This window comes from Brevibacterium sp. MGP-B1 (assembly GCF_057766545.1).
In genome coordinates, this window is sequence record NZ_CM173407.1 from 1,832,005 (window position 1) to 1,888,466 (window position 56,462).

Below are 56,462 nucleotides of genomic sequence, written 5' to 3' on the forward strand. Positions count from 1 at the left end.
CGATGCTGCCGTCGCGCTTGAATGGAGTCACCATTGCCGTGCCGACGGAACCGAACGCGTCAATGGCAGTCGCTGCTGCCTGGTCACCGAGAATCGCCATAGAACCAGGATAGCGCCCACGTCCTCCCATGAGTGCAGTGGTCCACCCGCGTTGCGGGTGTCGTTCGCCTCGCCTGCGGTGCCCGTGCGGTCATGTTGAGAGACGGATCACACCTGCAGCCGCTCGATCGTCTACTCTTGAGCCCTGCCCGCCACCGAAACAAAGGAGTTTTCGATGACCCGCACCCGCATCCGCGATTTCCATGATGATGACCTCGACGGAATCATCCGTCTCTTCGAAGCCGCCGTCCCAGAATCCGAGGCCGCTCCCCCGCTCTATCCGCTCTCCGAGGTGTTGGCCGCCTGCCAGCGCAATCAGGCCGTCGTGGCCGTCCGCGATGAGGAGATCGTCGGTGCCGCCGTCGGCCGCGCCGCCCACGGTCAGGGAGTTCTCGTGTTCTTCCACGTCCTGGAGGCTGTGCGAGCCGATCCTGAGCAGGGCACCCGCGCCGAGGCGGGACTGCTGGATGCGCTCGAACGACGCCTCATGCCGCTGGGCTTGGAGAAGCTGTCGATGCTCATTCCCGCCGGCACCTCGGCCTGCGATGGTCTGGTGGCCAACGGTTTCGAGACCCGGTCCGGGCTGAAGTACGTCGAGCGGCACTTGCCCGTCCAACGTCGTGAGCTCGACCGGCTCAAAACGGTCGGGGGACGGATTCTGCCCCGCCACCTCTGGGATGGGGTGAGCGGAATGCAGGAGGAGAAGGACATGCTCGAGGACCGCCTCGTCGTGCCCTTGGCCGAACCGGACCTCGCCGATCATTTCGGGGTCGTGCCGCCTCGGGCGGTGATGCTCTTCGGTCCGCCGGGGACGGGGAAGACGACGTTCGCGAAGGCAGTGGCGTCGCGGTTGGACTGGCCGTTCGTCGAGGTGTTCCCGTCGCGTCTGTCCGGTGAGCCCGGCGGTGTGGCCGCGGGTCTGCGCACAACGTTCGAGCAGATCAATGAACTCGAGCATGCTGTGGTGTTCATCGATGAGGTCGAGGAGATCGCGTCGAAGCGCGGAGGTGAGCCGCCGTCGCCGACGCAGGGGGTGACGAATGAGCTGCTCAAGCAGGTTGCGGAGTTCCGGGACCGGGAGGGCCGGCTGCTCATCTGCGCAACGAACTTCGTCCGTGCCCTCGATGCGGCGTTCCTGCGTCATGGGCGCTTCGACTACGTCATCCCCATCGGGCTGCCCGATGCCACCGCCAGGGAGGCGATCTGGTCGCGCTACATTCCCGAGCACACGATCAACGGTGTCGATCTCGATGTGCTCGTCGATGCCAGTGACGGTCTGACCCCGGCCGATATCGAATACGCGGCCCGGCGTGCTTCGCAGGAAGCTCTGGCGTCATCGCTGCGACAGCAGCACGTCGACATCGCTTCGCGGACCGATGTGCTCTCGACCGACGACTATCTCGAGGCGCTGCGGGCGACGCGGGCGACAGTGTCCGAGGAGACGGCTCGGGAGTTCGGCGAGGACGTGGAGGCGATCGCGCGGCTGTGAGGCGGGCCGGGCTATGACCGGACCGGATTGTGCGGACCCGAATGCGTCGCAGCGGCGCCCGGACTCCCACCGCTCAACAGGCCGTCCGCAGTCGCGCCGAGGATGCGTGCCATCGTCGTCGGCTCGGGTCCGTGTCCGGCGACGGCGGCGAGGTCGAAGCCGTCGATGATGGCAATGAACGTATCGACCACCTCGGTGACGGTGAGCCCGTAGAGGGTGAAGTCTCCGGTCCTGATGCCGTCGTCGATGATGCGTGAGAACAGGCTGCGCCACCCTTCGAAGACGGAATCGACGCAAACCTTCAGGCTCGCGTGAGTGCGTGCCGCGGTGACGAGCTCGATCCAGATCCGCGACCGCTGTGCGTGGTTGCCGACCTCGTGGACAGCGGTGAAGGCCGCGTGCAGGCGGGACCGAGGCGAACTGGCGTCTGTCCCTTCGCCTGTGGTCCTGGCATTATGGTTCGCCATGTCCGCGATGTCCTTGAGCACGGCATTGCTGTGGGTAGTGAACGCCTCGGCGAGCAGGGCATCGCGTGACCCGAAGTAGTACTGCACCGTCCCGACCGACATGCCGACCGCTTTCGCCACATCGGCCATGCGCACAGCCGTGGGGCCTCGGTCGACGATCTGGTCGAGGGTGGCCGCGATGATCGCCGCCTTCTTCGCCTCGGCTTGCTCGGGCGGTTGGGCCGGACGCGGGCTCACGCCGTGCCCGGTGTTCGTCGTTCGGCCAGAGCGGTGGCCGCGGTCAGCCCTTCGTACACGGCCTCTTCGACCGTGCGCGGGGCCAGGGCGTCGCCGATCACCGTCACCGAGGCGGCCCCGAAGTCGAGGTCGATCGGAACAGAGCGTGGTGCTCCGGAGACGATCGTCGCGGCGACACCGTCGACCTCGTGGACGACTTCGCAGAGAGTGGACTGCAGGTACCCGGTATCGACATCGACCCCGACGAGGCGCACGTCGTTGACGAACTCGATCCGACCGGTCCGCAGCGCTTGGGACACGAGCAGGGTGCGCGTGTACTGCTGGATCGCGGCACCGGCGAAGTTCGCCGCCGTCGCCAAGCTCACGTGCCGCCCGGCCTCGGCCAGCCGCAGTGCGATGCCGAGTCCGATCCAATCGCCCTTCCAGTCCGTGACGAGCACGCGGCCGGCCGGCAGGTCCGGGGACTCCCGCAGATAGTCGCGAGCCCCGATGACGAGCGCCTCGTCGGCGATCTCGAGGGCGGGCATGCGCTGTTCGGCTCCCGCGGCGATGATGACGTGGTCGGGGGCCACCTCGGTGATGAGGTCCTGGGTGGCAGGTACGGAGGTGCGGATGTCCACGCCGGCGCGGGCCGCCTCGGCGGAAAGATTCGTCGCCGCTCCCCCGAATTCGGACCGATACGGCAATTCCTGGGCCAGCAGCACCGCCCCGCCGAGGTGGGGCTCCTTCTCGCACAGAACGACGTCATCGCCCTGTTCGGCAGCGACCGCGGCAGCCTTGAGTCCGGCCGGTCCCCCGCCGATGACGAGGATCTTGCGTCGGGTGCGCACCGTCGGTCTGGGCAGGAAGGTGAGTTCCCTGCCGGATTCGGGGTATTGGATGCACGAGATCGGCACGCCCTGTTGGAAGTGGCCGATGCAGGCTTGGTTGCAGCCGATGCAGGCGCGGATCTCGTCGACCTTGTCGGATTCGGACTTGTTCGCGATTTCGGGATCGCAGATCATCGCGCGGGTCATGATCGCCATATCGGTGCGGCCCTCGGCGATCGCGACTTCGGCTTCGTGGGGTTGGTTGATGCGGCCGGCGACCATGACGGTCTTGTCGGTGATCTTCTTGACCTGCTCGGACAGGTTCGCGGCGTAGCCGGGGTCGATCTGCATCGAGGGCACGATGTGGACGGCGCCCTGCAGGGTTGAGGAATCGCCGGCGGTAATCGAGAAGTAGTCGAGGCAGTCGACGCCGTCGGTGGTCAGGGAGTCGAGGTGTTCGATGAGGTCGAGGATCTCGGTGGCGACGAGGCCGTCCTCGGTCTTCTCCTCACCGGAGATCCGCACGCCCACCACGACGTCAGGGCCGACTGACTGACGGACGGTCTGGGCCACCTCGGTGAGGAAACGGCGACGGTTCTCCGGGCTGCCGCCGTAGTCGTCGGTGCGGGTGTTGACGGAGGGGTTGAAGAATTGGATGGGCAGGTAGCCGTGGCTGGCGACGATCTCGACGCCGTCGATTCCGGAGTCGGCGATGCGTTTCGCGGCATGTCCGTAGCCGGCGATGATGTCTCTGACCTCAGCGGTGGTCAGAGACTCGGGGACGACTTTGAAGCGTTCCTGCGGTTCGTCGCTCGGGGCCTTGGCCCGTGGTGCCATGCCGCGCTCGCCGTCCATGACTTCTCGGCCGGGGTGGAAGAGCTGGGCGAAGATCGTTGCTCCGTGGCGGTGGACCGCCTCGGCGACGTTTTGGTAACCGGGGACGGAGGATTCGTCGGTGGCCATGAGGACGTGGCTGGTGTAGCGGGCGGTTTCGTGGACGCCGGAGACCTGGAGGACGATGAGTCCGGCTCCGCCTTTCGCGCGGGCCTCATGGTAGGCGACGAGGTCGTCGCCGATGTGGCCGTGATCGTCGAGGACGGTGTCATGTCCGGAGGAGACGATGCGGTTGCGGATCGTTGTGGAGCCGATGGTGATGGGTTCGAAGAGGTGCGGGAACAACTGAGACATGATCGTCCTTGATCAGATCGTCGGATGGGGCTGGGCGGCCGCCCCTCGATGGGGCTGCCTCAGTTATTCATATCACCGTATGACGAACGGCGGCAAGGGTGGCTCAGGTCAATCGACTGCCTCGCTGGCTTTCTGCAGTTACCCTGAAGCTATGCCTGACGCCTGTTTTTCACATCCCCGGCTAGCCCAGGTCTATGACCCACTTGATCCTGACCGATCGGACCTGGACATGTATGTGAACCTGGCAACCGAATTCGGAGCGAAAACTGTGCTCGACGTGGGGTGCGGCACCGGGGAGTTCATCGCTCGGCTCGTCGACATGGAAGTCAGTGCTCTCGGCGTCGATCCGGCTGCAGCATCCTTGCAGGTCGCACAGTCAAAACTGAAACCCGGTTCGGCAGAGCTTGTCATCGGTACAGCTTCCGACTTGGCCGACGACAACGCCCGGAGGCACTCCTTCGATATGGCGACGATGACCGCGAATGTCGCACAGGTCTTCCTCGACGACGAAGAGTGGCTTTCCACACTGCGAGCAATCCGGTTGTGCCTTCGTACCGGTGGAAGGCTGGTGTTCGAAATACGCAATCCAGCGGACCGGGCCTGGGAGCGGTGGACCAAAGAAGCCACTCACCGCACAGTCGAACTCGGGGATGTGGGCGTGGTCGAGGAATGGATCGAGACGAGGAATGTGGTAGGTGAGTTCGTCACCTTCGTTTCACCAACGATCTTCCACCTTGACGGGGAACGCATCGATTCGACGTCCACACTGCGGTTCAGACCAAAATCTGTGCTCGAACAGACTTTATCGGAAACAGGATTCACCAAGGTCGAGGTGCACGATCTCCCCTACGCTCCCGGCCGCGGATGGCTGTTCATCGCCACGGCCGGTTCCTGATGATTCCGACAGTGACATTCGGATCGTCACACTTCGCAAATCTGCGCATCACAGCTGATCGCCGGAGACCGCGAAGGTGTCGCAGCTGTTCAGCCCCTCGTTGTATCCGGTGGTGAACCATTTCTGGCGCTGCTTGCTCGAGCCGTGGGTGAAGGATTCCGGATTGACGAAGCCGGACTGCTCCTGGATGTGGTCGTCGCCGACGACGAAGGCCGCGTTGAGGGCGTCGTCGAGCTGTTCCTTCGAAGGCTCTTCGAGGTACGGGGTGCCGTTGTCGTCGGTGAGAGTGGTGACCTTGCCCAGCCAGGCGCCTGCGTAGCAGTCGGCTTGGAGTTCGGTGCGCACGCCGTTGCTCTCCGGACCGGTGCCGTTGTTGGGGTGCTCGCTCATCACGCCGGTGATGTTCTGGATGTGGTGGCCCCATTCGTGGCCGACGATGTAGAGCTGGGCGAGTTCATCGGCCGAGGCACCGTACTGCTGGCGCAGAATGTCGAAGAAGCTCGGATCGATGTAGACGCCCTGATCGGCCGGGCAGTAGAAGGGCCCGACCTGGTTCGATGCGGTCCCGCAGCCGGTCGAGGTCTGACCGTCGACCAGTGTCATCGCCGGCGGTTCGTAGCCGTCGACCTTCTGTGCCCAGTAGTCGTCGAGAACGACCTGTGCTCCGGCCATTCGGCAGTCGATGTTCGTGTTCGCGTCCTCACCCGTATCGCAATGGGACATGCTCGTCCCGCTCGATTGGTTCTGGCCGCCGTCGTCAGGGGTGATTCCGCCCATCAGTCCGGTGACATCAACGCCGAGCAGCGGTCCGATGAGGAAGACGAGCAGGCCGACGATGCCCACGCCGCCACCGCCGACGATCGCGGTGTTGCGACCGCGTTTGCTCGTCCTGTTGCCGCTGATATCGGCGTTCGGGTTGAAGGTCATGGCATAAAGATACCCCGGGAGAGTACGTGGGAGGGCGCGCAGAAGTGAAGTCGTGTGAGAATCGTTCCATGAGCTCTCACCCGGCGGAACCTCACCGAGCGCACGACGCGGACTCCACGGCCACCTCGGCGAGGGTTGCGCGTCGGCTCAGCCCCGATGGTCGACTCGTCGGACTCGATGTCGCCCGCGGGATCGCGCTCTTGACGATGATGGTCACGCACATCTTCGCGCTCGGCGACGAGACGGGGATGCCGACCTGGGCGGCGGTCTTCGCCGGGCGCGCCTCGGCGCTGTTCGCGGTCCTCGCTGGCTGTTCCCTGGTCCTCTCGACCCGATCGCGGATGGCGGTGTCGGGGCGGTTGCGCGATGCGGCACCGAGCGTGCTCATCCGGGCGGCGGCCATCGTCCTCATCGGACTGTGCCTGGGGTCGATCTCCGGACTGCTCGCGGTCATCCTCGTCAACTACGGGATCATGTTCGCCCTCGCACTGTTCTTCCTGCGTCTGCGCGCGGGGGCGCTGTTCGCGATCGCCGGGGTCTGGATGGTCCTCTCCCCCGTCGTGTCGATGTGGGTGCGCTCGACGTTCCTCCTCGAACCGAGCTACCTGCCGATGGGCTTCTTCGACTTCGCGACGCCGGGGACGATGCTCGCCGACCTCTTCCTCACCGGCTATTACCCGGTGCTCCAGTGGCTGTCGTACATTCTGCTCGGCATGGCCGTGGCGAAGCTCGACATCGGACGCCACCTACTCGCGCTGTTCACCGCCGGACTCGGGCTCTTCGTCGTCGGTCGCGGTGCTTCGTGGCTTCTGCTCAATGCCTTCGGCGGTGATGCCGCGCTCGTGGAGGTTTCGCAGATGTGGGGCACGGATCTCACGGCAGCCCTGTTCACCGGCAGCTACGGGGTGACTCCGGCGACGTCGTGGTGGTGGCTGGCGATCGCGGGACCGCATTCGGGGACGCCGTTCGATCTGCTCTCCACGGGTGGAACCGCGGTGATGACGATCGCCGCCGGCCAGGCCGCTGCAGTGCTCTTGGGTCGCCAGTCATGGGTGCTCGCGCCGCTGTCGGCGCCGGGATCGATGCCGTTGAGCGTGTATTCGGCGCACGTCGTGCTGTTGGAGATCACGAGGTCTCAGATCGTCGGCAATCCGATGGAGGAATCCGCAACGACGGGCGAGCAGACTCTCGAGTTCGTCATCCACGCTCTCACGTTCGTGCTGCTGCCTCTGCTGTGGAAAGCATTTGTCAGCGCCCGCGGACCGTTGGAAGGCGGAATCGCGGGCGTCATCAGGGTGGCGTCGCCGGGACCTAAGCGCCCTGCGTCTGACCTTCCCGGAACAGACTGATCGATTTGCGCAGCGTGGCGCGCGCCCGCTTCCTGTCGCCGCTGGCGTCGTAGGCGCACGAGAGGCGGAACCAGGACCGCCAGTCCTCGGGGGCAGCCTCGGCTTCGGCCTGGTATTTCACGAATTCCCTGTCGGCGGCCTCGCGGATGATCTTCCCACCCGGCGTCCGGGGCAGGTCGTCGATGGGCAGTCCGCCTTCCTCCCCGAGGATGCGCGCGAGCTTCTCTGTGCGGGCGCCGAAGACGAGTTCGACGATGAGCGTCCACGCACCGATGACGGGCAGGACGAACAGGGCGATGCCCATGATCTTGGGGATCATCGCGGGCTCGCGCACGAGGATCCACGCCCGCTGTCCCATGAGGACGAAGTAGAAGACGAGGACGACGGAGACGATGATCGCTCCGATCTTGGCCTTCGACATCAGAGGTCGAGCATGTTCTCGAGGCCGTGGATGAGCCCCGCGTAATCGGCGATCGACCGCACGGCGGTGACGATGCCGGGCATGAACGCCGAGGTGGAGTGCGAGTCCGTGCGGATGGTCAGGGCTTCGCCGTCGGAGCCGAAGAGGATCTCCTCGTGGGCGTTCATGCCCTGCTGACGGATCGCGTGGACGTGGATTCCGTCGATGACGGCACCGCGGGCACCCTGCGGATCGGATTCCGTGGAGTCGGGCACGGCCGGCAGTCCGGCGGCGTTGCGGGCTGCAGCGATGCGCTGGGCCGTGTGGTTCGCGGTTCCCGACGGGGCGTCAAGTTTGCGGGTGTGGTGGATTTCGACAACCTCGGCCGAGTCGAAGTAGGGGGCCGCGAGTTCGGCGAAGCGCATGGCCAGGACGGCACCGATCGAGAAGTTCGGGGCGATGAGCACCGCGGTCTTCGGGTGGTTCTTAAGCGTGGCTTCGAGCCGGGCCAGACGGTCGTTGTCCCAGCCGGTGGTGCCGACGACGGTATCGATGCCGTTCTCGACGAGGAAGGTGACATTGTCCTCGGTGGACTTCGGCACGGTGAGTTCGACGGCGACGTCGATGTTCTGCTCGAGCAGGGTCTCCAGGGAATCGCTGCTGCCGAGTGCGGCGACGAGTTCGAGTCCATCGGCGTCGTTGATCGCATCGACGGCGTGGGATCCCATCCGCCCCTTGGCTCCGATGACGGCTACGCGAATGCTCATATGCTGTGACTCCTTGTGTGATGATCCCTGGGAGGTGTGACGACCGGGACGAGGCGAGACGACCGGGACGATCTCCGCCAGCCAGTCTAGCGACCCTCGACAGATCTCTTCACATCCAGTGACAATCCAAACACTCCCCAATTACTACCTGACGGCGGCCCTGCAACCTGGCGCCAGGTATCTGGGCCCCCGTCAGGTAGTTCGGGAGGGGACGGTGCGGGGTCAGCGAGGTGGGGCGAACGGTATGCGCGGTCCACGATGCCGCGGGTCTCCACTCAGCCGAGCGCAGACCTCGGTGTCGTATCTGATGCCGTCGTAAAGGAGTTTCTCTCGTTCGCGGCCTTCGACGATGAAACCTGCGTTCCTCGCGACTGCCGCCGAAGCCGGGTTGTTCACCCGGTAGCCGAGTTCGAGCCGGTAGATCCCGAGTTCGTCGTGGAGGAGGTCGACGAGGCTGCGCAGCGCTGCCGACACCAGGCCCTGGCCGCGGGCTTCGGCCACGGACCAATAGGAGATCCACGCGCTCGAGTGCCGGCGTTCGATCCCGGAGGCCATGACGTTTCCAAGGATTCGTCGCTCTGAACGGTCACCGTCATCAATGATCGCCCGAGCGCAGAGGTCACCGGCTGCCTCGGCGTCGGTGATGGTCTCCAGCCATGTCCGGGCACCATCGATCGTACGGTCGTCGGGGATGTTGCTCAGCAGTGCGTCATCGGCCCGCTCATACACCTCAGCCAACGCCTCGGCATCACCCGAGGCGCCTGCGTCGCCTGACCGCCAGGGTCGGATAATTGCGCTCATCCGGCCACCTTATCCGCAGTCGCCGGTCCGCCAGCGCCCGCTCCGAGTTCTCAAACAACCTGACTGCGGCCCAGCAACCTCGCGCGAGGTTGCTGGGCCGCAGTCAGGTAGCAATTATGGGGTCTCAGCCGAGGAGGAGGCCCTTCGTCTGAGCGACTGCGCGGTCGAAGCGTGCACCGGCGTCGGCCCAGTTGACGATGTTCCACCAAGCCTTGACGTAGTCGGGCTTCACGTTCTGGTAGTCGAGGTAGAAGGCGTGCTCCCACATGTCGAGCTGCAGAACCGGGGTGCCGCCGAGCTGGATGTCGGACTGCTGGTCCTTGAGCTGCTCGATGAAGAGGTTCCCGCCGAGCTGGTCGTAGACGAGGACGGCCCAGCCGGAGCCCTGGATCGTGGTGGCCGCGGTGGTGAAGTGCTCGCGGAACTTGTCGAACGAACCGAACTGGTCGTCGATGGCTGCAGCGAGTTCACCGACCGGCTTGTCTCCACCGTCCGGGGACATGTTGTTCCAGAAGATCGAGTGGTTGACGTGACCGCCCAGGTTGAAGGCGAGGTCGCGGGTCAGCTTCGGCACATTGGCGAGGTTGCCGGATTCGCGGGCTTCGGCCAGCTGCTCAACGGCGGTGTTGGCGCCCTTGACGTAGGTGGCGTGGTGCTTGTCGTGGTGCAGCTCCATGATGCGAGCCGAGATATGCGGCTCAAGAGCGGAGTAGTCGTAGGGCAGTTCCGGAAGTGTGTACTGCTCAGCCATGAGATTCCTCCTGATCAGATTTGATGACCACCACATCGGTGGCTTCATTTCGACCCTATCCCAGGGTCTCATCTCGGACAACAAGGGGTCCGTCGGGTCTATTCCATATGACGCCGAGTGACCTCACCCGAGGTTGCGTGAGATGAGCAGCCGCATGATGTCCGAGGTGCCCTCCTCGATCTCCTCGAGCTTGGCATCGCGCATCCACTGCTCGACGGGATGCTCTCGCGAATACCCCCATCCGCCGAGGGTCTGCACGGCCGCCCAGGTGCAGAACATAGCCGTCTCGGAGGCGTTCAGCTTCGCCATCGCCGCCGCGGCCGTCATCCGCTGCCGATCCACGACATCTCCGGCGTCGAGCATCCGCGCCGCATTGAGCACCTGCAGCCACGCCGCATCGATCCGCGAGGACATATCCGCCAGCCGGAACGCCACGGCCTGATGATCGATGATCTTCGTCCCGAACTGCGTGCGCTCCCGCGCATAGTCACGCGCATATTCGAAGGCCGCCCGGGCCGTGCCGAGCGCCGCAGCACCGAGCACCACCCGTGAGATGTCGAAGGTACGCATGAGTCCGTAGAAGCCCTGCCCCTCCTCGCCGAGGCGGCTCGACGTGGGCACGAATGCGTCGGAGAAGAAGACCTCCCGACACACGATGGCCCGCTGTCCCATCTTCTTCATCGGCGCACCGAACCCCATCCCCTCGGTCTCCCTGGGCAGCAGGAATGCGCTGATTCCGCGGGAGCGACGGCTCGAGTCCGTCTTGGCGAAGACGACGTAGAAATCGGCGAGCCCCGCGTTCGAGATCCAGGCTTTCTGCCCGTTGAGCTTGTACCCACCGTCGACGGCATCCGCACGGGTGATGATCGAAGCCGAGTCCGATCCGGAGCCGGGTTCGGTCGTCGCCAGCGCCGTGATCTTCGGGTCTGCTCCAGTCAGCGGGCGCAGCCACTCCTCCTTCTGCTCCGGGGTGCCCAATGCGAGGATCGGGTCGGCGAAGAAGCCGTTCGAGCACACGAAGTTCCCGATGCCCGGATCCCCGAAGCACAGCTGTTCCTGGACAAGGCACTGAGTGAAGACATCGGTGAATCCGCCGCCGCCGAATTCCTCGGGAATCATGAAGTCAGTGATCCCGAGCCGGGCTGCCGCCGCAAAGATGTCGACCGGCGATTCGGTGTCGGCCTCGTCGACGCGGCGACCGGCCGGACGGATCGTGTCGTGGGCGAATCCGCGCACGAGGTCGAGGATGTCGTGCTGTTCATCGCTCAGCGGCCAAGGTGTGTAGCTCATCAGTTCTCCTTCGAAGTGTCAGTGGAGGTCGGGCGCCTCATTGCGCCCGGCCGACGTCCCTCGTCCCCGGTCAGCCGAGCATGTCCGCTCCGGCCCGGGAATCCTCGGTGATGTGGATGAGCGTCGGACCATCCGCTGCCTCCGCCTCGGTGAGCGCGGCCAGCAGCGCGTCCGCGCCGTCGACGTGGACTCCGCGCGCCCCCATCGCCTGCGCGAGTGCCGGGAAATCCGGCCCGGTGAGCTTCACCCCGGACGGTGTGTCCCCGCGGTCCTCCATCTCGTTGCGGATCTCCCCGTACCCGCCGTTGTCGACGACGATGAGACTCATCCGCACGCCCGCCTGCACGGCCGCGGCGAGTTCGGGGATCGTGAACATCGATCCCCCGTCCCCTTCGATCGCGACGATCCTGGCATCGGGGTACGCGAGTTTCGCACCGATGCCGGCGGGTAGGCCGTAACCGAGCGTGCCCGCCCCCGCCGGGTAGAGGAACCGGTCGCCCGGGCGAGCCTTCCACCCGGTCTGCACCCCGTAGTAGCAGGCCATCGTCGAGTCCGCTGCGACGATGAGCGGCGAGTCGTCGGCCTCCGCGAACGCTGTGAGTGCGGCCGACAGATCGGCCCAAGGTCGGCCGTCGGTTTCCATCGCCGAGGCGGCCCTTGACTTCCATTCGGCCGTCCAGTTCCGTGCGGCGGCGGTCGCGGACTCCGTCCGCAGCGCTGACACTTGTTCGTTCAGTGCCGCTGTCGCGTTCTTCGCGGCGGCGAGGATCGGATGGGTGACGGCCGCGTTCGTGAGCATCTGCACTTCGTCGATGTCGATGCGCACCACGGTGTCGGGCAGCGGCAGGGGTTCCGGCCAGAAGTCACTGGGTGCCAGTTCCGTACCGATCGCGATGACCGCATCGGCATCGCTTGTGAGTTCTGGAAGCAGCTCGAGGACCCCGACGGCGCCGATGGTGGTCTCGGCGCGGTCATCGACGAGTCCCTTCGCGTTCGAGGACAGGACGATTCCCGCTCCGAGAGACTCGGCCAGAGCTGCGACCTCCGCTCCTGCTCCGTGTGCTCCGGCCCCGGCGATGATGAGCGGACGCTTCGAGCCGGCGATCGCCTCGGCGGCAGCATCGATCTCCGAGCGCACGGGAGCCGGCAGCGACCGGGTCACGGACGGATGGAGCTGTCTCGGGCCGGCGGTTTCGATGAGATCGAGAGGGATCTCAATGGCGGCCGGGCGGGTTCGGCCGGAGCGCATCGCCGACAGCGTCTGCCCGACTGCCAGCGACACCTCGCCGGGGCTCGTGACCCGCATGACCTCGGTGAGGACGGCAGACAGCGCCGCGGACTGGTTGCGGACTTCGTGGAGGAGTCCGTTCCCGCGGCCGGGGTGGGTCAACGGCATGCCGGGGGTGATGAGAAGGACGGGCACGGAATCGGTGAAGGACTGCAGCAGGGCGGTGAGTGCGTTGAGCGCGGCCGGCCCGGTGGTCGTGACGATGACCTGCACCTCGCCGGTGGCGCGGGCAGCTCCGTCGGCCATGTAGCCCGCGCCCTGCTCGTGGCGAGGTGAGACGATGTCGATGCCTGCGGCGCTCAGCTGCGCGAAGATCTCGAGGTTGTGGGTGCCGGGGATTCCGAAGACGCGGGTGATCCCTTCTGCCTGGAGCGCACGAGCCAGGTGTGCTCCGCCGGTGATGGTCGTCTGGTCCATTCTCATTCCTCGCTGTTCGGGGTCTCTGCTGGCACGTTCTCTGCTGTCGGGTTCTCCGTCGCCACGACGAGTGCGTCGACGGCCAAGGCGCCGTCCTGGGCGACTCGCACCGGGTTGATCTCGATTTCGGCGAAGGCGTTGTTCCCGGCCACCAGTCTGGATACCGCGACGATGATCTCGGCGAGCCCGTCGATATCGGCGGCGGGACGCCCCCGCCATCCGGTGAGCAGCCGCGAGCAGCTCAGCCGCGAGATCATGTCCAAGGCTTCGGTGTGGGTGACGGGGGCGAGTTCGAGCCACGTGTCGGCGAAGAGTTCGGTCTCCGTCCCGCCGGCGGCCACGACGACGAGCGGCCCGAAGTTCTCGTCCTGCCGACCCCCGACGAGGATCTCGACAACGTGATCACGTGTGTCCATCTCCTCGAGGATGTACTCACCCTCGCCGAGGCGACCCACCATGTCCGCGTATGCCGTTTCGACTGCGTGGAAGTCGTTCAGACCCAGAACAATGCCGCCGGCCTCGGTCTTGTGGGCGGGCCATCCGGCCTTGAGCGCAAACGGCGGTCTGAGATCGGATGACGCGGCCGCCTCGGCGAGTGCACGGGACTCCCCGGGGCCCACGCTGCCCACAGTCACAGCGGCAGGGACGGGAATCCCAGCGCCCTCGATCACCGCTCGGGCGGCCGCGTATCCGGTGCCCCACGGGGTGACGGGGCCGGTGAGTTCGAGGGATTCGGTGAGCCGGCCCGAATGGGCGGCGTAGAAGCCGGCGCGGGCGAGCACGCGCATGGCCGCCTCGATGGAGGTGTAGGCGGGGATGCCGAGCTCCCAGAGGCGGGTGACGGCAGGCGACGATGCGCTCATCGAGTGGACGATGACGGGCTTCTTCGCCTCGGCGACGAGCTCGCCCAGACGGTCGACGACAGCCAGCTCTCGGTCGCGGAGGTCGGGGACGTCCTCGCCGTAGCAGCCGAAGTAACCGGACACGACGACGGCGTCGATGTCCGCATCGGTCAGCAGCACCTCGGCGAGGTCCGCATAGACATCGAGGTTCTTCTCTCCTGCACCGTCGAGGTCGATGGGATTGTCGACATGGTCGGCGTCGATGAGGACTCCGGCGGCACGCTGACGAGCTGTCGGTGTCAGATCGGTGACGTGCAGGCCCCAGCTCTCGGCTGTGTCGGCGGCGATCGCTCCCTGCCCGCCGGAGTCGGAGAGCACACCGATGCGCCGGCCGTTCGGCAGCCAGGCGGAGGCGAAGAATCCGGCGAGTTCGACGAGCTGGCCGGGGGTGGTGAGGCGGATGGCGCCTGCGGCTCGGCAGGCGGCATCGACGGTGTCCATGGCCGAGGTCATCGATCCGGTGTGCGATTTCGCCAGCCGTGCTCCGGCTGTTGATGCTCCGGTGGTGAGGATCATCGTCGGCTTCCCGGCGGCGCGCAGGGCTTTGAGGGCTGAGACGAGGCCGGCTCCGCCGGTGAAGGATTCGAGGTAGAGCGCGACCTGAGCGGTGGCGGGGTCGTCGACGAGGGTGGTGAGCACTTCGGCGGCGCGGACGTCGGACTGTCCTCCGATCGAAGCGAACCGGGAGACGCCGAGTCCGCTGCGTGCCGAGAGGGTGGCGATCTCCGTGCCGAGCTGGCCGCTCTGGGTGACCACGGCGAGACTTCCGGGAATGAAGTTGCCCCAGGCCAGGAGCAGATCGGTGTGTGAGTCGACGAGCCCGAGCGAGTTCGGGCCGATGAGGCGGCCGCCGGTCTCACGGATAGTGGCAGCCAGTCCGTCGGCGTCGGGGACGCGGGCGGAGATGATGAGGAAGGCGCGCACTCCGTTCTCGAGTGCTTCGGCGACGACTCCCGCGACGGTGGGGCCGGGCACGGAGATGACGAGCAGCTCGGGCGTCTCCGGCAGGTCTCTCAGGCGAGCGTACGTCGGCTGGCCCTGGATCGAGCCGGCTTTGGCGTTGATGAGGTAGACGCGGCGGCGCTCGGCTCCGCGCAGGGCACCGGCTGCAAGCCAGAAACCCCATTTGCTGGAGTCGTTCGATGCTCCGAGGACGGCGACGCTGCCGGGATCGAAGAACGCATCCATGTCGCTAGCTTTCCGGCACCGACGTGGCAGCGGCAGTGCGATCGCCCAAGGCTGCGAGATTCGCATCGACCTTCGCCTGAGCGGCCGCCCGGGGACTGATGTCCTGGTCACGGGCAGCGGTGAGGACTTCGGTGGTGAGATCGCGCAGGGTCGAGGTGACGATGGCCCGGCTGTCGTCCCAGCTGCCGTCGACGTCGCCGAAGGTCACCCACCACCACCAGGCGTTCGTCGCCGAGTTCGCGAGGAAGTCCGGGACGACGGTGACGCCGCGAGCCAGCAGCGTCTCTTCGGCCGCGGGCAGGACGGGCATGTTCGCGGCCTCGACGATGAGTGAAGCGGTGATGCGGTCGCAGTTGTCCGGCCTGATCGAGTAGCTCACGGCCGCGGGGACGAGGACATCGGCGTCGGCGGCGAGCCAGTCGTCGCGATCGCCGATGCGGTCCTCCGGGCGCAGCGCTTCGCGGTCGATTCCGCCGAACTGGTCGCGGGTGACCAACAGAGCTTCGACGTCGAGCCCAGCGGGGTTGGACACGAACCCGTCGGCGTCGGCGATGCCGACGATGCGCAGTCCCGCCTCGGCGAGATACCGGGCGGTGGCACCGCCCATGGAGCCGAATCCTTGGATGACGGCGGTGGATTCGCTGGGGTCACGGCCGGCGTCGTGCAGGGCCGCGATCACCGAGGTGGCCACACCGAGGCCGCCGACGAGTTCGTCCTGGGCGACGCCGTCGACGATGGCGGAGAAGGCCTTCTCCGCGCGGGCCTCGACGGCGACCGGATCGTCGACGAGCTTGTTGACGGCGGAGAGCCCCGAGCCGAGTTCGCGGCGGGAGAGGATCTCGTCGATGTCGTCCTGGCGAACGCCGAGGTCTTCGCCGAGGGCCCAGTAGGCGTGCATGATCGGGTTGATATCGACGAGGAAGCGTTCGAGGACGTCCTTGGCTCCGGGTGCGCGGGGGTCGAAGTCGATTCCGCCCTTCGCTCCGCCGACGGGCACATAGTGTCGGCCCTCGCGCAGATGGATCGCTTCCTTGCGGGTCATCCCCTGGGCGAGTCCGCGCACCTCCTCGAGGGTGCAGCCTTTGCGCATGCGCAGACCGCCCGAAGCAGTGCCGCGCACAAGGGTGTCGATAACGACATACCCGAGTGCACCAGTGTCCGGATCCTGCCAAGTGATGTCCATGAACATGGGGCTCCCAAAAGATCGGCGTCTCAAGACTTTTACTGAACCGCTATTCAGTAAGAGGTGTGACTCCAGTCTGTCCGGGTGAGGGCCGCCACGTCAAGGCCGCTAGGATCGAGGCATGCCGACAGTACTCATCACCGGAGCCGGACGAGAGAACAGCATCGCCGCGGGAGTGGCCGCACGACTGTCGTCCGACGGCTGGACCGTGTGCACGAGCGATCTCGATCGCGGAGACTACCCATGCGACCTCTCGTCTGCTCACGAAGCGCAGGAGCTGGTCGGCCGGGTGAGCAGGAATCACGGCACCATCGACGGATTGGTGCTCAGCCACGATCACGGCGAAGAGTCCGGGATCCTCGACACCACCGCCGACAGCTTCGACCGCCACATGGCTGTCAACGCACGCGCATCGCTGCTCCTCGTCGCGGCGTTCGCGAAGCAGATCGGCGAGTCGGGAGGCGCGATCGTCGCCTTCACCAGCGATCACGCCACGGGCAATCTGCCCTATGGAGCATCGAAAGGCGCGCTCGATCGAATCGTCATCTCCGCTGCGCGGGAACTCGGACCGAAGGGGATCTCTGCGAACGTCGTCAATCCTGGGCCGATCGACACGGGTTGGATGGACGAAGAGACGAGGACCGGGCTGATCCCTTATCAGCCACTCGGCCGTATGGGCACTCCTCGCGACATCGCCGGGGTCACTGCATTTCTGCTCTCTGCTGAGGGCCGGTGGATCAGCGGCCAGCTGATGTCTGCCGACGGAGGGTTCTCCGCTCGCTACTGATGGGAGCGCACGGCAGTCGACCACATGACCGCACGGAAGCATTGTTGGGTCGATCCGCGGCGTTCTGGACGTGCAGAACACCGTGGATCGACCCAACAATCACCCTCAGCCGAGTTCGCGGGTGAGGAAGTCGTCGACCCAGGTGCTCAGCGCCTCTGTGTCAACGGTCTCCGAATTGACCATCACCTGGATAGCCAGGCCGTCGAGGAAGGCGAGAACCCGGGTCGCGCCCGACGCGGTGCCGCCTTCAGGTTCCGTGCACTCCCCCGCCGCGATGGCCTCGTCCATGAGGTGCACGAGAATCGACTTCCACTCCCGGTCGAGAGCGGCGAATGTTGCTCTCAGACCAGCATCGAAGAGTCCGGCCGACCAAGCGTCGATCCAGATCTTCCAACTGCGCGAGGAGCCGCTTGGCAGGTACCAGCCGACGACGCCCCGCAGTCGCTGGAGTGCGGATCCACTCCCCCTCGCCGAGGCGGCTCCCGTCGTGGCATCTCCACCGCCATCGTGTGGTGCGTCCGTCCCCGCCGATGCAGTCCCGGCCGCCAGCTCCCGGGCACGGTCGATGTCCTGGCGACCGGCGAAGTCGAAGGCCTCGGCGACGAGGGCTTCCTTCGTCTCGAAGTGGTAGATGACAAGACTGGCGCTCAAGCCCAGACGCGCGGCGACGTCGGAGACCCGCAGCGCGCGAAGACCCGTCGCCTCGATCTCCTCGACCGTGGCCACCAGGATCTCCTCCCGGCGGACCGCTGCGCTCTTCCTCGCCATCTCGCCTGTCTCCTTTCACGTTCCAGCCGGACGGTATCCCGCGCCCGAGGCTCGACGCCCCGAATGCGGCGACGCACTCAGGGCAGTTCGACCTCGGCGGCCGGTCCGACCAGCGCCAGAGCCTTGGGCCGCGACAGCAGCCGCCCGGCCATCTCACTGACGTCCTCGGCCGTGACCGAGCGGACGCGTTCGATGAGGTCCATCGGCGATTCGAGCGGCAGCCCGAAGATCTCCGACCGGGCGAGACGATTCATCCGCGCCGCAGAGGACTCGAGTCCGAGCACCATCGACCCCGACAGTTGGGACACGATCTCGTCGAGCTCGAACTGACTCGGCGTCTCCTGCGCCAGCCGATCCCATTCGCTCACCGCCAGATCGACGACGGCCTGAGCGTTCTCGGCCGTGCATCCGGCATAGATGCCGAAGGTGCCGGTATCCGTGAACTGACTGGCCACACAGTTCACGGCATAGGCCAGTCCGCGCTCCTCGCGCACGCTCTGGAACAGCCGCGACGACATTCCGCCGCCGAGCATCGTGAGCATCACCGAGTAGATGAACCGGTCGTCGTCGCCTTCGGGCAGGCCTTCGCAGCCGAGCATAATGCCCAGCTGCTCGATGTCTTTGACGGTGTGCGACTTCCCGGAATGGAACTCCGGACGCACCCGTGCGGCCCCACCGAGGTGCGAGCCTTTCGCCACCGAGGCGGCTCCGCCGTCGGCGTCACCCGTGCGCACCGAGGCGGCCCCGCCATCGGCCTTGCCCGCATCCACCGAGCCCGCACCGTGATCGCCGGTCCCCGCGCCCGACCAGACGTCGGCGCGGGACCCGAGCCCCGCCTCGGCGAGGGCATCCTCAACCATCGCGAGGACCTCTTCATGGGTCGCCCCGCCTGCGGCAGCGATGACCAGACGAGGCGGGATATACGTCGACTGATAGTGGTCGATGACCGTGTGGTGGCCGAGCACGCGGATCTGATCCTTCGTCGCACCCACGGGCCGGGCCAGCGAATGCGAACCGAAGACCAGCGAATCGAAGTCGTCGAAGAGGACGTCTCCGGGGTCATCGGCGGACATGGCGAGCTCTTCGATGATGACACCGCGCTCGCGTTCGAACTCCTCGACGTCGAGCTGGGAGTTCGAGACCATATCGACGAGCAGCCCGGTGATGTTCGGCAGATCCGTCACGAGGCACCGGGAGTAGTAGCAGGTGAGCTCCTTGGCGGTGATCGCATTCGAATCCCCGCCGGTGCGGTCGAAGGCCGCGGCGATAGTCTTCGCATCGCGGCTGCCGGTGCCCTTGAACAGCATGTGCTCGAGGAAATGCGTCGAGCCGGCGGTCTCGGCGGATTCGTCACGGGACCCGGCCGCGACCCAGATCCCGATCGTCTCCGAGGCCAGACCCGGCATGTGTTCGGTGGTCAGCGTCAAACCACCGGGGAGGACAGACCGATCGATTCGGCTGCCCTCCCCGGTGTGCGAACTGCTCAGTATCAGTTGTCTGATCCCTCTTCGTCCGATTTCTCGTCTTCGTCGGTGACCGGAGCCAGCGAGAGCTTGCCGCGGTCATCGATCTTCGTGATCTCGACCTGGACCTTCTGGCCCACACCGACGACGTCTTCGACGTCCTCGACGCGCTTGCCGTCGTTGAGCTTACGCAGCTCGGAGATGTGCAGCAGGCCGTCCTTGCCCGGGGTCAGGGAGACGAATGCGCCGAAGCTCATCGTCTTGACCACGGTACCCAGGTAACGTTCGCCGACCTCGGGAACCTGCGGGTTCGCGATCGCGTTGATCATCGACCGGGCGGCCTCAGCGGCCGGTCCGTCGGTGGCACCGATGAGGACGGTTCCGTCGTCTTCGATGCTGATGTCCGCGCCGGTGTCCTCCTGGATCTGGTTGATCATCTTGCCCTTGGGCCCGATGACCTCACCGATCTTGTCGACGGGGATGTTCACGGAGATGATCCGCGGTGCCGTCGGTGCCATCTCGGCCGGGGCGTCGATGGCCTCTGCGATGACGTCGAGGATGACCATGCGTGCTTCGCGGGCCTGCTTGAGGGCGGCACCGAGCACCGAGGCGGGAAGGCCGTCGAGCTTGGTGTCGAGCTGGATCGCGGTGATGAAGTCACGCGTACCGGCGACCTTGAAGTCCATGTCGCCGAAGGCGTCTTCGGCACCGAGGATGTCGGTCAGAGCCGCGTAGGCGGTCTGCTCACCCTGGTCGGTGGAGATGACGTCGGAGACGAGACCCATGGCGATGCCGGCGACGGGCGCCTGCAGCGGCACACCGGCCGAGAGCATGGCCAGCGTCGAGGCGCAGACCGAGCCCATCGAGGTCGAACCGTTCGAACCGAGGGCCTCGGAGACCTCACGGATCGCGTACGGGAAGTCCTCACGCTTGGGCAGAACAGGCACGAGGGCGCGTTCGGCGAGTGCGCCGTGGCCGATCTCGCGGCGCTTCGGGCTGCCCACGCGGCCGGTCTCACCGACCGAATAAGGCGGGAAGTTGTAGTGGTGCATGTAGCGCTTCGACGTCTCGGGTGAGAGCGAGTCGATGGTCTGCTCGAGCTTGAGCATATTCAGGGTGGTGACACCCAAGATCTGGGTCTCGCCGCGTTCGAAGATCGCCGAACCGTGCACGCGCGGGATGACGTTCGTCTCGGCGGTGAGCGGACGGATGTCCTTGAGCCCACGGCCGTCGATGCGGACCTGCTCGGTGAGGATGCGCTTGCGCACGACCTGCTTGGTCAGGGCGTTGAGAGCGTTCGCGATCTCCTTCTCACGGCCTTCGAAGCGCTCTCCGAGCTTCTCGAAGAGCTCGTCGAGGAGGGCGGCACCGGCGGCTTCGCGCTCCTGCTTGTCGGCGATCGTGAAGTTCTCGGTCTGCTTCGCCTCGGCGAGTTCCTTCACCGCTTCGAAGACGTCGTCCTCGTAGTCGCGGAAGACGGGGAATTCGACGGTCGGCTTCGCGGCGCGATCGGCGAGCTCGGACTGCGCGCGGCAGAGCTCGGCGATGAACGGCTTCGCGGCTTCGAGACCTTCGGACACGACCTCCTCGGTGGGGGCCGCGGCACCGGTCTTGATCTTGTCGATGGCGTTGTCGGTGGCTTCGGCCTCGACCATCATGATGGCGACGTCGTCACCGACGACACGACCGGCGACGACCATGTTGAACACGGCGTCCTCGAGCTGCGAGTGGTTCGGGAAGGCGACCCACTGGCCGTCGATGAGCGCGATGCGCACACCGCCGATGGGGCCGGAGAACGGCAGACCCGAGAGCTGAGTCGACATCGACGCGGCGTTGATGGCCAGAGCGTCGTAGATGTGGTCGGGATTGACCGACATCACGGTGACGACGACCTGAACCTCGTTGCGCAGGCCCTTGACGAACGAGGGGCGCAGCGGACGGTCGATGAGGCGGCAGGTGAGGATCGCATCGGTCGAGGGGCGTCCCTCACGGCGGAAGAACGAGCCGGGGATGCGGCCGGCGGCGTACATGCGCTCTTCGACGTCGACTGTCAGCGGGAAGAAGTCGAAGCCCTCACGGGGGTTCTTTCCGGCCGAGGTGGCCGAGAACAGCATGGTGTCGTCGTCGAGGTAGGCGACGGCGGATCCGGCGGCCTGCTGGGCAAGTCGTCCGGTTTCGAAGCGAATGGTGTGTTTGCCGAAGCTGCCGTTGTCGATATGGGCAACGGCGGATTCAGGGTTGAGTCCCACGTAGTCTCCTAGTTTGTGCCGGTGCGCGGCGGTCATCGCAAGACCTGCAACGCTCGAGGGAGGCCCCTCGGCGCGAAGAGGCAGCGCTCTGCATTGCACAGTGCGAAGCCCCGCGCCCTTCCGGCGGGATATTGGCAGTGGACGATGCATGGATCCACGCCGGTCATCGATCGGGGCCCACGGAACCGGTGCCGGCAGCCACTTGCATCTGCAAGCCTGTGTCAGCGCGCGTTCCTCCGGAGGCCACTACCGAAGACCGAAACGTCCATGGCATGTGCGTCCACGCATGAGTCTACCGCAGAAGCACGGAAGCGCCCCACCGAGAGGTGGGACGCTTCCGAACAGTTCGAGACGGTCCGATCAGACGGTGCTGATCAGCAGACTCGAATCAGCGGCGCAGGCCGAGGCGCTTGATGAGCGAACGGTAACGCTCGATGTCGACCTTCGCGAGGTACTTGAGCATGCGGCGACGCTGGCCGACGAGGAGCAGCAGTCCACGACGCGAGTGGTGGTCGTGCTTGTGATCCTTGAAGTGCTCGGTCAGGTCAGTGATCCGGCGGGTCAGCAGTGCAACCTGGACCTCGGGAGAACCGGTGTCGCCCTCATGAGTTGCATATTCCTTGATGATCTCTTGCTTCACAGCGGTATCGAGAGCCATGGAGTTCTCCTTCGTGTCGTTGCGCGGCGCAGGGACCTGAAGTCTCTGCCCTATGGGACCGCGGCCGGTGAAAACGGCAGAGATCAGCTTATCAGGTGTGCAGGACCTCGCGCACATCGGCGATATCCTCATGCATCTGCACGATGAGGTCGTCCATCCCGGTGAACGCGACCTGCCCGCGGATGCGCGAGACGAATTCGAGAGTCATCTCACGGTCGTAGACGTCGAATTCGCCGAATTCCTTGTCGAGCACGTAGGCCTCGACCCGTCGGACCTGTCCCTGGAAGGTCGGGTTCGTGCCCACGGAGATCGCGGCCGGGTACGCCTGATCCTCACCCGAGAACGTCGCCCAGCCGGCGTAGACGCCGTCGGCGGGGACGAGTCCGTCGGGATAGTCCGAGAGGTTCGCTGTCGGAAATCCCAGGTCGCGTCCGCGGGCATCGCCGTGAACGACGGTGCCGTGGAGTGCGTGGTAGCGCCCGAGCTGGTCGGCCGCCTCGGCGACATCACCGGCAGTGAGCTGCTCCCGGATCCGGGAGGACGAATACCGACCCCCGCGCCCGACTTCGTCGATCGTTTCGACACGGAACCCGCATTTCTCGCCGAGGCGGCGCAGAGTCTCGATCGTGCCTTCGTTGTCCTTGCCGAACCGGACATCGTCGCCGACGACGACGATCTTCGCGCGCAGGGCTTCGACGAAGTACCGGCGCACGAATTCCTCGGCCGACTGGGCGGCGAAGTCGAGGTCGTAGGGCTGGATGAGGAGGCCGTCGATTCCGGTGGCGGCGATGAGGTCGGCGCGCTGCCGGGTCGAGTTGATCATCACGGTCGGCTCGTCGGGGCGGTGGACCGTGCGCGGGTGCGGGTCGAAGGTCATTGCGATCGAGCGCAGGCCCTCTTGCCTGGCCAGGGCGGCGACGGTGGTCAGGACCGTTTCGTGTCCGCGGTGCACGCCGTCGAAGTTGCCGAGGGTGACGACGGTGCCGACAGCGTCGACCTCGACCTCACCGAGTCCGTGATACAGCTCCACCAGACATTCGCTCCTTCCGTGCACCGATTCAGATTATCGCAGAGATCTTCCGCCTCCTAACCCGGACCTCGCCGAGGCGGAAGGACGGGTTCAGGCGATGATCGCCCACCCGATGACGCCGAGGAGGGAGGCCAGGGCGATGGAGACGAAGGTGCCGATGATGAACCGCTCCCCCGCGGCCGCCGAGGACTTGATCTCCGCGAAGCGTCCGAGCCCTTTGACCGCGATGACCACGGCCATGAGTTCGGGTCGGCCGAGCACGATCGCTCCGGCGATGAGCGCGCGTTCGACGATGCCGATCCACCGTCCGCCGCGCAGGACCTCGACGTCTTCGGCCCCTGTGCGTTCGGGTTTGGAGCCCGGGCCTGCATGGGTCAGGCGGAGGAGGAGCGGGACGAGCGGCCAGCCGATGAGGGCCGCGATGATGGCGGCGGCGATGGCGACGAGCACGTCAGTCCACATGTGCGTCTCCTTCCGACAGGGCTCGTTGGAGCCCGTCGAGGTGATGCCCGGCCAGATGCTCGGCTCCGGCGATGATCTCGGCGGGACCGGCCGCCAGCACCCGAGAGACCGCTTGTTGGGAGACGTCGAATTCCGCGGCGATCTCGACTTGCGTGGCGTCCGGATGGTCGAGTCGATATCCGACGTAGCCGCGGGAGTGTCCGCGCAGCTCGGTCAGTGTGCTGATGAGGAGCCGCAGAGCCGCCTCGGCCAGCCCACGATGGTCGCTGTCCGGATCGGCACTGACGACGAGGTGGGCGGGTGCGGATTTGGCCGCTTCGACCGCCCGGCGGGCGGAGTAGAAGGCCTCTCCCCTGCCTTCGGTGGTCGTCTCGGGCAGCGGCCGTTCGACCTCGCCGATTCCGAGGCCGATATGCCAACCGGAGTCGATGCCGATACGGCGCACCGCCTCGGCGACGGCATCGGGATCGTCGAGGACCCCTTGGACCTCGTCTCCGATGGTGCGGGCGAAGGGAACGACCGTGTCGATCGGAGAGAGAGCATCGAGGATGCGGGGCACCGCGTCGGCGGTCGACCGCGAATCCTGCTGGTCGATGGTCAAGACGAACATAGGACAAGTAGACCAGATGATTGCATCGGATACAAGAGTTTCGGTTGTATTTGACAGATACAACCGAATTCGTTGTTTCCGGGCGTGGGGCTGGACCCTTCAGGCGAGGTCGATGGCAAAGGCGGTCAGCGACTTCAGACCGCCGTTCCGACGCACCTCGGCCACGGAGACGAGGGCATCATCGCAGACGACGGCGACCTCTCGGCTCCCCGTGTCGTCGACCCCGGGGTCGGTATGCCAATCACCCGCAGCAACGGTCTTGCCCTGCATGAGGGCGCGGGCCCGATCGACATCGACGGTGACGACGGGCAGGAGGGTGCGGGCCGCCTCGGCGAGCGAGATGAGGGTGGGCGCGGGGACGTCGAGGTCCTCGGGCAGGGTCACAGCCTGGTCGATGTGGAAATCGCCGACACGCGTCCGCCTGAGCGCGGTGAGGTGGCCGAAGACGCCGAGGTCGGTGCCGATGTCGCGGGCCAAGGCGCGCACATACGTGCCCGACGAGCAGTCGACCTCGACATCGACGTCGATATGCCCGTCCTCGGCGGCGAAGCGGATGTCGATGATCTGGAACCCCGAGACCTTGACGCGACGGGCCTTGAGTTCGACATCCTCACCGGCACGGACGCGGGCGTAGGAGCGCTTGCCGTCGACCTTGATCGCCGAGACGGCACTGGGCACCTGATCGATGGGGCCGCGCAGCTTGGCCACGGCGGCTTCGAGGGCCGGAGCGTCGACACGAGCGAGATCGGACGGGTCGGCGAAGCGATCGGGCTCGGAATCGGCATCATCGGTCGGGGTCGACGACCCCAGGCGGATGGTGGCGAAGTAGGTCTTCGAGACCCCGGTGATGTAGGTGAGCAGCTTGGTGCCGCGGCCGAGGCCGAGCACGAGGACACCCGTGGCCATCGGGTCGAGAGTGCCGGCGTGGCCGACCTTCTTCGTGCCGAACCAGCGGCGGATGCGGGAGACAACGCCGTGGGAGCTCAGGCCCTGCGGTTTGTCGCAGACGAGGACGCCCTGCGGGGAAGAATCGCTCACTGGGTGCGGCGATCAGTTGAAGGACACGTGCACGTGATCGAAGTGATTCGCGGTCGCCGAGCCGCGATCGTCCATGCCCTTCCAGCCCTGTCCGGGCATCCAGATGCGCTGCTTCCAGATGACGTACTTGACGTTGAGGCTGCCCTGGTTCTGGATGAGGTAGTCGGCGATGCGGTCGCCGGTGGATCCGGTGATCATGATGTCGACGGCTTCACCGGTGTTGTGGTCCGAACCGGTGCCGGGACGACGTCCGCCGAACGTCTTGACCTCGGGGAACTTCGCGCAGACAGCGCGGTAGCCGTTGACGGCGTTCGGCAGCAGGCCCGACTCGATCGAGGAGGACACGCTGCACGGCGGCGCCGAGGTATCCGAAGAGGTGCCTTCGCCGGAGGACTTCTCATCGGAAGACTTATCACCGGAGGACGAATCGTCGCTCTTCTCCGAGGCAGCCGAGGATTCAGCGGTCGGCTTGGGCTTCGGCGGAGCCTTGACCTCGAGATCGGTCTTCGAGGTCTTGTTCTTGTACTTCGGGTCGTCCTTGACCTTCTCCAGGTACTCTTCGCCGGCCTTCTTGCGTTCGGCGTCGAGCTCTTTCTGGCTCGGGGTCGAAGCGGTGGTCGACTCCTCGGGGGTCGTCGACGCGGCCTCGGTGGTGACGTTGCCGGACTCGGGCGGGCCCATAACGACGGTCGAACCGACGACGGCGGCGGTCGCGGCTGCAGGAACGGCGATCGCGGCGACGACGGGACGCTGCTTGACGGTCGCCAGCACGGAAGTCGCCGAGGACGGCGCATTCGCTGCGCGTCGGCCGGCGGGGCGCTTGCCGGGAGTCAGGTCCCGGATCAGCTGCTTCGCGAACGACGGCTTCGGTGAGGAGTGCTTACCCAATGCAGAATTCCCTTAACAGAGTCGTAATCATTTCGTTACCGCAAAAAGTCTACGACATCTCGGAAAGATAACAAAACTGTTACGAGAACTTTTTTTCGCGACGTGACGAAGCTCAAATCGGGCCCGGAGCGGCCATTCCGCCGCTCTCCACCCGATGACCAGGCGCGATGCACTCTGTTTGCTGGAATGCGACGATCACTCTTCGTCGGCGTCGTCGGGCTTCTTGTACGGGTCGGATTCACCTGCATGCTGCGCGTTCTTGGCCAACCCGGCCACTCGAGCGTCGTCCGCGGCAGCCTGAGCGAGCAGTCCGTCGAGACGGGCGGCCGCCTCGGGGACGGCATCGGCGATGAATTCGAGGCTCGGGGTCAGACGGATCGTCAGCCCCTTGCCGACCTCGGAGCGGATGAACCCCTTGGCCGATTCGAGCGCATGACCGGTGCCGACGAGATCCTGGTCGTCGCCGTAGACGGTGTAGAAGATGGTGGCGTGCTGCAGATCGCCGGTCACCCGGACATCGGTGACGGTGACGAAGCCGAGGCGGGGATCCTTGAGCTTGCGCTCGATGGTGCTGGCGACGATGACCTTGATCTGGTCGGCGATCTTGCGGGCCCGTGTCGAGTCTGCCATGGTGCGTGTCCTTCTGTTCGGGGCCGGAGCTTCTCTCCGGCCCTATATTAGCTGTGGAATCGAACCGGCTCCGGCCGGTCCCCCGTTCAGGGGCCGACCGGAGCCGTCGACTCACGATGTGAGTCCCATCCTCTTCGGCTGCGCTGCTGCGCTGTCGAATCAGCGGGTGGAACTCACTGTGCGACCGATCAGTCGCGCGGCTTCTCCTGCATCTCGAAGGTCTCGATGATGTCGCCGACGCGCAGGTCGTTGAACTTGCCGAGTCCGATACCGCACTCGTAGCCTTCGCGGACCTCGGTCGCATCGTCCTTGAACCGGCGCAGCGATTCGATGTGGACGTTGTCGCCGATGACGATTCCGTCGCGGGTGACGCGAGCGGTCGAGTTCCGCTTGATGAGGCCGTCGCGGACGATCGAACCGGCGATGTTGCCGAACTTCGAGGAACGGAAGACCTCGCGGATCTCCGCGGTTCCGGTCTGGACCTCTTCGTACTCGGGCTTGAGCATGCCCTTGAGCGAGGACTCGATGTCGTCGATCGCCTGGTAGATGACCGAGTAGTAGCGGACGTCGACGCCTTCGCGGTCTGCCAGGTCGCGAGCCTTCGCTTCCGGACGGACGTTGAAGCCGAGGACGATCGCGTTGTCGACCGTGGCCAGGTTGATGTCGTTCTCCGTGATCGCACCGACGCCGCGGTGGATGATCCGCAGGTCGACGTCGTCGCCCACATCGATCTTGAGCAGCGAATCCTCGAGCGCTTCGACAGCACCGGAGACGTCACCCTTGAGGATGAGGTTGAGCATGTCGACCTTGCCCTCAGCCAGAGCCTTCGTGAAGTCCTCGAGGCTGATGCGCTTGCGACCGCGGGCCTGAGCGGCGTTGCGCTCGATGGCGTCACGCTTCTCAGCGATCTGACGAGCCGTGCGATCGTCATCGGTGGAGATGAACGAGTCACCGGCACGCGGGACGGACGACAGACCGAGCACCTGCACGGGGCGGGAGGGTCCGGCCTCCTCGACGACGTTTCCGTTCTCGTCGAACATCGCACGCACACGTCCGTAGGCGGTGCCGCAGACGATGGCGTCGCCCTGACGCAGGGTGCCGGACTCGACGAGGACGGTGGCAACCGCACCGCGGCCCTTGTCGAGCTTGGCTTCGATCGCGATGCCGCGAGCGGACTTGTCGGGGTTCGCCCGCAGGTCCAGGGCCGCATCAGTGGTCAGCAGGACGGATTCGAGCAGCTGGTCGATGCCCTCGCGCTTGAGCGCGGAGATCGGCACGAACATGGTCTCGCCGCCGTATTCTTCGGCCACGAGGTTGTATTCGGTCAGCTGCTGCATGACCTTGGCGGGGTTGGCGCCTTCCTTGTCGACCTTGTTCACGGCCACGACGATCGGCACATCGGCCGCCTGAGCATGGTTGAGAGCTTCGATCGTCTGCGGCATGACGCCGTCGTCGGCGGCGACCACGAGGATCGCGAGGTCCGTCGACTTCGCACCACGGGCACGCATGGCGGTGAACGCCTCGTGACCGGGGGTATCGAGGAAGGTGATCTTGCGATCCTGTCCCTCGTGCTCGACCTCGGCCTGATAGGCACCGATGTGCTGGGTGATTCCGCCGGCTTCGCGCGAAGCGACATTCGCCGAGCGGATCGCGTCGAGCAGCTTGGTCTTACCGTGGTCGACGTGACCCATGACGGTGACGACCGGCGGACGTGCCTGCAGATCCTCGTCGTCCTCTTCTGCGGCTTCGGCATCGAGGTCGATGTCGAAGGTCTCCAGCAGCTCACGGTCTTCGTCTTCGGGCGAGACGATCTCGATCTTGTAGCCGAGCTCTTCGCCGAGGACCTCGAAGGTCGCCTCGTCGAGGGACTGGGTGATCGTGGCCATCTCACCGAGGTGGAAGAGCACGGTCACGAGGTTCGTCGGATCGGTGTTGATCTTCTCGGCGAAGTCGGCCAGCGAGGAGCCGCGACGCAGACGCAGCGGCGTGTTGCCGTCTCCGCGCGGAACGGTGACGCCACCGACCGAGGGAGCCTGCATCTGCTCGAGCTCTGCGCGCTTCGCCCGCTTCGACTTGCGTCCCTTCTGACGGGGACCGCCGCCGCGACCGAATGCACCCTGCGTGCTTCCGCGACCGCGACCTGAACCGCGACCACCGGGACCGCCGCCGGGTCCACGACGAGGACCGCCGGGAGCGCCGCCCGGGGCACCGGGTGCGCCGCCGCCTGGAGCGTTTCCGCGTCCGCCGCCGCGACCGCGGCCGGGAGCGGGCTTGTTCAGTGCCGAGTTCTTCAGCATCGACGGGTTCGGGCGTGGTGCGCCCGGGCGAGGTGCCGGACGGGGACCGCCCGAGGATTCCTCACCGGATCCGCGCTGCTTCTGGCCGGGCTTCGGCATTCCCTGCGAAGGCGCAAACGGGTTGTTGCCGGGGCGTCCGCCCTGGCCACCCTGACCGCCTTGACCGCCCTGGCCACCCTGGCCGCCGGAACGACCGCCGGGCTTGGGCCCACGACCGGGCTTCGGCATTCCCTGCGAGGACGCGAAGGGGTTGTTTCCGGGACGGGCGGCGCCACGCCCGCCGGGCTTACCGGCAGCACCCGGCTTGGGTGCACCGGGTTTCGGGGCACCGGGCTTGGGCGCGGCAGCTGGCTTCGGGGCTCCGGGCTTCGGCGCCGAGGAGGCAGCCGGCTTGGCTGCGGGGGCCTCGGTCGATTCGGCTGCCTTCGGGGCAGCCGGGGTCGCCGGCTCAGCGGCAGGCTTCGGTGCGGACTTCGCAGCGGGGGCGGCATCCTCGGCGGGGGCCGATTTCGCCGCACCGGCGGACTTCGCAGCACCCGGCTTGGCGGCCGACTTCGCGGCGGGCTTGGGTGCGGGCTTCGCACCGGGTTTCGGGGCTCCGGGCTTCGCGGCCGGCTTGGCGGCCTTCTTCGCGCCGGTGGACTTCTCACCATCGGCGGAAGAGGAATCGGCGAATGCCTCCTTCACGCGGCGCACGACGGGCGCTTCGAGCGTCGAAGAGGCGGAGCGAACGAATTCGCCCATGTCCTGGAGCTTTTCGAGGACGTTCTTACTTGTTGTGCCGAGCTCTTTCGCGAGCTCATGGACACGGGGCTTTGCCACAGTTCTCCTGTCCGGGTTCTTTCCCGGTCAGGAAAGAACCTCATCAATGAAGAGCAGTACTCATTTCACTGCTCTCTCGAATTCCGTTTGGGTGTCATCGTGCGACACTCACAACTTGTCATCCATTCGGCTACCCGTTCTCTTTGGGTTCGGTGTCCGGCCTCGGGAGGTCCGAGGCGGTGATCTTCGTTCGAAAGGATCGAGCGAAGGCGGCAGTGGTCAGGGCCTTGTCCAGGCACTTCGCATCAGGATGCACCCATGCACCACGTCCAGGCAGTGTCGCTGACACATCGCGGACGACGGCGGGGTGCTGATCGGGGCGGAACACGAAGCGTGTCAGCTCGTCCCGACCGGCCTTCTGCCTACAGGCGATGCACGTCCTTACGGGTCCATCACCAACATTCACAATGAATGATTCTACAGCACCGGCACCCCCGCTCGCGCCAAGGGGGCCAGTGGTGCGAATCACTGCACGAGGCTATTCGCCTGCGACGATGTCGATCTTCCAGCCGGTGAGCTTGGCTGCCAGGCGGGCGTTCTGCCCTTCCTTGCCGATGGCCAGGGACAGCTGGTCGTTGGGGACGACTGCGCGGGATTCCTGAGCGGCGGCGTCGAGAATCTCGACGCTCTTGGCCTTGGCCGGGGACAGTGCGTGGGCGATGAACTTCGCCGGGTCATCGGAGTAGTCGACGATGTCGATCTTCTCCTGGCCGAGTTCGTTCATCACCGCACGCACACGGGAGCCGAGTTCGCCGATGCACGATCCCTTCGCATTGACTCCCGGCTTCGTGGCGCGCACGGCGAGCTTCGTGCGGTGGCCGGCCTCGCGGGCCAGAGACACGATCTCGACGGTGCCGTCGGCGATCTCCGGAGCCTCATGGGCGAAGAGTCGGCGCACGAGGTTCGGGTGGGTGCGTGAGACGGTGACCGAGGTGCCCTTCGTGCCCTTGTGCACGTCGGCGATGTAGACGCGCAGTCGGGTGCCGTGGGCGTAGGTCTCGCCGGGGACCTGTTCGTGCGGGGGCAGCACAGCTTCGACGTCTCCGATGTCGACCTGGACCATCTGCGGGTCGCGGCCCTGCTGGATGATGCCCGAGACGATCTCGCCTTCACGGCCCTTGAAAGTGCCGAGCAGCGTCTCGTCCTCGACATCGCGCAGCCGCTGGTGGATGACCTGCCGAGCAGTCTGGGCGGCAATCCGGCCGAAGCCGGTGGGAGTGTCGTCGAATTCGCCGATCGGGTTGTCGTCGTTGTCGAACTCCACGGCGAGGATGCGCACCTCGCCGGTGGACTTGTCGAGTTCGGCGCGGGCGTCGGGCCAGGCCCCTTCGGTCTTCTGGTAGGCGAGGAAGAGCGCCTGTTCGATGAGTTCGATGAGGGTTTCCAGCGGAATCTCACGCTCTCGTTCGATGACGCGCAGAACATTGAGGTCGATGTCCATGTCTAAGTCCTCTCTCGCTCAACCGAGCATTGAATTGTCTGTGTTCACTTATGCAGGCGTAACAGTCTATCCCAGTCCGCGCCCGCACTCTGTCTGCGAAGGGGGCGCCTCACCTCCGACGGAGCGTGAGGTTCGCCTCAGCGGAACTTCAATTCCACCTGGGCCTTGCGGATCTCGCCGAGATCGACCGTCTTCGACTCCTTGCGCTGGGGGTCCGTGCCCGTGATCGAACTCTCCCCCACCTCGGCGAGGTCGAGCTTGAAGGTGTCCTTCTTCGTCGTGATCTCCAGGCGACGGCCGATGACGCGTCGGAAGTGGCGTGGGGTCTCGAGTTTTCGGGTGGCACCGGGGCTCGTGACCTCGAGCTGGTACGGCTTGTCCCGGAAGATCTCGACCTCGTCGAGGGCGTCGCCGACGATCTTCGTCGATTCGGCGATCTTCTCCATCGACATCGGATCGGTGCTCGATTCGTCGAGGTCGACGACGACGGTGAGCGTGCGCCGCGGACCGGCCGCCACCGCTTTGACGGTCTCGAGGTGGAATCCCGCATCCTGCAGGGGCGGGGCGAGCAGGCCTGTGATCCGCTCGACGTCTTCGTCCATTTCTCCTCCATATCCTTGTGCGTCCCCTTCGCCGAGGCGGCGCGAGGGGGTCGGCGCACCGTGCACGTGCGCGACCGCAGTGTTCTCACCCACCCTAAGCGACAGCCGCCGTCGAGGTTAAGCCTTCGTCGCGGTTCTGCCGGGTGTCTAGTCTCATTCTGCGGTCGGGCGGGCGACGGTCGGTGCCCCTCGGCGCTGTCGGGTGCCCCTCGGCGATGGCGGGTGTTCCTCGGCGGTGGCGGGGCATCCGATAGGATTGCCGTATGCATTTTCCCGTCAGTCGCCGCGGCCTGTTGACTGCCGGCGTCGGCGGGTTGAGCCTGGGCCTGCTCACCGCCTGCGGCCTGCGACTCGATCAGGATCCCGAGATCCCCACTCTTGATGCGACCCAGCAGCTGCGCAATCGTCTGGCCCGCATCTTGGACTCCGCTTCTCCCGGCGCCGGTGATCCCGAAACCGCGGGTGAGGACCTTGCTGACTTCGTTGCGGCGATCGGTCCCGAATGGAATCCACCGACCGAATTCGCCACCGAGGCACCTCCGACCGAGGAGGACCGCACCTTCGTCCAGGCCGCCGAGGTGGCTTCCCGTGCCGTGTTCGAAGCCTCAGCGTCCTTGGGTTCGGACCTCATCCCCGTCCTGGCCGATGTGGCCACGGGTCTGGCCCTGGTCGCCGGAACGAAGAACCCGGAGATCATCACCACCGCCGACGAACTCATCCGCGCCGGCCGTGAGGAACTCGACCAGACCAGGGACGGCGGCGATGATGCGTCGGCGTCCCCCAGTGCCACCGGTGGGGCCGACGCGGATGCCGGGACGAACAACTCCGGAAGCCAGGATCCGAAGGGTCGGGCGGAGATGTTCAACGCGATCCTCAATCAGTCGCGGGCTGCCGCCTACGGCTTTGAACGGCTGGCCGTGAACTTCGATTCGAAGTCGCGTGAACGCAAGGCCGCCCTGGCCAGGCTCGAATCCTTGGGTGCCCTGTCCGGGGAGATGCTCGAACGCCTCGGTGAGGACGCAGCCGATCCGGCCGCCTCGGCGTGGAAGCTCGATCCCACCCCGACGGATGCGGACTCCGCGAAGGAGCTGGCGCTGTCATTGGAAGACGGCATCGCTTCCGCGCTTCTGCCCTGGTTGGAGGCGGACGCCTCGGCGATTCTCCGGCTCTGGGAATCGGCCCGGACCCGGATGGTCTTCGCCGCTCCGCAGCCGCTGCGTTTCACCTATGACGAACCCGGGCAGGCGGAGGTGCAGGAGTGAAGGTCCCACCGGTTCTCTACCGCGCGACGCGCGAGATCATCGGCGAATATCGCACCGATTCGTGGGTTGCCGCGCTCGACTATATGGCCAACGAGCTCCTCGACCGGTGGAAGCTGCGCTTCGACGATGTGCCCGGGGCACCGTGGGCCGGATGCGAGTCCCTGGTGATTCCGGTGCTCACGCAGGAGAACTATCAGGGGGTGCTGCGGTTCGCGGCTCCCACCTCGGCGCATACGGCCGCGCATGCGCAGGTGCTGCGGGCACTGAAGATGTGGAACGGGCACGGAGCGGTGCGGGTCATCCGGGATGATCGCAGCTTCCGGGTCACTCTGCAGGAGCGGCTGCGCACGAAGGACAACCTGTCCGTGCTGCCATTGGCCGATGTGCCTCCGGTGTGGGGTGCGCTCCAGAGGTCCTTGGAGATTCCGGCGACCTCGGAGTTCCTGCGGGTCCAGGATGTCGTGGCCGGGTGGCTGAATTCGTTCGATGCCGATGCCGCGCTGTTGACCGGGTGGTCGGAGGCGGGTCCGCACGATTCTCTGCTGCTGTCGTTCGCCCGCAATTGGATGCAGACTCTGGCGTCCTCGGATGAGAACTGGCTCATCCATGCCGACCTGCACTACTACAACATCCTCGCCGGCAACCCCGATCCGACGGGCATCTCGACGTGGAAGGCCATCGATCCGCAGCCTCTGGCCGGTCCGACCGCGTACACCTTGGCCCCGGTGCTGTGGAACCGTCTGGCCGAGATCCCCTCGGACCATCCGCAGGCGCAGGCGGCGTGGCTGCGTGGCTTCGCCACGGACCTGGCGCTGTGCGCCGGGGTCGATCCGCAGTACGGGATGGGTGCGACCGTGGCCAGGGAGATCACGAACATGTTCTGGTATCTGCGCGCGGCCTCCGGCGGGTCGAATTCGAGCCTGGCCGATGCTGCCCGCTCCCTGTGGGTGGCCCGCGCGCTGTCCGGCGCCGATGTCGCCGGAGTCAACGCCCACGCCCTCAAACCCATCGGCTAACCCCTTATTGCTACCCGACGGCGGCCCAGCAACCTCGCGCGAGGTTGCTGGGCCGCCGTCAGGTAGCAATTAGTGGATGAGGGTGGAGATGAAGTCGAAGCCGAGTTTGAGGATCAGAGCGGAGACGACGATGACGAAGACGACGCGGACGAACCCTGAGCCCTTCGCCAGCGCGGTGCGCGCACCGAAGATCCCGCCGGTGACATTGCCGACGGCCATGATCACACCCAGTAGCCAGACGACCTGACCGTCGGGGATGAAGTAGACGAGCGCCCCGAAGTTCGTCGCCCAGTTGATCACCTTCGCCGTGGCCGAGGCCTGCAGGAACGAGAATCCGATGATCGAGACGAAGGCGATGACGAGGAACGATCCCGTCCCCGGCCCGAGCACTCCGTCGTAGATGCCGATAACGAGCCCGATCAGCCACGACAGCGCGTGGTGGCGTTTCGACGTTTCCCCGAACCGCAGCGTGGCATCGGCGCCGAGGCTCGGGTTGAGCACGGTGAAGATCCCGACCCCGATGAGCGCGAGCAGAATGATCGGGGTGAACGCCCCGCTCGGCACCAAGGTCGCGAGCTTCGCCCCGAGCACGGCACCCAAGAACGCCGAGGCCGCGGCCGGGATCGTCGCCGACCGGTCCGGAGTGATCTTGCGCAGATAGGTGACCGCCGAGGCGGTCGTGCCCGCAATCGACCCGATCTTGTTCGTCGCGACAGCTTGGACGGGGCTCATCCCCGGCACGAGCAGCAGCGCGGGCAGCTGGATCAGTCCGCCCCCACCGACGACGGCATCGATCCACCCGGCCAGGACTCCCGCGGCGAGCAGCCACAGGACCATCGTCCAGGTGACATCGATGCCTCCGGCGAGGGCTTCGAACACCGAGGCGGCTCAGGCGTTCTGGTCGGCGCTGATCGCCGCGTCGGCTGCGGCTGCAGCCTTCGCGTACGCCTCACGCACACGTGCCACGGTGGCAGGAACCACCTCGGCAACGGGCTGGTCGGACTTCTCCCCGGCCAGACGGTCGCGGACCTCGACGACGCCGTCGGCCAGACCGCGGCCGACGACGATGACGGTGGGAATGCCGATGAGCTCGGCATCGGCGAACTTGAATCCGGGTGAGACCTTGTTGCGGTCATCGAGCAGGACGCTGACACCTTCGGCCTCGAGTTCGGTCGTCACCTTCTCGGCTGCTTCGGCGATCTCCTCACCCTTACCGGCGACGATGATGTGCACATCGGCCGGGGCCAGGTGCTGAGGCCACAGGAGTCCGTCCTCGGAATGGTATTCCTCGGCGATGCAGGCCATGACGCGGGTGACGCCGAGGCCGTAGGAGCCCATGGTCACGGTCGTCGCCTTGCCGTTCTGGTCGAGCACCTTGAGGTCGAGGGACTCGGCGTACTTGCGGCCGAGCTTGAAGATCTGACCGATCTCGACACCGCGGGCCAGCTCCAGCGGACCGGAGCCGTCCGGTGCCGGATCGCCGAGGACGACCTGGGCGGCTTCGATGGTGCCGTCGGCAGTGAAGTCCCGTCCGGCGACGAGGTCGAAGACGTGGCGTCCGGGCTCATTGGCTCCGGTGATCCAGCGGGTGCCGTCGACGACGCGGGGGTCGAGGAGGTAGCGGATCTTCGAGGGCGATTCGAGGCCGAGAACCGGCGCATCAAGGGAGTTGCCGGGGCCGATGTAGCCCTTGACGAGCTCCGGATGGGTGGCGAGGTCCTCAGCCGTCGCGGCTTCGAGGTCGACCTCACCGTCGCCGAGCATGCCGGTGCCGGCGGCGCGGTCGAGGTCGACTTCGCGGTCTCCGGGCAGGCCGATGACGATGATCTCGCGGGTGCCGTCGGGGTGGGTGACGGCGCAGACGACGTTCTTCAGCGTGTCCGCGGCGGTCCACTCGCGATCGGAGCGCGGGTGCGCGGCGTTCGCGGCTGCCACGAGGGTCTCGATCGTCGGGGTGTCGGGGGTGTCCTCGACATGCGCGGCAGGCGACTGCGAGTAGGGAATCGCCTCGGGCACGATCGAGGTCACGGCCTCGACGTTCGCGGCATATCCGCCGGGCGACTTCACGAACGTGTCCTCCCCGACCTCGGAGGGGTAGATGAACTCCTCTGTTCCGGAGCCGCCCATGGCACCCGGGGTCGCCTTGACCGGCAGGCACGGCAGGCCGAGGCGGGCGAAGGCTCGCAGATAGGCCACGCGCATGGCCTCGTAGGAGGCGTCGAGTCCGGCGTCGTCGATGTCGAAGGAGTAGGCGTCCTTCATGATGAACTCGCGTCCGCGCAGCAGTCCGGCGCGGGGGCGAGCTTCGTCGCGGTATTTGGTCTGGATCTGGTAGATCGACAGCGGCAGGTCTTTGTACGAGGAGTAGAGGTCCTTGACCAGAAGGGTGAAGACCTCCTCATGTGTGGGAGCGAGGATGTAGTCGTTCTCGCGGCGGTCCTTGAGATGGAAGAGGTCGGGCCCGAAGGCCTCCCAACGGCCGGACTTCTTGTACGGATCGGCGGGCAGCAGGCCCGGGAAGTGGACCTCCTGGGAGCCGGCGAGCGCCATCTCTTCGCGCACGATGGCTTCGATCTTGCCGAGCACGGCCAGTCCCAGCGGCAGCCACGTGTAGATTCCCGGTGCTGACCTGCGGATGTATCCGGCACGGTGGAGCAGTTTGTGGCTGGCCACCTCGGCGCCGACCGGGTCTTCCTTCTGGGTTCGCACGAACAGGGACGACATGCGCAGGGCCATGGGTAAATCTCCTCAACTTGTCAAGACTCAGATCGAACACTATCGCACGCGGGCGAGCCGGAGGGAATCGGAGCGGGCGCGGATTCGTCACCTGCGGGAAGAGAATTAGACTGGTGGCTGCAGCACCGAAGCCCGGCATCGGTCGGGGCCGTCCGGTCCCCCGCCCGGTCCCCGCTGAAATGACGAGTCCGAACGATACGAAGAGCATGCCTGATCCCAGCCAACTCACGCAGTTCCCGCGGCCCTCGGTCGCGGTCGACACCGCGGTCCTCTGCCCCGTGCCCGGCCGTGGCCTGCATGTTCTCATGACCCATCCAGGAGACGGGGTGTGGCAGCTGCCCGGGTCGATCCTGCGTCCGCAGGAACGCCTCGCCGAGGCGGTCGCCCGCTGTCTGCGCGAAAAGGCGCGGTTGGTCGACCGCGCCCCCGTCCAGTTGCACGTGTTCGACCAGCCCGACCGCGATGATCGCGGCTGGGTGATCTCCGTGGCTCACCTCGATGTTCTCTCCGCCTCCGATGTCGGACTCGCCGAGGAGGGCGATCCCACCGAGGCGGCCGTGCCGGATGCTCCGGTGCAGGGGACGGAATCGTCCCCCGCCGAGGAGGTCCTCCCCGAGGCGGCCGACTTTGATCCTACCGAATCGGATTCCGATCACCCGGACTCCCCCGTCCACCGGCGGAAGCTCGTGCCCGTCCACGATGTCGGCGAGCTCAGCGCCGAGCATCAGGAGATCGTGCGCGTGGCCGTGCACCGACTGCGGGCGTTCCACGAACGCACTCCGGATCCCTTCGGACTCTTGGAGAAGGAGTTCTCGCTGCGGCAGCTGCGCGAGCTCCACGAGATCGTCGCCGGGGAGAGCCTGCAGGCCGATACGTTCCGCCGCACCATGCTGCCGCTGCTCGATCCCACCGGGGAGGCCGTCAGCCAGGGGCGAGGTCGTCCCGCGCAGACGTTCACCCGGCGCTCGGCACTGGCACTGCGCGCCGACTCCCGGATACAGGACCCCGATGGTGCCGATGCCGGCACGCACACCACCGGCACGTATTCCCCGGATGGCCGTCGCTGATGACTGAGATCAACCGCGATGCCGGAAAGCACATGCGCGTCGACGTGTGGCTGTGGACGGCGCGGATGTTCAAGACCCGCAACCTCGCCACTCAGGCCTGCCGCGGCGGGCATGTGCAGGTCGACGGGCAACGCGTCAAGGCCGCGCAGAAGGTGAGCATCGGCCAAGAGGTGCGCGTGCGCAAGGCCGGGTCCGAGTTCATCTGGAAGATCACCGGATTCATCCCCACGAGGATGCAGGCCTCCATCGCCGTCCAGTGCTATGAGGACCTCACTCCCCCGCCCGATCCCGCGCTGCGCGGATTCGTGCCCAGGCGAGACAAAGGGCTGGGGCGTCCGACGAAGAAGGACCGCCGGGAGATGGAGAAGTTCCTCGGCGATATGGCCAAACCTCAGTCGCGCAACCGCCGCGACTGATCCGCCGACCGCTCACCGCAGAGCTTGATACAGCGACGGTAACTCGAGCGGTCAGTGAAATCTTCCAGTGCCTGAGCGCTCGGGCGCTCAGTACATGACGGTGGCGAAGGTGCCGACCTGCTCGAAGCCGACGCGGGCATACATGCGCAGCGCCGTCTCGTTGTAGTCATTGGCATACAGGCTCACCGTGGAATGGCCCTTGTCACGGGTGCGCTGGACGACAGCGGCCATGCCCGCTGCCCCGAGACCCTGATTGCGCACTGCGGGATGGACCCATACTCCTTGGACCTGGACGATGCGGCGAGCACGGATGCCGATATCGGCCTTGAACAGCACCTGTTCGTCCTGCTCTTCGGCCGGCCACCGCGGCACCGCACCTCCCTGGGGGAGGGTGGAGGAGATCCGGGCATAGCAGTTCTTGCCGCGGATGATCCCGCGCACCCGCGCCAGGTACCCGGCGGTGCCGTCCTCGATCGGTGAGAATCCGACCTCTTTGGTGAACATGTCCACACTGGCGGGAAATACCGCACCGAGGTCATCGAGGGTCACCCGGTGCACATGCTCATCGGGGGTGACCAGCGGATCCGAGCTGATGGCCAGCAGCGGCTGCCGTTCGCGCACTCCACGCGCTCGGCCCCAATTGAGCCGCTGCTGCAGGTCGAGGATGACGGACCGGCTGCCGATGAGTGAGCAGGACACGCGACCGTCGGCATTGAGTTTCCGGGCAAGCACCTCATTCGTCGCCGGGGTCGCCGCGACCGGGATGATATTGCCGCCCACCCAGTAGGCGGCGACGGGTCGGTCACCATCGAAGATTCCGTACAGGGTGCCTGCCGGGGATCCCAGACGGGCGGTGCCCGTGACTTCGAGCAGGGAGATGAGGTAGACGTTCTCGCAGGGGTTGCGCGCAAGCAGGTCCGTCAGCCACCGGGTGTGCTGATGTTCCAGTCGTGCGATCCTCAGCGCCATGTGCCCCTGAACTCTTTCTCAGCCGTCAGCATGGGCCAATGACTGGACCATGAAACTCTTCGTCCTCACAAGGTATCGCACCTAGCCGACGGTCACTTCAGGCGGCCCCGATGCAGCGCCCGATGGCTGCCCCGCGGCCTCCTCGGCGATGCGGTTTGCCTCATGGATGAGCGTCTCGACGATCTCGGATTCGGGCACGGTTCGGATGACCTCGCCCTTGACGAAGATCTGGCCCTTGCCGTTGCCGCTGGCCACGCCGAGGTCGGCGTCGCGGGCCTCACCGGGGCCGTTGACGACGCACCCCATGACAGCCACCCGCAGCGGCACCTCCATGCCTTCGAGTCCGGCGGTGACGCGCTCGGCCAGCGTGTACACGTCGACCTGGGCACGACCACAGGACGGGCAGGAGACGATTTCGAGCTTTCGGGGCCGCAGGTTGAGGGATTCGAGGATCTGGTTGCCGACCTTGACCTCCTCGGCGGGAGGCGCGGACAGGGAGACTCGGATGGTGTCTCCGATACCCTCGGCCAGCAGGTGTCCGAAGGCGGTGGCGGATTTGATCGTGCCCTGGAACGCGGGTCCCGCCTCGGTGACGCCGAGATGGAGCGGCCAATCGCCGCGCTCGGCGAGCAGCTCGTACGCGCGGACCATGATCACCGGGTCATGGTGTTTGACAGAGATCTTGAAGTCGTAGAATCCGTGCTCTTCGAACAGGGAGGCCTCCCACAGCGCGGATTCGACGAGCGCCTCGGGCGTGGCTTTGCCGTATTTCTCCATCAGCCGTTTGTCCAGGGAGCCGGCGTTGACGCCGATGCGGATGGACACGCCCGCCTCGGCGGCGGCCTTCGAGATCTCCTTGACCTGGTCGTCGAACTTGCGGATGTTGCCGGGGTTGACGCGCACTCCCGCACAGCCAGCGTCGATGGCGGCGAAGACGTATTTGGGTTGGAAGTGGATATCGGCGATGACGGGGATCTGGGATTTGCCGGCGATGATCGGCAGAGCCGCGGCATCATCGGCGGTCGGGCAGGCCACGCGCACGATATCGCAGCCGGCGGCGGTGAGTTCGGCGATCTGCTGCAGGGTCCCGTTGATGTCGGTCGTCTGCGTCGTCGTCATCGACTGCACGCTCACCGGGGAATCGGATCCGACCCCCACCTTTCCGACGTTGATCTGCCTCGTCTTCCTTCGCGGAGCGAGCACGGGAGGCGGCGGTGCGGGCATTCCGAGATTGACCGATGTCACGAAGGATCCCTTCAGTCAGGCTGGTGACCAGCCACAATGTCCGAGCCGGCGCCGATGCGGGACCCGGATTGTGCGAACCATCACTATTGTAGGACCTCCCACTGACACAGAACTGTCCGTCCGCAGGGCGTACCCCGGACAGTTAACCGGCGCGCCCCGGGCGGCCCCCCGCGCGACCTCGGCTCCACCCGCACCACGCCACGGCCCACTGGTCCCGATCCGGTGTCACCGGCTGACGGTAGTGTGAAGGTGACCTGACGTCTGCGCGAAGGAGCAGCCCTGTGAGCACACCCGGATTCGTCGAACCCGATGTCGAGGCGATGACTGCGGCTCTCGAGGCCGCAGCACAGAAGCTCGACGACCAGGGTGGATCTTTGGCATGGGGAATCTTTCGCCGAGGCGGCCCCGCCCGAACCGTGAACGGCGAGGTTCCGTACCGAATCGCTTCGATGACGAAGTCCTTCACCGCCGCAGCCACCGGGTTCCTCGCCGCCGACGGGCTCGATCTCGACGCTCCCTTTGGCACCCTGCTCCCCGAACTGGCCGATACGGCCATCGCCGACCGCACCTGCCGACAGGCCTTGACTATGAGTACCAGTTTCACCAAGGACGACCCGTGGGCGGACCGGATGGAGGCGATGACTCCAGCCGAGCTCACCGACTGGCTGCACCGCGGCGCCATCGCCTGCGCGCCCGTCGACACCGGCTATGAGTATTCGAACCTCGGCTATGCGCTTCTCGGCATGGTCGCCGAGGCGGTCACAGGCAGGGCGTTCACCGAACTCGTGTCCACGGAGATCTTCGATCCCCTGAAGCTCACGCGCACCGGTTTCGATCACACGGACTTCCCGGACCTGGCGACCGGGTTCCGCGTCGACCTCAACGGCGGCCTCCACCCGGCCGAACTCACCGGCCCAGGAGTCTTCTCCCCCATCGGCGGGGTCATCTCCACGGTGAACGACATCGGCACATGGATGGACGCGCATCTCGACGCCCTCGAACGCATGGACACCTGTGCACCCAGGTCCTGGTCGCGGATACTGACCGACAACCAGCAGCCACGACGGACCATGGAGATCCAGAAGAGCGACCACCATGCGGAGACACTCAGCTACGGATACGGTCTCGAGACTCGTCTGGACACACGTTTCGGCCGCATCGTCTGCCATTCCGGCGGCTATCCAGGATACGGCTCACATATGCGCTGGTTCCCCGATCTGGGGCTCAGCATCGTCGTGCTCGGCAATACGACCTACTATCCGGCGCAGCGCGTCGTCCAGGACGCGCTCGATCTCGGATGGGCGGCGGCCACGGGACGACAGGACACCCGGCTGGAACGTCAGGCCACCTCGGTGCCGGTGCCCCGTTATCCCGCCGCCCAACCCCAGATCGATGCCGTGATGGCCGCGGCGAACCTCGTCAACGAATTCGACGACACCGTCGCCGAGGCGATCTTCTCCATGAACATGGACCTCGACGAACCCCGCGAAGAGAGGCGGGAGCGCTTCGCCCGGTGGCGGGCGGAGAAGCAGATCGACCGTCCTCTCACCGAGGCGGACCTCGAGATGGTCTCCCCGTTGCGCGGAGTGGTCACAGTGCCGAGCACAGCAGATGAGACCGCCACGATCACGGTCGGCCTCAATCACCTCGGCGAGGCGCAGGCGATCACCCTCAGCTCCTGAACGGGTCCGCCACTGAACGGACTGATCACGCTCAACCGCAGATGGCTCATGCCTTCATTCCACGACGAAGTTACTCAGCCCTGCGAATTTGAGAATGAACGGTGCGATCGACATCAGGACGAGCAGTGAGGCGACCGTCCACAGCCAGATCATCTTCGCCCTGTGCCCGCGGACCCGCGTCCCCATAGCGAACAGCGGGCTGAGCAAGGGCAGCCCGTAGAAGAGCGGAGTCAGCACGAAGGCGAGCGCAAGGAATCCGATGAACGTCCATTCCGTTCGCGAGAAGAAACGCTCACGTGGCTTGGTCTCAGTATTCTCCACTCGCACCACCCTAGCTGAGATCGCCCACACTGCATGTCCGGTCTACTTGCCAGAGCCCAGCCAGACCTACCCACCGGAGTTGAAGATCGCGTCGAGGGTGATGGGTTTGACGAGGTCGACGTAGACGAGCAGCGCCGTCATGCACAGCATCAGTCCGATGCACACGTACGTCAGCGGCAGCAGCTTCGCGGTGTCGAAGGGGCCGACCAGTCCGCGGCCGCGCCACCGGTTGATGCGGCGGCGCGCACCTTCGTAGAGGCCCACGGCGATGTGTCCGCCGTCGAGGGGCAGCAGCGGGATCATGTTGAACGCGAAGAGGAAGATGTTGAGCGAGCCGAGCATGCCCAGTCCCATCTGCGCCTTGTCGACGACGTCGATCTGGTCGGTCGACACGATCTCGCCCGCGATGCGGCCAACACCGACCATGCCGACGAGTCCTTCGGCGTCGCGGTCCTTCGTGCCGACGGCCACCTCGCCGATGTCGACGAGTTTGACCGGCAGGGTGATGATCGCGTGGAAGACTCCGGAGACTTGGTCCCACACGGCGCCGCGGAATTCCTCGAGCGGCAGGGACTGACGTTCCTGGACGGGTCCGACGCCGAAGAATCCTTGGGTCTCGGTCTGCGGGGTTCCGTCCGGGTTGAGCACGGCCTTGCCTGTGTCGTCGACCTTCGGCCGTTCGGTGGCGATGATCGGCACGGTCACCGTTTGGGCCTGACCATCGCGGATGAAGTCGACCTCGACGCGTTCGCCTGCATGTTCCTTGATGACCGAGGACAGCTGATCCCAGTCCTTCGTCTCGACGCCGGCGATCGAGGTGATCTCGTCACCCGGTTCGATCCCAGCCTCCCACGCGGGGGTGAGCTGATCGTCGGGACGGCAGGTGTTCTGCTCCGAGGCGGGACGCTGCTGCGCTTCGGACGCGGGCACCGCACATTCGACGACGGTCTGGACGGTTGTCGTCGGAGTGACCACACCGATGCCCAGCAGCGAGATCCCCATGATGAGGATGCCCAGGACGAGGTTGACGAAGGGACCGGAGAACATGACGACGAGGCGTTTGGGCACGCTGAGCGCATAGAACGTCCGGTGCTCCTCCCCCGGCTCGATCTCCTGGTTCGAGAACTCCCGGGCATCGGCCATCGTGTCTTCGAACAGCCGCCCCTTCTGCTTCTTCCGGTCCCGGCGCAGCGGAGCGTCATCACCGTCATCCATCCCCTCGCCGAGGCGGCCCGACGTTTCGCTGCCCGTCGAGTCGAGTGCAGCGCCCGGTTCACCGAGGCGGCCCGACGTGCCGTCGACCCCGCCGTCGATCTCGCCGTCGGCGCCGGCGGCCGTGCCGCCCTTCTGCGCAGCGGCGGCGGTCTCATAGCGGGACTTCGTCGCCTCCTCGGGCGGATACATTCCCGGCATCGCGATGAACCCACCGAGGGGGAACGCTTTGATGCCGTACTCGGTCTCACCGCGGCGGAAGGAGAACAGGGTCGGCCCGAAGCCGACCATATAGTGCGTGACTTTCACCCCGAACTTCTTCGCCGGGGTGAGGTGGCCGAGTTCGTGCAGCGCAATCGAGATCGAGATGCCGATGAGGAACAGGATGATCCCGACGATGTAGAGCACAACTGTCATCGGCGGCCCCCGTTCTGTTCGGCGACGTCGGCGCGCGCGAAGTCTCTGGCCCAGGCGTCGGCGGCCAGCACGGTCTCTACTGTGTGTTCGGCCGCCGGTTCGTGGGCGGCCAGTGCTCGGGCGAGACCTTTGTCGATTCCGGTGAAGGCGATGTCTCCGGCGATGAATGCGGCGACGAGTTCCTCATTGGCGGCGTTGAGCACGGCCGGGTAGCTGCGGCCTTTCTTGCCGGCGTCGATGGCCAGACCGAGAGCGGGAAAGGCGAGATGGTTGACCGGTTCGAACGACCAGTGCATGGGCTGGCCCCAATTGTGCGGAACGGCCCCCGAGGCCAGTCGCTTCGTCGTACCATCGTCCTGGGTGCCCAGCGCATAGGAGATCGGCAGGCGCATATCCGGTGGGGAGATCTGCGCGATCGTCGAGGCATCGGTGAACTCGACCATCGAATGGATCTGCGACTGCGGATGCACGACGACTTCGATGTGGTCGAAGTCGATGTCGAAGAGCAGGTGGGCTTCGATGACTTCGAGGCCCTTGTTGACCAGGGTCGCAGAGTTGATGGTGATCATCGACCCCATCGACCAGGTGGGATGGTTGAGCGCCTGGGCGGGGGTGACTCGACGCAGGGCATCACGGGTCATGCCCCGGAAGGGACCGCCCGACGCGGTGATGATGAGCTTGCTGACTTCACCGTGCGTGCCGGCACGCAGCGCCTGGGCGATGGCGGAGTGCTCACTGTCAACCGGCACCAGCCGGGCCCCGGAGGCACGAGCTGCGTCGAGGACGATGGACCCGCCGATGATGAGGGATTCCTTGTTCGCCAGGGCCACGTCCGTGCCGCGTTCGAGGGCGGCCAGGGTCGCGCCGAGACCGGCGGCACCGGTGATCGCGTTGAGGACCATATCGGCGGCCAAGCCCGCGACCGCCTCGGCGGCGTCGTCCCCGAGGTGGATGGCTTCGACGGGATCGGCGGTCCCCCGCTGGGCAGCCAGCTCGGTCAGTCGCGCACGCACCTCGGCCTCGCCTCCGGCGGGTGGGGTCGTGAGCCCGATGACGGGGACGTGGAAATCGAGGGCCTGCTCGAGCAGAAGGTCGAGCTGTGACCCGGCGGCCAAGCCGATGATCGCGTGCTCGTCCCGGTGTTCGGCGAGGACATCAAGGGCCTGGGTGCCGACCGAACCGGTTGAGCCGACTACAATGAAACCACGTTTACTCACGCCAACCGATGATGCCAAAGTTCTCTGGGAAATGACTCGACACGGACTCGTGTGTCGCCTAGCGGGGCCTGGTCATCTGTAGTGCTTCGGGACACCGATCTTCCACCGGGTTCCGGTAAAAGAAGTGAATGAAGACAATCAATGGCGAAAGAGATGGATATGAGCAAGACGCTGAGCCCCGACGACATTCTTGGACTGGATTCGGTCTTCGAACCCGATGACCTCGAATTCGCATCGATCGTGAAGAAATGGCTGGACGAGAACGTCCGGGAGAAGATCGGCGACTATTTCCTCGACGCCACCATCCCCGCCCGAGAACTGGCCGAAGGACTCGGCGAGCTCGGTCTGCTGGGCATGCACCTCGACGGCTACGGCTGCGGCGGATCGACGGCGACTCAGTACGGACTGGCCTGCCGCGAACTCGAAGCCGTCGATTCCGGTCTGCGCTCCCTCGTCTCCGTGCAGGGTTCGCTGGCGATGTTCGCCATCCACCACTGGGGGTCGGAAGCACAGAAGGAAGAATGGCTGCCGAAGATGGCCGCCGGAAAGGCCATCGGCTGCTTCGGTCTGACCGAACCCGATGTCGGCTCCGACCCGTCGGGGATGAAGACGACCGCGAAGAAGGACGGATCCGACTGGATCCTCAACGGCGCGAAGATGTGGATCACGAACTCCCCGGTCTCCGATGTCATGGTCGTGTGGGCCAAGACCGAAGAGGTCGACGACAAGGGCAAGAACGTCGTCCGCGGCTTCGTCGTCCCCTCGAACACCGAGGGTGTGCAGACCCCGGAGATCCACCGCAAGATCTCGCTGCGTGCGTCGATCACCGGTGAGATCGTCCTCGACAACGTCCGCCTGCCCGAGGATGCGATGCTGCCGAAGGCCAAGGGACTCAAGGGCCCCCTGTCCTGCCTGTCCGAGGCCCGCTACGGCATCGTCTTCGGTGTCACCGGCGCAGCCCGAGACGCGCTGCTCTCCGCACTGGAGTACACCGGCACCCGTGTCCAGTTCGATCGCCCGCTGGCATCGTTCCAGATCACTCAGCAGAAGCTGGCGAAGGCCTTCGGCCAGTACTCGCAGATCACTCTGCTCGCCGCTCACCTGGGCAAGCTCAAGGACTCCGAGAAAGGTGTCCGTCCGGAGCAGATCAGCCTGGGCAAGATGGTCAACGTCGATACCGCGATGAACGTGTGCCGTGACCTGCGCGCCCTGTTCGGCGGGTCGGGCATCACGAGCGAGTACCCGCCGCTGCGTCACGCGGTCAATCTCGAGACCGTGGTCACCTACGAAGGCACGCACGAGGTGCACCAGCTGACCCTGGGTCGGACGATGACCGGAATCAACGCCTTCGCGAACTGAACCAGTGCGCAGGGCACCCGCCCTCCGCTGAACACAGTCAGCGCCCGCCGATCCTGCTGAGGTTCGGCGGGCGTTTCGCGTCTTCATAGACAATAGACATGTCAGCTTGTCTAGAATCACGACCGAATACATCGGAGTTTCCTGATGCGTGAAATACGGTTCTTCTTGGACTGGGGTCCGAAATACCCGTTGTGGGAAAGCGGCACGGACAAATACGTCGTGGAGCCGTGGGATCTTGGTCTGTCATCAGAGCTTGGCGAAGCACTGCGCAGTTACACACAATTCTGGAATGAGCACTTCATTGAAATCGGCGACGACTACGGTTGGGACACCAGCGAAAACGAAACTGCCTTCGACGCCGAGGGCGACCGTCTGATCCGTTGGCTTCAGGACGAGGTCAACGATATAGCGATCGTTCTCGACGAGCGCTGACAGGGACTCCCTGCTCACTTTAGTGAAGAGGTGACACAGTCAGTCGGTACGCAGCCGGACGTTGTCAGTTTCCACGACTCAGTTCGAGCACGACCGTCTGGACATCCTCGCCGAGGTGGCTCCGGGCTTCCAGCCCTCGCTCGGCTGCGTGCCCGGTGGCCTCTGCAACCTGACCTCGCCCGAGTTCGATGAGCAGCACACCATCCGGGGCCAGCCAGTCCAACGACTCCGTGATGAGTCGGCGGACGAGGTCGAGTCCGTCGGAGCCGCCGAAGAGCGCGCTGCTCGGTTCGAAGTCGAGGGCCTCATGCGGCAGAAAATCGGCTGCCGTTTCAGGAACGTACGGCGGCACGGCCGCGATGACAGAGATTGATCGCCGCAGTGTGTCGGGCAGTCCGTGCAGGCAGTCGAGGGCATGCCCCGTCACGGTGGTGCCGGACTCATTTGCCTGTTCGGACCCGCCTGCCTGCGTAGACTCCCCCGCGTGCGCTGAGTCCCCCGACTGGATGCAGCGTTCGACATTCTCCACCGCACACCGCACGGCCTCCGCCTGAGCATCGCCGACGTGGATCTCCACCCCCGGCACCGTGCCCGCCACCGCCGAGGCGACCGGCCCGACCCCGCAGAATGCTTCGAGCACAACGAGTCGTGCTTTCGCGACGCCAGCGTCTGCCTCTGTGCCGTTCCGTCGTGAGTCCGTCTCCGCCCTGTGCCCTCGCGAGTCCGTCATACGTCGGGCCGCGGACACCGTATGCGCGGCGAGCAGAGCCGTTCGCTGCCGTGGTACGAACACTCCCGGCCGGACACTCAAACGCATTCCGGAGAAGTCGACCCAGCCGACGATCTGCTCGAGGGGTTCACCGGCCACTCGTCGTGCAACGAGCTCATCGAGTTTCGGCGCAGAGCCAGCTGCAGACTCCAGCAGGATCGCCGCCTCGTCCTCGGCGAAGACACAGCCGGCCGCGCGCAGAGCAGACACCGTCTCAGCCGAACGCGGATCAGCAGTCCGCGGGTCCGCAGAAGCCGGAACGTCGACACCAGCATCGGCGTCGAAGCCCCCGGATTTCCCAGCACCCCCAGAAGTCCGGGGCTCAGGAGGCAGAGAGTACCTCGGTGCGGTACCAGTCGAGGCTCGTACCCGCCTCAAGATCACCGTCATCGGTGAGCACCAGGGTGCGCTGCGGGTCGAACGGCACTACTGCGGCGAATTCGACGCGGGAGTCGCGCATCGCCTGGTCGAGGTTCGCGGTCTCGGAGCCGATCGTCACGCCGACGCCTTCGAAACGCGAACGGGTGACCCGAACAGAGGCACGCCCCGGCTCGATCGGTTCGGCTGCGATGGCGTGGAGAACCACTAAGTCTGAAGCAGAGTCAGACGCAGCCCCTGATCGCAGATCCACAACGAGCCCGATCCGGGCGGCAGCCAACACACCGAGCGCCCGCGCCAACGGCGGGACATCCTCGGCGAAGGTGAGCCGGGCACCGGATTCGGGAACCACGCCCATGGCGCGGAGCACTCCGGCGAGCTTCGAACTGCGGTCGAGCACCTCGGCGCGGTCGAGCTCGACTGGAACGGACAGGGCCTTGACCAGGCGGGGATCCGTGACTTCCCGGCCGTCGACGAGAGGTTTCTCCGGAGCGGGTCCGGTCAGCACGATGTCTTCGGCCTTGCCCATCGCGATCGGAAAGTCGAGGAGTTCGTACACCGGGTTGAGCGTGCCGGGATCGGTCGCGGTCGGGACCGCGAAGTAGTGGAAATCAGTCAACGGAGGCCATCACTTCGACGACGCGGTCGATGAACGCATCGACCTGGTCCTCGTTGTACGCCTTCTTGCCTTTTGCGGTCTTGAACAGCACGCGGCGGACTTGGTCGACACTCATCGCCACGCCCTGCGTGAAGTACGAGTTGACCTTGTCGCACATGTCGTCGACCTGGGTGATGTCGTAACCGATGACTCCGGGAGGAGGATTGTCGAAGCGCTCACCGGGCTCACGGACCAGGCGTCCCCGCAGGGACGCGGCCACACGGGTGAGCTCGGAGACCCAGGCGTCCTGACCGGACTGCGCGATCAGGCGGTCGCGGGCCTGCTTGGCGAATGCGTCCTCGAGACGGTCGAGCGCGGCGTCGACGACGGCGACGTGATAGCCCTTGCGGACGAGGTCGAATCCGACCGTGCGCACCGCCCGGGAGTCGAGGTCGCCGGGCTGCGGCGTCGGCCGTTCGAAGGACTCACGTGCACGCTTGAAGAAGCTGTCGACCTGCTTGGGGTCGTATCCGTTCTTCCAACCGGACATTCGAGGGAAAGTCGTGTCCGCCATGTCTCCTCCAGAAGCAAGTGGCTGTGGTGTTTCCACCATAATAGATGGAAGCCGCAGCAATTGCGTTGCCGCGGTCCGCAGTTGCCGAACGGGCGTCGATCAGTCGGCTGCGGCGAGCTGTCCGCAGGCGCCGTCGATATCGGATCCGCGGGTGTCGCGGATCGTCGTCGGAATGCCCTGATCGATGAGGCGGCGGACGAATTCGTCGGCGACCTCCGGTTCCGAGGCCGTCCACACCGAGCCCGGGGTCGGGTTGAGCGGGATCGGGTTGACATGGACCCAGCCGCGTCCGCGGGCGTTGAGCTTCTTGGCCAGCAGTTCCGCACGCCACGCGTGGTCGTTCATGTCCTTGATGAGCGCGTATTCAATGCTCACCCGGCGTCCGGTCACCTGGTAGTAGTTATAGGCGGCGTCGATGGCCTCGTCGGCCTTCCACCGCGTGTTGACCGGGATCATCTCATCGCGCAGTTCGTCATCGGGTGCGTGGAGGCTGAGGGCGAACGTGACGGGGATGTCTTCGGCGGCGAGTTTGTTGATGCCGGGCACGAGTCCGACCGTGGAGATCGTGATCCGCCTGGCCGACATGCCCAGTCCTTCGGGGCTCGGTCCGACGAACCGGCGCACCGCGTTCATCACTCGCTTGTAGTTGGCCAGGGGTTCGCCCATGCCCATGAAGACGATGTTCGAGACCCGTTCGGGGCCATTCGCCGAGGCGGCCGTGGCCTCCCCGTCGAATGCGGCTTCTCCCGCCGCTTCGTCATCATCGGCTTCCGCGCCGAGCGCGGTCTCTCCGGCACCGGGCATATCCGACTTCGGGGCTTCGGCGAGTTCGCCGGCGGCGATGACCTGGTTGGCGCGCACGACCTGTTCGACGATTTCGGCCGTGGACATGTTCCTGGTCAGGCCCTGCTGGCCGGTGGCGCAGAACGGGCAGTTCATTCCACAGCCGCACTGGCTGGACACGCACAGGGTGACCCTGTTGCGGTAGCGCATGAGCACGGACTCGACGAGAGCTCCGTCGAAGAGGCGCCACAGGAACTTGATGGTGTCGCCGTTCTCGGTGCGCAGGCGGCGCACTTCGGTGAGCAGGTGCGGAAAGAACCGTTCCTGGATCTCTGCCCGCTTGTCCTTGGGCAGGTCCGTCATCGCCTCGGTGTCGGTGACATAGTGGCTGAAGTAGTGGGTGGAGATCTGCTTGGCCCGGAAAGCGGGCAGTCCCATCTCCTTGACCGCGTCGATGCGTTCGTCCATCGTCATATCGGCCAGATGCTGAGGCGGCTGCTTGACCCGTGCGGACTTGAAGTTGAGAAGGGGACGGCCATCGCGCATCGGGGTCTTCGATGTCGTGCCGTCGGCATGTTCGACGACGGGCCTGGTCTGCCTTCTGCCTGCTTGAGAACTCACACCGCCATTGTCTCATGTTCGCTGCACAGCTGTCGTGTGTGAGCCGCCACGTCGGGCAGGTGCGAACCGGACAGGGTCAGAGGCAGCCGGGTAACCGAGTCGGCGGGCCGGTCAGAGGTAGCCGGGCAGGACCGAGAAGAGCACGAGCGCGACGGGAGCGGTCGGCAGGATCGAGTCGAGTCGATCCATGACACCGCCGTGGCCGGGCAGCAGGGTGCCCATGTCCTTGAGTTCGAGGTCGCGCTTGATCATCGATTCGCTGAAGTCGCCGAGAGTGGCGAAAGCGGGGATGACGGCACCGATGACCAGACCGGTCCAGAACGGAGCATCGACGACGGTGACGGCGAGGACCGTTGCGACCACGGCGGCGAAGACGGTCGAGCCGAGGTAGCCTTCCCAGGACTTCTTCGGAGAGATCCGCGGGGCGATGGGATGCTTGCCCCACAGCACGCCGAAGACGTAGCCGCCGGTGTCGGAGGCGACGACCGCGGCGAGGAAGATGATGACGTAGAAGTTGCCGTCCGGCTGGGTGAGGATGTAGACGATGAAGCAGGCCATGAGGCCGACATAGGTGAGAGCGAAGAGGGAGAGCGAGACGTCTTTGACTGCGTTCTTCCGGCGCTCGACCATCGTGAAGAGCATGACTGCTCCGGCGCTGGCGGCGAAGGTCACCCAGAGCGCTTCGCGGCCCCCGATGAACGTGGCCACGACCATACAGGCCGCCGACACCATGGTGGGCACGCGGGAGACGAGGGAGCCGGAACGTGACAGAGCGTTCGCCAGCTCCCACATTGCGGCGACGATGCCGACGAGGACGATGAAGAGGAACGAGATCGGCAGGAAGATCAGGGACGCGAGCACCACGCCGCCGATGAGCAGTCCCATGCCGATCGCGGCCGGCAGGTTGCGTCCGGCTCGACCGTAATCCTTCTGTTCAGGTTCGGAATCGGTCGCAGCCGCCTCGGCGGTCGGATTCGATTCCGGGTCGTCAGGCGAATACGGCTTGTCCGAGTTGCGCAGGTCTCGACGTTTCGGGAAAGGGGTCTCAACCCGCGCGGCCTCGCCTGACGGATCCGGCTCCCCGAGGGGAGCCGGATCTGTCGCGGGGCTGTCGGACCCTGTCACGGCGATCATCAGACCTCGAGCAGCTCAGCTTCCTTCTGCGCAAGCAGCTTGTCGACGTTTTCCACCTTGCTCTTCGTCAGATCGTCGAGCTCGGAGATGCTGCGAGTGACCTCGTCCTCGCCGGCTTCGCCGTCCTTCTTGATGCGTTCGAGCGTCTCCTTGGCGTGACGACGGATGTTGCGGATGGAGACCTTGCCGTCTTCGGCCTTGCCCTTGACGATCTTGACGTATTCCTTGCGGCGTTCCTCGGTGAGGTCCGGGAGGACGACACGAATGACGTTGCCGTCGTTGGCGGGGTTCGCGCCGATGTCGGAGTTGCGCAGAGCGTTCTCGATATCGGTCAGCGTGCCCTTGTCGTAGGGGGTCACGAGAATCGTGCGTGCCTCGGGCGTCTGGAACGAGGCGAGCTGCTGCAGCGGTGTCGGAGCGCCGTAGTAGTCGATCTCGATATCGGCGAACAGTGCGGGGTTGGCACGGCCGGTGCGGATCGACGCGAAGTCCTCCTGCGTGAATTCGACGGCCTTGTCCATCTTCTCTCTGGCTTCGGCCAGTGTCTCTTCAATCACGGTTGCCTCTTTCCCTCTTCTTAAAGCTTTGGGTTCATTCTATGGGTCATCACTGAAAAATGCCGCACCGAATCATCGCAGGGGTGTTCTCACCTGCGTGGATGCCAGGCGGCCGACCGCCTCGGTGGAGACGGTCCCACGCTGTGAGGACCCTCCCGCGTTCAGCGTCAGGCCACCTCGGTGGGGTGGGTCTCAGTGGACGACCGTGCCGATCTTCTCACCGATGATGGCTTTGCGCAGGTTGCCCTCGCCTTCCATTCCGAAGACGTGCATCGGCAGCTTGTTGTCCATGCACAGGCTGAAAGCGGTCGCGTCGACGACCTTGAGGCCGCGCTGCAGGGCGTCTTGGTAGCTGATCTCGGAGATCTTCTCGGCCTTCGGGTCGACCTTGGGGTCGGCGGTGTAGACGCCGTCGACGCCGTTCTTGGCGATGAGGACCTCATCGGCATGCACTTCGAGTGCTCGCTGGGCGGCGACGGTGTCGGTGGAGAAGTACGGGAGTCCGGCGCCGGCGCCGAAGATGACGACGCGGTTCTTCTCCATGTGCCGCATGGCGCGGCGGGGAATATACGATTCGGCGACCTGTGACATGGGGATCGCGGTCTGCACGCGGGTGTCGACACCCGTCTGTTCGAGGAAGTCCTGCAGTGCCAGGCAATTCATCACGGTGCCGAGCATGCCCATGTAGTCGGCACGGGTGCGGTCCATGCCGCGCTGCGAGAGCTCGGCTCCGCGGAAGAAGTTGCCGCCGCCGACGACGATACTGACCTCGACGTCCTCGGTGGTGGGGGCGACCTCGCGGGCGACTGCGGCCACGACGTCGGGATCGACGCCGATCTTGCCGCCGCCGAAGACCTCGCCGGAGAGCTTGAGCAGGACGCGGCGCCGATGGGTGCGCACCGCGCGGCTGGCGTAGCTGGATTCGTGAACAGGGGTGCTTGTCATGGAGTCCTTCTTCCGTGCGGGCAGGTCTGTACCCAGTGGGATCGTCACTGTGATCGGGCGTCTGGGTCAGTTTAGCGAAGAACGGGGCCGGACCGATTGGTCCGACCCCGCTCCTCGGGTGAGTTCTCACTCACTCGATGAACCTGGGAAGCAGAGATCTGTCTGCTTCACGGTCAGTGGTGAATCAGGCTCCGACGCGGTAGCGCAGGAAGCCGGTGGCCTTGACGCCGGCAGCCTCGAGCACCTTGGCCACGGACTGCTTGGGATCCTTGGCGAATCCCTGGTCGAGCAGGCAGTTCTCCTTGAAGAAGCCGTTGACGCGGCCCTCGATGATCTTCGGCAGAGCCTGTTCGGGCTTGCCTTCGTTCTTCGCGGTGTCTTCGGCGATGCGACGCTCGTTCTCGACGAGGTCGGCGGGAACGTCTTCACGGGAGAAGTACTTCGGGGCCATAGCGGCGATGTGCACGGCGACATCGTGGGCCACGGTCTCGTCGTCACCTTCGAATGCCAGCAGCACGCCGACCTGCGGGGGCAGGTCCTTGTTGGTGCGGTGCAGGTAGGAGGCGATCTTGGCGCCTTCGACACGGCCCACGCGACGCAGTTCGACCTTCTCGCCCAGCGAGGCACCGGATTCGGTGATGAACTGGGAGACGGGCTTGCCGTCGGTCTCAGCGGCGAGGAGTGCCTCGGCCGAATCGGCCTTGTTGGCCACGGCCAGCTCGAGGACCTCTTCGGAGAGCTTGACGAACGGTTCGGACTTCGCGACGAAGTCGGTTTCCGAGTTGAGCTCGATCATGGTGCCGACTCCGCCTTCGACGGAGGTCGCGACCAGACCGTCGGAGGTCGAGCGACCTTCGCGCTTGGTGGCGCCCTTGAGGCCCTTGATGCGCAGGGCCTCCATGGCCTTCGTCTGGTCGCCGTCGGACTCGTCGAGAGCCTTCTTGACGTCCATCATTCCGGCGCCGGTCTTCTCGCGCAGTGCCTTGATATCAGCGGCAGTGTAGTTTGCCATTCCTTCTCCTCAGGATGGTGGAGTTAAACGAAATCAGGACTCGGTCGACTCGGTGGAGTCGGCGGCTTCAGCGGCCGGAGCAGCTTCAGCGGTATCGGCGTCAGCCGCGGGCGCAGCGTCGGCCGCAGGGGCAGCCTCAGCGGCAGGAGCGGCTTCTTCGGCCGGGGCAGCAGCCTCGGTGCCGTTCTCTTCGGTCTTGCCTTCGAGGAGCTCACGCTCCCACTCGGGCATGGGCTCGACGGCGGAGACGTTCTTCTCACCGCTGGCGTCGTCCGAGGAGTGGCGGGCGATGAGGCCCTCGGCCACGGCGTCGGCGACCACGCGGGTCAGCAGCGAGACGGAGCGGATGGCGTCGTCGTTGCCCGGGATCGGGTAGTTGACGTCGTCCGGGTCGCAGTTGGTGTCGAGGATGCCGATGACCGGGATGCCCAGCTTCTTGGCTTCGTCGACCGCGAGGTGTTCCTTCTTGGTGTCGACGATCCAGACGGCCGACGGGGTGCGCTGCATGTCGCGGATGCCGCCGAGGGTCTTCTCGAGCTTGTCCTTCTCGCGACGCAGGATGAGCAGTTCCTTCTTGGTGTGGGAGGAACCTGCAACGTCGTCGAAGTCGATCTCTTCGAGTTCCTTGAGGCGGCGCAGACGCATCGAGATGGTCTGGAAGTTCGTGAGCATACCGCCGAGCCAACGCTGGTTGACGTAGGGCTGACCCACGCGCTGAGCCTGCTCAGCGATGGATTCCTGGGCCTGCTTCTTGGTGCCGACGAAGAGGATCGAGCCGCCGTGGGCCACAGTCTCCTTGACGAATTCGAAGGCGTTGTCGATGTAGCCCAGCGACTTCTGCAGGTCGATGATGTAGATGCCGTTGCGCTCGGTGAAGATGAAGCGCTTCATCTTCGGGTTCCAACGACGGGTCTGGTGTCCAAAGTGAACGCCGCTGTCGAGCAGCTGGCGGATGGTGACGACGGCCATGCCGACGCCCTCCTTTCTGTGCACCCTCAGGGTGCTTTTACGTCACGCGCGCGTCGATCGTCCTCAAAACGAACCCTGAAAGGTCCGCATCGATTCGATCGACGGGATGCGTCGATGACATTTTCGGTTGATTCCTGGTACCCGGTTCGTCCGCCCCACAGGCACACCTGACGGCTGCCTGCACCATGGGAAGGAGAAGAATTCGGATACGCGTAGTCAGAAGACACGCTTCTGCTGGGCCCAAGTCTATCCCGGTTGGGCAAGTCATTTCCAATCGAGATCGATCCCCCGCCGAGGCGGCCCACCGGCCCGTATCGTCGCATCGACTCGTGCGTCGGCCGGTGTGGATCGATGGGTGTGGGCGAGCGCCGGAACGCAGGGTCCCGTCGGGCGTGGGGAGCCGGATCGCCGTCGATTCGTTGCACTCGACCATCGCTTCCTGTGGACGGATGCCTCACTCGAGCGTCGTTGACTTGTGGATGGAGGCGGCTCGTCCACAGGGGTGATACTCACGGGTGACACGACCGTGCACTAGGGGTTTGCATGCTCCCATGACTCTCTTTGCGCGCGACCGCCTCC

At 65.7% G+C, this 56,462-nt stretch carries 54 protein-coding genes (2 of these 54 only partly in view); 12 read left to right on the forward strand and 42 right to left on the reverse strand.

Translation table 11 applies throughout. From position 1 onward, the window contains the following. Window positions 1–100, reverse strand: partial view of a 4-hydroxy-tetrahydrodipicolinate synthase gene (dapA, locus tag AC3CD9_RS08345; protein ID WP_139468766.1) — the beginning only. The gene continues 824 nt to the left of window position 1, outside the view; only the first 100 of its 924 coding nucleotides appear in the window; its start codon is at window positions 98–100; the stop codon falls past the left edge of the window. Window positions 101–274: 174 nt separating this feature from the next. Here dapA and AC3CD9_RS08350 point away from each other — a divergent pair, with 174 nt between their 5' ends. Then, complete coding sequence (locus tag AC3CD9_RS08350; RefSeq protein ID WP_488367201.1) at window positions 275–1,588, forward strand: ATP-binding protein; 1,314 nt, start codon at window positions 275–277, stop codon at window positions 1,586–1,588. Between the two features lie 11 nt (window positions 1,589–1,599). On the opposite strand, the gene AC3CD9_RS08355 is transcribed toward AC3CD9_RS08350, so the two are convergent. Continuing rightward, the gene (locus AC3CD9_RS08355) at window positions 1,600–2,292 is read right to left on the reverse strand and encodes a TetR/AcrR family transcriptional regulator (RefSeq protein WP_488367202.1); all 693 of its coding nucleotides are present in this window, start codon (window positions 2,290–2,292) and stop codon (window positions 1,600–1,602) included. After that, the gene (locus AC3CD9_RS08360; protein ID WP_488367203.1) at window positions 2,289–4,289 is read right to left on the reverse strand and encodes an oxidoreductase; all 2,001 of its coding nucleotides are present in this window, start codon (window positions 4,287–4,289) and stop codon (window positions 2,289–2,291) included. The genes AC3CD9_RS08355 and AC3CD9_RS08360 overlap by 4 nt, the downstream gene beginning before the upstream one ends. 79 nt (window positions 4,290–4,368) lie before the next feature. Here AC3CD9_RS08360 and AC3CD9_RS08365 point away from each other — a divergent pair, with 79 nt between their 5' ends. Next, window positions 4,369–5,184 (forward strand): class I SAM-dependent methyltransferase, encoded by an 816-nt coding sequence (locus tag AC3CD9_RS08365; protein ID WP_488367204.1) that lies wholly within the window; start codon window positions 4,369–4,371, stop codon window positions 5,182–5,184. 48 nt (window positions 5,185–5,232) lie between these two features. On the opposite strand, the gene ypfJ is transcribed toward AC3CD9_RS08365, so the two are convergent. Further along, the gene (gene ypfJ / locus AC3CD9_RS08370; protein ID WP_488367205.1) at window positions 5,233–6,111 is read right to left on the reverse strand and encodes a KPN_02809 family neutral zinc metallopeptidase; all 879 of its coding nucleotides are present in this window, start codon (window positions 6,109–6,111) and stop codon (window positions 5,233–5,235) included. Window positions 6,112–6,179: 68 nt separating this feature from the next. Here ypfJ and AC3CD9_RS08375 point away from each other — a divergent pair, with 68 nt between their 5' ends. After that, window positions 6,180–7,460, forward strand: coding sequence for a heparan-alpha-glucosaminide N-acetyltransferase domain-containing protein (locus tag AC3CD9_RS08375; protein ID WP_488367206.1), 1,281 nt, complete (start codon window positions 6,180–6,182; stop codon window positions 7,458–7,460). On the opposite strand, the gene AC3CD9_RS08380 is transcribed toward AC3CD9_RS08375, so the two are convergent. From AC3CD9_RS08380 to AC3CD9_RS08415, 8 genes are all read right to left on the reverse strand, one after another. Next, on the reverse strand, window positions 7,423–7,881 hold the full coding sequence (locus tag AC3CD9_RS08380; RefSeq protein WP_488367207.1) for a tetratricopeptide repeat protein: 459 nt from the start codon (window positions 7,879–7,881) through the stop codon (window positions 7,423–7,425). The two genes, AC3CD9_RS08375 and AC3CD9_RS08380, sit on opposite strands and share 38 nt — an antisense overlap. Beyond that, window positions 7,881–8,627, reverse strand: coding sequence for a 4-hydroxy-tetrahydrodipicolinate reductase (gene dapB / locus AC3CD9_RS08385; RefSeq protein ID WP_488367208.1), 747 nt, complete (start codon window positions 8,625–8,627; stop codon window positions 7,881–7,883). Before dapB ends, AC3CD9_RS08380 begins: the two co-directional genes overlap by 1 nt. A 222-nt stretch (window positions 8,628–8,849) precedes the next feature. After that, window positions 8,850–9,428 (reverse strand): GNAT family N-acetyltransferase, encoded by a 579-nt coding sequence (locus AC3CD9_RS08390; protein ID WP_488367209.1) that lies wholly within the window; start codon window positions 9,426–9,428, stop codon window positions 8,850–8,852. 124 nt (window positions 9,429–9,552) lie between these two features. After that, window positions 9,553–10,179, reverse strand: a complete 627-nt coding sequence (locus AC3CD9_RS08395; protein WP_135539373.1) for a superoxide dismutase — start codon at window positions 10,177–10,179, stop codon at window positions 9,553–9,555. Window positions 10,180–10,302: 123 nt separating this feature from the next. Further along, window positions 10,303–11,469 (reverse strand): acyl-CoA dehydrogenase family protein, encoded by a 1,167-nt coding sequence (locus tag AC3CD9_RS08400; RefSeq protein ID WP_488367210.1) that lies wholly within the window; start codon window positions 11,467–11,469, stop codon window positions 10,303–10,305. Between the two features lie 70 nt (window positions 11,470–11,539). After that, window positions 11,540–13,174, reverse strand: coding sequence for a thiamine pyrophosphate-dependent enzyme (locus AC3CD9_RS08405; protein ID WP_488367211.1), 1,635 nt, complete (start codon window positions 13,172–13,174; stop codon window positions 11,540–11,542). Window positions 13,175–13,176: 2 nt separating this feature from the next. Next, window positions 13,177–15,264: an acetate--CoA ligase family protein gene (locus AC3CD9_RS08410; protein WP_488367212.1), complete on the reverse strand. Its 2,088-nt coding sequence runs from the start codon at window positions 15,262–15,264 to the stop codon at window positions 13,177–13,179. Between the two features lie 4 nt (window positions 15,265–15,268). Further along, window positions 15,269–16,453 carry a Glu/Leu/Phe/Val dehydrogenase dimerization domain-containing protein gene (locus tag AC3CD9_RS08415; protein ID WP_488367213.1) on the reverse strand — a complete coding sequence of 395 codons (1,185 nt, stop codon included), beginning with the start codon at window positions 16,451–16,453 and terminating at the stop codon, window positions 15,269–15,271. A 115-nt stretch (window positions 16,454–16,568) separates the two neighbouring features. Here AC3CD9_RS08415 and AC3CD9_RS08420 point away from each other — a divergent pair, with 115 nt between their 5' ends. After that, window positions 16,569–17,234: an SDR family oxidoreductase gene (locus AC3CD9_RS08420; RefSeq protein WP_488367215.1), complete on the forward strand. Its 666-nt coding sequence runs from the start codon at window positions 16,569–16,571 to the stop codon at window positions 17,232–17,234. A gap of 105 nt (window positions 17,235–17,339) precedes the next feature. On the opposite strand, the gene AC3CD9_RS08425 is transcribed toward AC3CD9_RS08420, so the two are convergent. The 14 genes from AC3CD9_RS08425 to AC3CD9_RS08490 all read right to left on the reverse strand — a co-directional run bounded on the left by AC3CD9_RS08425 (window position 17,340) and on the right by AC3CD9_RS08490 (window position 32,192). After that, on the reverse strand, window positions 17,340–18,002 hold the full coding sequence (locus AC3CD9_RS08425; protein WP_488367216.1) for a TetR/AcrR family transcriptional regulator: 663 nt from the start codon (window positions 18,000–18,002) through the stop codon (window positions 17,340–17,342). A 77-nt stretch (window positions 18,003–18,079) separates the two neighbouring features. Further along, window positions 18,080–19,429 (reverse strand): M16 family metallopeptidase, encoded by a 1,350-nt coding sequence (locus AC3CD9_RS08430; protein WP_488367217.1) that lies wholly within the window; start codon window positions 19,427–19,429, stop codon window positions 18,080–18,082. A 62-nt stretch (window positions 19,430–19,491) separates the two neighbouring features. Beyond that, window positions 19,492–21,714, reverse strand: a complete 2,223-nt coding sequence (locus AC3CD9_RS08435; protein ID WP_139468948.1) for a polyribonucleotide nucleotidyltransferase — start codon at window positions 21,712–21,714, stop codon at window positions 19,492–19,494. Window positions 21,715–22,102: 388 nt separating this feature from the next. Beyond that, window positions 22,103–22,372: a 30S ribosomal protein S15 gene (gene rpsO / locus AC3CD9_RS08440; protein ID WP_039210907.1), complete on the reverse strand. Its 270-nt coding sequence runs from the start codon at window positions 22,370–22,372 to the stop codon at window positions 22,103–22,105. Window positions 22,373–22,463: 91 nt separating this feature from the next. Next, window positions 22,464–23,402 carry a bifunctional riboflavin kinase/FAD synthetase gene (locus AC3CD9_RS08445; RefSeq protein ID WP_488367218.1) on the reverse strand — a complete coding sequence of 313 codons (939 nt, stop codon included), beginning with the start codon at window positions 23,400–23,402 and terminating at the stop codon, window positions 22,464–22,466. A 90-nt stretch (window positions 23,403–23,492) separates the two neighbouring features. Beyond that, window positions 23,493–23,864: a hypothetical protein gene (locus tag AC3CD9_RS08450; protein WP_488367219.1), complete on the reverse strand. Its 372-nt coding sequence runs from the start codon at window positions 23,862–23,864 to the stop codon at window positions 23,493–23,495. Beyond that, window positions 23,854–24,474, reverse strand: a complete 621-nt coding sequence (locus tag AC3CD9_RS08455) for a hypothetical protein (RefSeq protein WP_488367220.1) — start codon at window positions 24,472–24,474, stop codon at window positions 23,854–23,856. Before AC3CD9_RS08455 ends, AC3CD9_RS08450 begins: the two co-directional genes overlap by 11 nt. A gap of 99 nt (window positions 24,475–24,573) precedes the next feature. Further along, window positions 24,574–25,512, reverse strand: a complete 939-nt coding sequence (gene truB / locus AC3CD9_RS08460) for a tRNA pseudouridine(55) synthase TruB (protein WP_488367221.1) — start codon at window positions 25,510–25,512, stop codon at window positions 24,574–24,576. Between the two features lie 12 nt (window positions 25,513–25,524). Beyond that, window positions 25,525–26,400 (reverse strand): VldE C-terminal domain-containing protein, encoded by an 876-nt coding sequence (locus tag AC3CD9_RS08465; RefSeq protein WP_488367222.1) that lies wholly within the window; start codon window positions 26,398–26,400, stop codon window positions 25,525–25,527. Between the two features lie 195 nt (window positions 26,401–26,595). Next, window positions 26,596–27,030, reverse strand: coding sequence for a 30S ribosome-binding factor RbfA (gene rbfA, locus AC3CD9_RS08470; RefSeq protein WP_488367224.1), 435 nt, complete (start codon window positions 27,028–27,030; stop codon window positions 26,596–26,598). Window positions 27,031–27,218: 188 nt separating this feature from the next. Next, the gene (gene infB / locus AC3CD9_RS08475) at window positions 27,219–30,149 is read right to left on the reverse strand and encodes a translation initiation factor IF-2 (protein WP_488367225.1); all 2,931 of its coding nucleotides are present in this window, start codon (window positions 30,147–30,149) and stop codon (window positions 27,219–27,221) included. Between the two features lie 130 nt (window positions 30,150–30,279). Then, window positions 30,280–30,618, reverse strand: a complete 339-nt coding sequence (locus AC3CD9_RS08480; protein WP_318278474.1) for a YlxR family protein — start codon at window positions 30,616–30,618, stop codon at window positions 30,280–30,282. A gap of 9 nt (window positions 30,619–30,627) precedes the next feature. Continuing rightward, entirely contained in the window at window positions 30,628–31,590 is a 963-nt protein-coding gene (gene nusA, locus AC3CD9_RS08485) for a transcription termination factor NusA (RefSeq protein WP_172174327.1), read from the reverse strand. A 137-nt stretch (window positions 31,591–31,727) separates the two neighbouring features. Continuing rightward, a complete protein-coding gene (locus AC3CD9_RS08490) occupies window positions 31,728–32,192 on the reverse strand; it encodes a ribosome maturation factor RimP (RefSeq protein ID WP_488367226.1) in 465 nt (154 codons plus the stop codon). Window positions 32,193–32,455: 263 nt separating this feature from the next. Here AC3CD9_RS08490 and AC3CD9_RS08495 point away from each other — a divergent pair, with 263 nt between their 5' ends. Then, a complete protein-coding gene (locus AC3CD9_RS08495; RefSeq protein ID WP_488367227.1) occupies window positions 32,456–33,454 on the forward strand; it encodes a hypothetical protein in 999 nt (332 codons plus the stop codon). Next, complete coding sequence (locus AC3CD9_RS08500; protein ID WP_172174321.1) at window positions 33,451–34,470, forward strand: aminoglycoside phosphotransferase family protein; 1,020 nt, start codon at window positions 33,451–33,453, stop codon at window positions 34,468–34,470. The genes AC3CD9_RS08495 and AC3CD9_RS08500 overlap by 4 nt, the downstream gene beginning before the upstream one ends. Before the next feature lie 69 nt (window positions 34,471–34,539). Here the strand turns inward: AC3CD9_RS08500 and AC3CD9_RS08505 are convergent, their stop codons facing one another. Next, window positions 34,540–35,307: a TSUP family transporter gene (locus tag AC3CD9_RS08505; RefSeq protein WP_488367527.1), complete on the reverse strand. Its 768-nt coding sequence runs from the start codon at window positions 35,305–35,307 to the stop codon at window positions 34,540–34,542. Between the two features lie 51 nt (window positions 35,308–35,358). Next, window positions 35,359–37,206, reverse strand: coding sequence for a proline--tRNA ligase (locus AC3CD9_RS08510; protein WP_488367228.1), 1,848 nt, complete (start codon window positions 37,204–37,206; stop codon window positions 35,359–35,361). Between the two features lie 113 nt (window positions 37,207–37,319). Between AC3CD9_RS08510 and AC3CD9_RS08515 the strand changes: the two genes are divergently transcribed. Together AC3CD9_RS08515 and AC3CD9_RS08520 are read left to right on the forward strand one after the other, a co-directional pair. Next, window positions 37,320–38,273, forward strand: coding sequence for an NUDIX hydrolase (locus AC3CD9_RS08515; RefSeq protein ID WP_488367229.1), 954 nt, complete (start codon window positions 37,320–37,322; stop codon window positions 38,271–38,273). Further along, window positions 38,273–38,689: an RNA-binding S4 domain-containing protein gene (locus AC3CD9_RS08520; protein WP_488367230.1), complete on the forward strand. Its 417-nt coding sequence runs from the start codon at window positions 38,273–38,275 to the stop codon at window positions 38,687–38,689. Before AC3CD9_RS08515 ends, AC3CD9_RS08520 begins: the two co-directional genes overlap by 1 nt. Before the next feature lie 87 nt (window positions 38,690–38,776). Here the strand turns inward: AC3CD9_RS08520 and AC3CD9_RS08525 are convergent, their stop codons facing one another. Both AC3CD9_RS08525 and ispG read right to left on the reverse strand, forming a co-directional pair. Beyond that, window positions 38,777–39,658: a GNAT family N-acetyltransferase gene (locus AC3CD9_RS08525; RefSeq protein ID WP_139908433.1), complete on the reverse strand. Its 882-nt coding sequence runs from the start codon at window positions 39,656–39,658 to the stop codon at window positions 38,777–38,779. Between the two features lie 81 nt (window positions 39,659–39,739). Further along, window positions 39,740–40,903, reverse strand: coding sequence for a flavodoxin-dependent (E)-4-hydroxy-3-methylbut-2-enyl-diphosphate synthase (gene ispG / locus AC3CD9_RS08530; RefSeq protein ID WP_488367231.1), 1,164 nt, complete (start codon window positions 40,901–40,903; stop codon window positions 39,740–39,742). 281 nt (window positions 40,904–41,184) lie between these two features. Between ispG and AC3CD9_RS08535 the strand changes: the two genes are divergently transcribed. Then, window positions 41,185–42,585 carry a serine hydrolase domain-containing protein gene (locus AC3CD9_RS08535; RefSeq protein WP_488367232.1) on the forward strand — a complete coding sequence of 467 codons (1,401 nt, stop codon included), beginning with the start codon at window positions 41,185–41,187 and terminating at the stop codon, window positions 42,583–42,585. 54 nt (window positions 42,586–42,639) lie between these two features. Here AC3CD9_RS08535 and AC3CD9_RS08540 read toward each other — a convergent pair whose 3' ends face one another. From AC3CD9_RS08540 to dxr, 3 genes are all read right to left on the reverse strand, one after another. Then, entirely contained in the window at window positions 42,640–42,906 is a 267-nt protein-coding gene (locus AC3CD9_RS08540) for a hypothetical protein (protein WP_488367233.1), read from the reverse strand. 66 nt (window positions 42,907–42,972) lie between these two features. Further along, a complete protein-coding gene (locus AC3CD9_RS08545; RefSeq protein ID WP_488367234.1) occupies window positions 42,973–44,535 on the reverse strand; it encodes a M50 family metallopeptidase in 1,563 nt (520 codons plus the stop codon). Next, window positions 44,532–45,752: a 1-deoxy-D-xylulose-5-phosphate reductoisomerase gene (gene dxr / locus AC3CD9_RS08550; protein WP_488367235.1), complete on the reverse strand. Its 1,221-nt coding sequence runs from the start codon at window positions 45,750–45,752 to the stop codon at window positions 44,532–44,534. The genes AC3CD9_RS08545 and dxr overlap by 4 nt, the downstream gene beginning before the upstream one ends. Window positions 45,753–45,911: 159 nt before the next feature. On the opposite strand from dxr, the gene AC3CD9_RS08555 reads away from it, so the two are divergent. After that, window positions 45,912–47,111, forward strand: a complete 1,200-nt coding sequence (locus AC3CD9_RS08555; protein WP_488367237.1) for an acyl-CoA dehydrogenase family protein — start codon at window positions 45,912–45,914, stop codon at window positions 47,109–47,111. Between the two features lie 144 nt (window positions 47,112–47,255). Further along, the gene (locus tag AC3CD9_RS08560) at window positions 47,256–47,543 is read left to right on the forward strand and encodes a hypothetical protein (protein ID WP_488367238.1); all 288 of its coding nucleotides are present in this window, start codon (window positions 47,256–47,258) and stop codon (window positions 47,541–47,543) included. A 64-nt stretch (window positions 47,544–47,607) separates the two neighbouring features. On the opposite strand, the gene AC3CD9_RS08565 is transcribed toward AC3CD9_RS08560, so the two are convergent. The 9 genes from AC3CD9_RS08565 to rpsB form a co-directional block, all read right to left on the reverse strand. Next, entirely contained in the window at window positions 47,608–48,522 is a 915-nt protein-coding gene (locus AC3CD9_RS08565; protein ID WP_488367239.1) for a class I SAM-dependent methyltransferase, read from the reverse strand. A gap of 112 nt (window positions 48,523–48,634) precedes the next feature. Continuing rightward, window positions 48,635–49,309, reverse strand: coding sequence for a hypothetical protein (locus AC3CD9_RS08570; protein WP_488367240.1), 675 nt, complete (start codon window positions 49,307–49,309; stop codon window positions 48,635–48,637). After that, complete coding sequence (locus AC3CD9_RS08575; RefSeq protein ID WP_025777300.1) at window positions 49,302–49,862, reverse strand: DivIVA domain-containing protein; 561 nt, start codon at window positions 49,860–49,862, stop codon at window positions 49,302–49,304. The genes AC3CD9_RS08570 and AC3CD9_RS08575 overlap by 8 nt, the downstream gene beginning before the upstream one ends. Window positions 49,863–49,961: 99 nt before the next feature. Then, window positions 49,962–51,191 (reverse strand): 23S rRNA (adenine(2503)-C(2))-methyltransferase RlmN, encoded by a 1,230-nt coding sequence (rlmN, locus tag AC3CD9_RS08580; protein WP_488367528.1) that lies wholly within the window; start codon window positions 51,189–51,191, stop codon window positions 49,962–49,964. Between the two features lie 186 nt (window positions 51,192–51,377). Next, a complete protein-coding gene (locus AC3CD9_RS08585; RefSeq protein WP_488367241.1) occupies window positions 51,378–52,400 on the reverse strand; it encodes a phosphatidate cytidylyltransferase in 1,023 nt (340 codons plus the stop codon). Further along, window positions 52,400–52,957 carry a ribosome recycling factor gene (gene frr, locus AC3CD9_RS08590; protein ID WP_101544639.1) on the reverse strand — a complete coding sequence of 186 codons (558 nt, stop codon included), beginning with the start codon at window positions 52,955–52,957 and terminating at the stop codon, window positions 52,400–52,402. The genes AC3CD9_RS08585 and frr overlap by 1 nt, the downstream gene beginning before the upstream one ends. A 192-nt stretch (window positions 52,958–53,149) precedes the next feature. Beyond that, entirely contained in the window at window positions 53,150–53,902 is a 753-nt protein-coding gene (gene pyrH / locus AC3CD9_RS08595; RefSeq protein ID WP_488367242.1) for a UMP kinase, read from the reverse strand. Window positions 53,903–54,086: 184 nt separating this feature from the next. After that, window positions 54,087–54,914 carry a translation elongation factor Ts gene (tsf, locus tag AC3CD9_RS08600; protein WP_488367243.1) on the reverse strand — a complete coding sequence of 276 codons (828 nt, stop codon included), beginning with the start codon at window positions 54,912–54,914 and terminating at the stop codon, window positions 54,087–54,089. A 33-nt stretch (window positions 54,915–54,947) separates the two neighbouring features. Continuing rightward, window positions 54,948–55,883: a 30S ribosomal protein S2 gene (gene rpsB / locus AC3CD9_RS08605; RefSeq protein WP_488367244.1), complete on the reverse strand. Its 936-nt coding sequence runs from the start codon at window positions 55,881–55,883 to the stop codon at window positions 54,948–54,950. A gap of 551 nt (window positions 55,884–56,434) precedes the next feature. Between rpsB and AC3CD9_RS08610 the strand changes: the two genes are divergently transcribed. Then, window positions 56,435–56,462, forward strand: the beginning of a protein-coding gene (locus AC3CD9_RS08610; RefSeq protein WP_488367245.1) for a D-alanyl-D-alanine carboxypeptidase family protein. The gene runs 1,043 nt beyond the window's last position; 28 of the gene's 1,071 nt are visible here — the first part of the coding sequence; its start codon is at window positions 56,435–56,437; the stop codon falls past the right edge of the window.

What these genes read in the sequence shown, in the direction of transcription:
- AC3CD9_RS08350 (WP_488367201.1), top strand. Translation starts at nt 275, where the DNA reads ATGACCCGCACCCGCATCCGCGATTTCCATGATGATGACCTCGACGGA.
- AC3CD9_RS08360 (WP_488367203.1), bottom strand. Translation starts at nt 4,289, where the DNA reads ATGTCTCAGTTGTTCCCGCACCTCTTCGAACCCATCACCATCGGCTCC.
- AC3CD9_RS08365 (WP_488367204.1), top strand. Translation starts at nt 4,369, where the DNA reads ATGACGAACGGCGGCAAGGGTGGCTCAGGTCAATCGACTGCCTCGCTG.
- ypfJ (WP_488367205.1), bottom strand. Translation starts at nt 6,111, where the DNA reads ATGACCTTCAACCCGAACGCCGATATCAGCGGCAACAGGACGAGCAAA.
- AC3CD9_RS08375 (WP_488367206.1), top strand. Translation starts at nt 6,180, where the DNA reads ATGAGCTCTCACCCGGCGGAACCTCACCGAGCGCACGACGCGGACTCC.
- AC3CD9_RS08380 (WP_488367207.1), bottom strand. Translation starts at nt 7,881, where the DNA reads ATGTCGAAGGCCAAGATCGGAGCGATCATCGTCTCCGTCGTCCTCGTC.
- dapB (WP_488367208.1), bottom strand. Translation starts at nt 8,627, where the DNA reads ATGAGCATTCGCGTAGCCGTCATCGGAGCCAAGGGGCGGATGGGATCC.
- AC3CD9_RS08390 (WP_488367209.1), bottom strand. Translation starts at nt 9,428, where the DNA reads ATGAGCGCAATTATCCGACCCTGGCGGTCAGGCGACGCAGGCGCCTCG.
- AC3CD9_RS08395 (WP_135539373.1), bottom strand. Translation starts at nt 10,179, where the DNA reads ATGGCTGAGCAGTACACACTTCCGGAACTGCCCTACGACTACTCCGCT.
- AC3CD9_RS08400 (WP_488367210.1), bottom strand. Translation starts at nt 11,469, where the DNA reads ATGAGCTACACACCTTGGCCGCTGAGCGATGAACAGCACGACATCCTC.
- AC3CD9_RS08405 (WP_488367211.1), bottom strand. Translation starts at nt 13,174, where the DNA reads ATGGACCAGACGACCATCACCGGCGGAGCACACCTGGCTCGTGCGCTC.
- AC3CD9_RS08410 (WP_488367212.1), bottom strand. Translation starts at nt 15,264, where the DNA reads ATGGATGCGTTCTTCGATCCCGGCAGCGTCGCCGTCCTCGGAGCATCG.
- AC3CD9_RS08415 (WP_488367213.1), bottom strand. Translation starts at nt 16,453, where the DNA reads ATGTTCATGGACATCACTTGGCAGGATCCGGACACTGGTGCACTCGGG.
- AC3CD9_RS08420 (WP_488367215.1), top strand. Translation starts at nt 16,569, where the DNA reads ATGCCGACAGTACTCATCACCGGAGCCGGACGAGAGAACAGCATCGCC.
- AC3CD9_RS08425 (WP_488367216.1), bottom strand. Translation starts at nt 18,002, where the DNA reads ATGGCGAGGAAGAGCGCAGCGGTCCGCCGGGAGGAGATCCTGGTGGCC.
- rpsO (WP_039210907.1), bottom strand. Translation starts at nt 22,372, where the DNA reads ATGGCTCTCGATACCGCTGTGAAGCAAGAGATCATCAAGGAATATGCA.
- AC3CD9_RS08450 (WP_488367219.1), bottom strand. Translation starts at nt 23,864, where the DNA reads ATGTGGACTGACGTGCTCGTCGCCATCGCCGCCGCCATCATCGCGGCC.
- AC3CD9_RS08455 (WP_488367220.1), bottom strand. Translation starts at nt 24,474, where the DNA reads ATGTTCGTCTTGACCATCGACCAGCAGGATTCGCGGTCGACCGCCGAC.
- rbfA (WP_488367224.1), bottom strand. Translation starts at nt 27,030, where the DNA reads ATGGCAGACTCGACACGGGCCCGCAAGATCGCCGACCAGATCAAGGTC.
- nusA (WP_172174327.1), bottom strand. Translation starts at nt 31,590, where the DNA reads ATGGACATCGACCTCAATGTTCTGCGCGTCATCGAACGAGAGCGTGAG.
- AC3CD9_RS08490 (WP_488367226.1), bottom strand. Translation starts at nt 32,192, where the DNA reads ATGGACGAAGACGTCGAGCGGATCACAGGCCTGCTCGCCCCGCCCCTG.
- AC3CD9_RS08495 (WP_488367227.1), top strand. Translation starts at nt 32,456, where the DNA reads ATGCATTTTCCCGTCAGTCGCCGCGGCCTGTTGACTGCCGGCGTCGGC.
- AC3CD9_RS08505 (WP_488367527.1), bottom strand. Translation starts at nt 35,307, where the DNA reads ATGGTCCTGTGGCTGCTCGCCGCGGGAGTCCTGGCCGGGTGGATCGAT.
- AC3CD9_RS08510 (WP_488367228.1), bottom strand. Translation starts at nt 37,206, where the DNA reads ATGGCCCTGCGCATGTCGTCCCTGTTCGTGCGAACCCAGAAGGAAGAC.
- AC3CD9_RS08520 (WP_488367230.1), top strand. Translation starts at nt 38,273, where the DNA reads ATGACTGAGATCAACCGCGATGCCGGAAAGCACATGCGCGTCGACGTG.
- AC3CD9_RS08525 (WP_139908433.1), bottom strand. Translation starts at nt 39,658, where the DNA reads ATGGCGCTGAGGATCGCACGACTGGAACATCAGCACACCCGGTGGCTG.
- AC3CD9_RS08545 (WP_488367234.1), bottom strand. Translation starts at nt 44,535, where the DNA reads ATGACAGTTGTGCTCTACATCGTCGGGATCATCCTGTTCCTCATCGGC.
- AC3CD9_RS08555 (WP_488367237.1), top strand. Translation starts at nt 45,912, where the DNA reads ATGAGCAAGACGCTGAGCCCCGACGACATTCTTGGACTGGATTCGGTC.
- AC3CD9_RS08560 (WP_488367238.1), top strand. Translation starts at nt 47,256, where the DNA reads ATGCGTGAAATACGGTTCTTCTTGGACTGGGGTCCGAAATACCCGTTG.
- AC3CD9_RS08575 (WP_025777300.1), bottom strand. Translation starts at nt 49,862, where the DNA reads ATGGCGGACACGACTTTCCCTCGAATGTCCGGTTGGAAGAACGGATAC.
- rlmN (WP_488367528.1), bottom strand. Translation starts at nt 51,191, where the DNA reads ATGCGCGATGGCCGTCCCCTTCTCAACTTCAAGTCCGCACGGGTCAAG.
- AC3CD9_RS08585 (WP_488367241.1), bottom strand. Translation starts at nt 52,400, where the DNA reads ATGATCGCCGTGACAGGGTCCGACAGCCCCGCGACAGATCCGGCTCCC.
- pyrH (WP_488367242.1), bottom strand. Translation starts at nt 53,902, where the DNA reads ATGACAAGCACCCCTGTTCACGAATCCAGCTACGCCAGCCGCGCGGTG.
- tsf (WP_488367243.1), bottom strand. Translation starts at nt 54,914, where the DNA reads ATGGCAAACTACACTGCCGCTGATATCAAGGCACTGCGCGAGAAGACC.
- rpsB (WP_488367244.1), bottom strand. Translation starts at nt 55,883, where the DNA reads ATGGCCGTCGTCACCATCCGCCAGCTGCTCGACAGCGGCGTTCACTTT.